We start from the raw sequence: 57,671 nt of genomic DNA, 5'->3' as shown, positions 1-57,671 counted from the left end.
CCTTACGCGGGGGTCGATCTGCAATAGTCCGCCGAAGGCTCCGAACGGTGCCACCAGCCCAAGCAGTATCCCGGCCGCGGCAAACATGGGAAATTGCAGGCCCGAGGGTTCACTGGGGAACTGGGCCGATTCGCTGATCCGGTAATTAAGGCCCTGGCCTTCGATGTCCAGGTGCATGGAGACCCTTGCCCTTTCACGGCGCTTGAGCAGGTCGTCGTAGATCTGTTTGTTTACTTCCATGTCCCGAGTAAGGTCGGAGTACTGGGCCTTGTTAGCCTGAATACGCTCCATCCGCTCGGACTGGCTCGCCATCAGTTGCTCGATTGACTGGATCCGGGTGTTGATAGTTTCAATGTCGGCGTTGGTGTTCACCAGCGCGCCCCTGAGCTCCTGATAAAGCGGATTGGCGGTACCGCCGCCTTCAGATTCAGCTGCGGTTTCGCCGTTGGCCATGGCGGCGTCCCTCTGCTTGCGGAGCTCGGCCAGCTGTTCCTTGAGGATCACGATATCAGGATAAGTGTCATGGTATTGAAGCCGCAGGGTATCCAGCTGCTCCTGCATTGACTGGATGCGCTTTTCATAGGCATTGGGTCCGCCCTGACTGAAGCTGGGGCTGACACCATTAAGCTGGTCTTCCAGGGACTGGGCGCGGGATTGCAGTTCGGCCTTTTCCATCTGGGCCAATTCGAGCTGGCTGCGCAGGTTGGCCATCCGACTGTTGGCTGCGCCCTCTGTGCCATCGTCGTTATCCGACAGGAATTGCTTGAGGTCACCCTCGACTTCAGCGAGCTGTGACTCGTAGCTTTTCACTTGCTTGTCGATAAAGTCATAGGCGGCTCGGCTCTCGGCACGCTTGCGGCCGCTGCTCTCCTCGATGAATACCTGACCAAGACGCTGGGCTGTCCGGAAGGCCCGGAGCGGGGATTCGGCACTGTAAATAATCGTGAAGTAGCTTTCGCCCCGGGGCCGGACGTCAAACCCACTGCGCAGTTCTGCGACTCGTCCGTTAATCACACCATCGTCGGCCTCGGCCGCGCCTTCGCCGTAAAGATCTTCATCCCGGGCGAGCCGCTCCATGACTTCGCGCTTCCAGAGGGTCTCGCGGGCCACGGATGCGCGTTCGTTGATCTTGGTAGTAACCGCGCTGCCCTGCATCAACTCGCCAATAATATTGGTGTCGTCTACAAGAATAATCACCTGAGATTCGTATTTATAGGGCCAGAGAAAGCCTGCGGCGAGTACTGCAAAACTGATGAAAGCAAACAGGAAGAACGCGATCCATTTATGAGTGCGTACTTCGCGAAGTATCTCTTGGGGTAATTTGGAAATCGGAAGTGCCATATTCAAAACCTTGAGTCGTCGTAATCAGCGAAACGTTAAGCCAATAAAGGCGCTCAGAAATTACGTTCGGGAATTGCCAGGATATCCCCGGGGCGCATGGTGTAATTGGTCTTGATGTCGCCTTTGTTAAGAATGTCGGCGAGTTTCACCGGTATGGCGACCATCTCATCGTCCATCTCACGATAAAGCATGGCGTCATTCAAAGCAGCGAACTCTGTCGCTCCACCGGCACTCAACAGAATATCCAGCGCTGTCATGCCATCACGATGGGGTATGGACTGCGGTGACCTGACCGCTCCGGTGATGCGGACCCGGTCGGTGAACTCATGGCTGTCCATGGAGGTGACCACAATGCTGACCTGGGGCTCGCGAATGTAGGCGGAAAGCCGGTCCTCAATGCTGTCGGCAAGTGCTTCCGGCGTCCGCCCGGCTGCCCGCACGTCGCCCACCAGGGGGACGGAAATCATGCCGTCAGGGCGGATGGGAACAGATGCACTGAGATCAGAGTTGCGCCAGACCGAGACCGATACAACGTCCGTAATACCGAGAATATAGGCAGGCGTCTCGGTATCTTCACTCATGGCGAGGGCGCGCTGGATTTTCTCGGGGGATGAAGCTGGGCCACCTGCACAACCCGCTAACAGGGCGGCAGCGAAAACTGAAAAGAGCAATCCAATACAACGGTACGTCCGTGCCATCGTGTTACCTCACAACAAATCCATGGTGTTTTAAGTCACCCGAAAAACCAGCGTTAACGGGACTGATTGACGGTCCTTTTTAAACGGTCTATCTCGATCCTTTTTTAAACAATATCACTTCCACTGTTTGAATTATAATCAACATATCCAGCAACAGACTCTGGTTCTTAATGTAGTACAGGTCGTATCTCAGCTTTTCACGACTGTCCTCTTCATTGTCTGCATAGGCAAAACATAACTGCGCCCAACCGGTTATGCCCGGCTTTACCCGATGGCGCTCATCATAAAACGGAATGTTCTCCGCTAACTGATTCACAAAAATGGGCCGTTCGGGCCGGGGACCCACGAAAGCCATTGTGCCGTTCAGTACGTTAAAGATCTGTGGCAGTTCGTCGATCCGGACTTTACGGATAAAGTCACCGACCCTGGTCACCCGGGTATCGTTCTTCTGGGCCCAGACGGCGCCGCCCTTTTCTGCGTCTGTGCGCATGGAGCGGAACTTGTGCACTTTGAATACACGCCCGTTCAGCCCCACCCGTTCCTGACTGTACAGAACCGGAGCCTTGGGCCCGTCTTCCAGCTTGATCGCGAGCACTGTCAGGAGCATTAATGGGGAGGCTGCCAGGAACAGCAGCCCTGAGGCCAGCAGGTCAATGGCACGTTTGCCAAAGCCCGAAACTGACGACACGGTGTAACCGTCCGAAAATACCAGCCAGCCCCGGGTTATCATCTCCAGCGCCACTTTTCGCGACTCCCGCTCATAGAAACTCGCACCATCCACTATGCGTACACCTTCCATTTTGCACTCAAGCAGATCTTCCAGGGGCAGACCCTTGCGTCGATCATCAACCGCGACCACGATCTCGCGGATCGGATGCTTGAGCACATACTGCTGCAATGTGTACGGTATATGAATCAGATGCTTTTCATCAATTTCAATCGGTTCATCTTTCAGCGGCACAAAGCCGGCGAACTTGAAGCCCTTGCGGTTGAACGGGGTGTGCAGGTCTTCAAGTAGCTGTTTGGCCCGAATGCCGGCTCCCAGCACCAGCACGGTCCGCTTGAACGCCCCTTCGGTGACCAGCGAGAAAAATATGGTCCGCCCGATCCCCAGCAGGAAGAACCCGAACACTGACGCACTGGTGAGAACACCTTCGCCCGCGATGTACCAGAACCAGTCTCGACCCAGAAGGTAGGCCGCGCCCGCAAGCGGGAGAGCGACAATCAGCCCCAGGATGGTTCTCAGCATCATGCCCGACAGGCCTTCCTCCAGGCGGGCCTGATGGACCCCAAGGGCGACCATGACCAGCAGGTTGACCCCGGCGAAGACCAGGGCGGAAGGCAGGACAAACGCGTAGTTTTCTATGAACAGTTCGGTATCACCGAAATACCGGAAGAAAACCGCGACCGAGAACGCCAGCACGAGCAAAAGAAAATCGATCAGGCCGAGGATTACGAAAGGCAGGTGTATGTAATGCTTAAATAGTCTGACGTGAGCCACGCCCTCTCCTTTTTACAACCAGTAGTACCCGCTCACTGCGAGCTTCCGTTCTCGATACTGCTGAAAAAGCAGCGCAAAATGTAAACCTTTAATACACGAAATACAATCTGAACGGTTCCGGGTTCCCTTGCATCGTCCTTCAGCCGCCGCAGCTTTTACGTCGGTTTTTTTTACATATCGCAAAAATGATAGCTGATAAAATTCGTCTAATACCTTGTAAACAATTATATTTATTTTACTGGCACGATAATAGCTTACCTGTTGGCAGGCCGAAAGCCACCTAAGACAGTAACCAATATGGACGGAATCAGTATGAATGTATTTACCAAAACAATTATGTGTGTGGCTCTTACCGCCGCTGCATCTTCAGCCAGCGCTGCAGTGATCAAATTTGACGCAGCCTACGGCGTTACCAATGCGCAGGCAGCAGAAGCTTCTTTCCTGGCCAACAGCTACAACCAAGAAACCGAGACTTTTGACGGCTTCGCCAACACCGGTCAGGATGACAACACTGACCAGGGCAGCTGGATCCAGGCCGCTTCTACTTTCAACACAGCCGTTGGCGACTTCACCAACACTGCTGCAGACTCCTCCCCGAACGGCGACGAGTTCTTCACCACGTCACTGCTGATTGAGAACAACGAGACCGGCGAATTCGGCCGCGCCGATTCCTATAGCTCCCAGTGGCTCGACAGCAACGATGCTGATGAAGTACGTTGGGACATCCTGGATGGCAACTATAACGCTTTCGGCTTTTTTCTGTCTGATGCCAACGACCAAGGCGCTGCGCTGAAGCTGACCTTCAACGACGGCACAGAAGAAACCCTGCAGCTGAACAACCCGCTGCGTGACGGCAACCTGATGTACATTACCCTGGTCTCCGACGTCCTTTTCTCTGGCGTCACGCTGACCTTTAACAACGGCGAAGGCAACAACGACGGCTGGGGCATCGACAACGTAACTCTGGCCAGTGTTCCAGAGCCGGCCACCCTGGCACTGCTGGGCCTGGGCCTTGCTGGTATGACCACCTTCCGTCGTCGCAAGTAAAACGGTAGCTGCTCGATAAAAAGCCCGGAGGCTAACGCCTCCGGGCTTTTTTCTGTTCAGGAAATAGGGTTTGGAATAACCCGTTGCGGTCACCGGGTCCCGGAACCGGGTCAGATGACAAACAGATCCACAAACTCATGCACCGGTGTTGCCTCGAGTGCGTTTTGGTCCCGGCACAGCCCGAAGATCAGATCACAGCGCTGGCCCGCAAACCGGGTGGCCAGGTTACTCCGGAACTTCTGCTCCAGCAGCGGGATGCCATCAGCCCTGCGCCGGCCGTGGCCAATGGGGTATTCAACGGCTACTTTCTCTGTGCTCGAACCGTCTTTAAAAAACACTTGTATAGCATTGGCGATGGAGCGTTTATCAGGCTCCAGATACTCCCGGGTATAACGCTCGTCTTCCACCACTTCCATTTTGTCGCGAATCTCATCAATGATCGGGTGGGCTTCGTGAAACTCATCCTCATAGTGTTCCGCCACCAGGCTTCCGAATATCAGCGGCACCGCCGCCATGTATTGCAGGCAATGGTCCCGGTCGGCGGCGTTGGCCAGCTGGCCCTGCTTGGAGATGATCCGGATTGCGGACTCATGGGTAGTCAGTACGACGCGGTCTATTTCGTCCAGTCGATCCCTGACCTGCGGGTGAAGGATAACCGCAGCCTCCGCCGCGGTCTGGGCATGGAACTCTGCAGGGAAGGAGATCTTGAATAGCACATGCTCCATCACGTAGGAGCCGAAGTCCTGGGGTAAAGAAAACTGACGCTTTTCTTCAGGCTTTAGGGCCTGATCTTTGTTGGTTTTGCTGAACAGCACGTCGTAGAAGCCCCACTGGGGCGCGGTCAGTACGCCGGGAATGCCCATCTCGCCCCGCATGGCAATATCCGCCAGGCGCACCCCACGTGAGGTGGCATCACCGGCGGCCCAGGATTTACGTGAGCCGGCGTTGGGGGCATGCCGGTAGGTGCGCAGGGACTGACCATCAGCCCAGGCGTGTGAAAGCGCCGATAGCAGCTGCTCCCGGTCCGCACCCATGAGCTTGGCTGTGACTGCGGTAGAGGCCACCTTGACCAGAACGACGTGGTCAAGCCCTACCCTGTTGAACGAATTTTCCAGTGCGATCACACCCTGGATTTCATGGGCCATGATCATGGCTTCGAGCACATCTCGCATGGTCAAAGGCGCCTTACCTGTAGCAGCCCGTTGCTGGGACAGGTGGTCCGCCACCGCCAGAATACCCCCCAGGTTATCGGACGGATGACCCCACTCGGCTGCAAGCCAGGTGTCGTTATAATCGAGCCAGCGGATGATGCAGCCGATATCCCAGGCTGCTTTCACCGGATCGAGCCGGTACGAGGTTCCCGGTACGCGGGCGCCGTGGGGTACCGTTGTGCCTTCCACCAGGGGGCCAAGGTGCTTGGTGCATTCGGGGAAGCGCAGCGCCAACAGTCCGCAGCCCAGAGTGTCCATTAGGCAGTTTCGGGCCGTGTCCCAGGCTTTGGGGCTGTCGATCTTGTAGGTCAGTACGTAGTCCGCGATTTTCTGCAGTACGTCGTCATAGTCTGGTCTGAGGTTCTGATCTGCGTTGGCGTTCATGGATCTCACCTTCTAGTCCGTTAGGTGGTTTGAATGAGCCTGCCGATTGTCTTCAGTTGGACGCGTAGCTTCGGTAACGCTCATGGAGTATGCCAACCCGTTCAACGTAGGCACGGGTTTCGGCAAAGGGTGGTAATCCGCCGTAACGACTCACGGCTCCTGGGCCGGCGTTGTAAGCTGCGGTAGCTAACGTGATGTCACCGTTATGGCGGCGGAGCATGCGAGCCAGGTAATTGGCCCCACCCCGGATATTCTCGGCGACGTCCATTGCATTGACGACCCCGAGTTCCTGGGCGGTGCCTGGCATCAACTGCATCAGGCCCTGGGCACCCTTGGAGGATAGCGCCTTCGGGTTGAAAGCGGATTCCGCATGGATGACCGCCCTTACCAGGGCCGGGTCAATGCCGAACTGATCGGCCGCCGCCTGGATTTCCTCTTTGTAGGGCGAAACAAACAGTCGGGTCTTGTACCAGTCTACGGTAGAGTTCACCTCGCAGGCATGGCATTCAAAACGGATAACGTCGTAATCGCCCCCGGCGGGCCGGGAACGGCTGAATGCCATGACACCGTTGGCATCTTCATACCGGTACACCACCTGCTTTTTGGTGGAGATGAAACTGTTCTGGCTGTCTGGAATATTGGTGAATTCAACGCTGCCGTCCGGATGCACCACGCGCCGGACGTTATCTGCAACCGTCGACTGAACAGTGGCACAGGCCAGAAGCATACCCAAAAGCGATGGCATGAGGCATTTGACAGCGGTATTCATCCGGACCTCTGCATTTTCCCGTTAAACCTTATTCCATTCACTATAGATCATCGCGGCTCTCAGTATAGAACAGCCCAGCTCTCCCTACAGAACGACGCACCGCCTTTTTCAGCAGCGCGCCCCGAAGTACAGAACAGGGCGACTATAGTACGCCCTCTGAATGAAAAAACGGAACCTGGAGGCAGTTTAACAACTCGTTACAGGCCTTCACCTGGCACCCGAACCCAGCCCTCCATCAGCACCCGGGCGCTGCGGCTCATAACAGCCTTGGTGGCGGTCCATTCACCGTCCACCTGGCTGGCTTCCGCGCCCACGCGGAGGGTACCGGAGGGGTGGCCAAAGCATACCGAGGTACGGTCGCCTCCGCCTGCCGCCTGGTTAACGACCGTGCCCGGTATGGCCGCAGCGGTAGCAATGGCGACAGCGGCGGTGCCCATCATGGCGTGGTGCAGCTTGCCCATGGACAGCGCCCGTACCAGCAGGTCGACATCCCCTGCCGGGATTTGCTTGCCGCTGGATGAAACATAGTCTGCCGGCTTGCCGACAAACGCCACCTTGGGTGTGTGCTGCCGGTTGGCGGCTTCACTGACATGAGCGACCAGGCCCATTTCAACCGCTGCCTCGGCCCGGATGGCCTCGAACATGGCAAGGGCTTCAGCGTTGTTATTGATAGCCTCCTGCAGCTCTGTTCCGGTATAGCCCACGTCACCGGCGTTGATGAATACCGTGGGTATGCCGGCATTGATCATGGTGGCCTGGAGGTTACCCACGCCCGGCACATTGAGCTCGTCCACCAGGTTGCCGGTGGGAAACATGGATCCGGCACCGTCTGCCGGATCCATGAACTCCACCGCCACTTCCGCTGCGGGAAAGGTCACGCCATCCAGCTCGAAATCGCCGGTTTCCTGCACTTGACCATTAGTAATGGGTACCCGGACCACGATGGTTTTTCGAATGTTGGCCTGCCAGACCCGGACCACGGCAATGCCGTTCTCCGGAATGCGGCTGGGGTCAACCAGCCCGTTGTTGATGGCAAAGGCCCCGACCGCCGCCGTGAGATTGCCGCAATTCCCGCTCCAGTCTACAACCGGCTTATCAATGGATACCTGCCCGAACAGATAATCCACATCGTGATCCGGCACCGTGGCCTTACTGAGAATCACGGTTTTGCTGGTGCTGGAGGTGGCGCCTCCCATGCCGTCGATCTGTTTCTGGTAGGGGTCGGGGCTGCCGATCACCCGTAGAAGCAACTTGTCCCTGGCATCTCCCGGCTGCCGGGCAGCCTCGGGCAGGTCCTCTAGCCGGAAGAAAACGCCTTTGCTGGTGCCGCCGCGCATATAGGTGGCCGGCACCCGAATCTGTGGTGCATGACTCATACTAAGCTCCTCAGGCTACCGCCTCTGATTCCAGGAAGTCCTGGGCGAACCGCTGTAGGACACCACCGGCCTCGTAAATGGACACTTCTTCCTGGGTGTCCAGTCGGCATTTGACCGGCACCTCCACCCGCTCCCCGTTCTTGCGGGTAATCACCAGCGGGAGGATGGCGCCAGGGGAGTAATCGCCGGCCACGTCGTAGGTTTCGGTGCCATCCAGTTCCAGGGTCTTGCGGGTAGTGCCCGGCATGAACTCCAGTGGCAGCACACCCATACCCAACAGGTTAGTGCGATGAATACGCTCGAAGCCTTCCGCCACGATTACTTCCACACCGGCCAGGCGAACCCCCTTGGCGGCCCAGTCCCGGGACGAGCCCTGGCCATAGTCGGCACCCGCCACGATGATCAGCGGCTGCTTGCGCTCCATATAGGCTTCGATGGCTTCCCACATGCGGGTCACCTTGCCTTCCGGCTCGATGCGGGCCAATGAGCCCTGCTTCACCTTGCCGTTCTCCTGCACCATCTCGTTCAGCAGTTTGGGGTTGGCGAAGGTCGCCCGCAGCGCGGTCAGGTGATCGCCCCGGTGGGTGGCGTAGGAATTGAAGTCAGCCTCGGGCACGCCCATCTTGTGCAGGTACTCGCCGGCGGCGCTGTCCATCATGATGGCATTGGAGGGCGACAAGTGATCCGTGGTGATGTTGTCGCCCAGAACCGCCAGCGGGCGCATGCCCTTCATGGTGCGCTCACCCGCAAGCGCGCCTTCCCAGTAGGGCGGACGGCGGATATAGGTACTCTGTGGACGCCATTCGTAAAGCGGATCAACCTGGGCCTGGGCTTCACGGGTAACGTCGAACATGGGGATGTACACCTCCCGGTACTGCTCGGGTTTCACGCTCGCTTTTACGATGGCATCGATTTCTTCATCTTTCGGCCAGATGTCCTTCAGGGTGACCGGGTTGCCATCCTTGTCGGTCCCCAGCACATCTTTTTCGATGTCGAATCGTATGGTTCCGGCAATGGCGTAGGCCACCACCAGTGGCGGTGAAGCCAGGAACGCCTGCTTGGCATAGGGGTGAATACGGCCGTCGAAATTGCGGTTGCCGGACAGCACGGCGGTGGCGTAAAGGTCACGATCGACCACTTCCTTCTGGATCACCGGATCGAGGGCACCACTCATGCCGTTACAAGTGGTGCATGCAAACGCCACCACACCAAAGCCCAGGTTCTCAAGCTCAGGCAGCAGGTCGGCTTCTTCCAGGTACATTTTTACCGTCTTGGAACCGGGCGCCAGGGAGGATTTCACCCAGGGCTTGCGGGTAAGACCGAGCCGGTTGGCGTTACGGGCAATAAGCCCGGCGGCAATCATGTTGCGCGGGTTGCTGGTGTTGGTACAGCTGGTAATGGCTGCGATGATAACCGCACCGTCGGGCATTTTGCCCTCTTCGTTCTCCACCACACCACTGATACCGCGGGCGGCCAGTTCGGAGGTGGGCAACAGGGCATGGGGGTTGGACGGCCCCGCCAGGGTGCGGGTCACGCTGGACAGATCAAAGGTCAGCACACGCTCATACTCAGCGTCTTTCAGGCTGTCTGCCCACAGGCCGGTTTCTTTTGCGAAACGCTCCACCAGGGCCACCTGATCGTCTTCCCGACCGGTCAGTTTCAGGTAGTCGATGGTCTGCTCGTCAATGTAGAACATGGCAGCGGTGGCGCCGTATTCCGGCGTCATGTTCGAAATGGTGGCTCGATCACCAACGGTCAGCTTCGACGCACCTTCTCCATAGAATTCCAGATAGGCGCCCACTACCCGCTCGCGGCGCAGGAATTCGGTCAGGGCCAGCACCATGTCCGTACTGGTAATGCCCGGCTGCAGCCTGCCAGTGAGCTCGACACCAACGATGTCCGGAAGACGCATGTAGGAGGCGCGACCCAGCATGACGCTCTCAGCTTCCAGTCCGCCGACGCCGACGGAGATAACCCCGAGGGCATCCACCATTGGGGTGTGGCTGTCCGTGCCTACGCAGGTGTCCACAAACGCGACGCGGTCACGAACCTGGACCACGGGCGACATTTTCTCCAGGTTGATCTGGTGCATGATGCCGTTGCCCGGTGGAATCACATCCACGTTCTTGAACGCAGTCTTGGTCCAGTTGATGAAGTGGAATCGGTCGTCATTGCGGCGGTCTTCGATGGCCCGGTTCTTTTCAAAGGCGTCTTCCTCGAAGCCGGCATGCTCTACGGCCAGGGAATGGTCGACAATCAGCTGGGTGGGCACCACCGGGTTCACCTTGGCCGGGTCGCCACCCTTCAGGGCAATGGCGTCGCGCAGGCCGGCCAGGTCAACAAGAGCGGTCTGGCCCAAAATGTCATGACACACGACCCGGGCCGGGTACCAGGGAAAGTCCAGGTCGCGCTTGCGCTCGATCAGCTGTTTCAGGGCATCGGTCATCAGCTCCGGTCCACAGCGGCGCACCAGGTTTTCGGCCAGCACGCGGGAGGTGTAAGGCAGCTTTTCATAGGCCCCTGGCTCAATGGTGTTGACAGCTTCGCAGGTGTCAAAGAAATCGAATTCGGTGCCGGGCAGGGGTTTGCGGTAATCACTATTCATGGGCAAGGACTCAAACAGGGTTATTCAAAAGGGAAATCAGAAAGCCACGACAAACGGTGGCTTCCTGTAACGGCAGGCTCGGAGCCGCATTCAAGCAGCTCCTTTCTGGCGCCGCTTAGGAGCGTTCTTCGATGGGCGTCCACTCGCGGCGTTCCGGACCGTTGTACTCGGCGCTGGGCCGGATGATCCGATTGTTCTCACGCTGCTCCTTGACGTGGGCCGTCCAGCCGGACACTCGTGACATCACGAAGATGGGAGTAAACAGCTCGGTGGGGATGCCCATGAAATGGTAGGCCGACGCGTGGAAGAAGTCAGCGTTGCAGAACAGTTTCTTCTCGCGCCACATGACTTCCTCACAGCGCACGGAAACGGGGTACAGCACGGTGTCTCCCACTTCCTTCGAAAGCTTCTCGGACCATCTCTTGATGATCGCGTTGCGGGGATCGGATTCCTTGTAGATGGCGTGACCGAAGCCCATGATTTTTTCTTTACGCTCCAGCATGCCCATCAGGCCTTCTTCGGCCTCATCCGGCGTACTGAACTTCTGGATAAGCGCCATGGCCGCCTCGTTGGCACCACCATGCAAAGGTCCGCGCAGAGTGCCGATGGCTCCGGTCACGCAGCTGTGGATGTCGGACAGGGTCGAGGCGCAGACCCGTGCGGTAAAGGTGGAAGCGTTGAATTCGTGCTCGGCGTAGAGGATCAGGGAGACGTTCATGACCTTCTCATGGAGCTCACTGGGGGCCTTGCCATGAAGCAGTTCCAGGAAGTGGCCACCGATGGAGTCGCTGTTGCCGTCTGTTTCAATACGCACACCTTCCTGGGCGAAGCGGTACCAGTAGCAGATGATACTGGGGAAAGCGGCCAGCATGCGGTCGATCCGGTCATCCTGTTCGCTGAAGTCTTCTTCGGTTTCCAGGCTGCCCAGCATGGAGCATCCCGTGCGCATGACATCCATCGGGTGGGCATTCTTCGGAATCTGTTCAAGCACATTCTTGAGAGCATCCGGCAGCGCCCGCAGACCGCTCAGCTTCTTCTTGTAGGCATCGAGCTCCTGCCGGTTTGGCAGTTTACCGCGCAACAGAAGGTAGGCGATCTCCTCAAACTGGGCTTTTTCCGCCAGGTCGGTAATCTCATAGCCGCGGTAGGTGAGTCCTGCACCGCTCTGGCCTACGGTACACAGTGATGTGACCCCGGCGACCTGGCCCCTAAGACCGGCGGTGTTCTGTTTATTCTCAGCCATGATTCTCTCTCCTCTCCAATTTTGGTTGGCCAGGCTGGGCGCCCGTGCTGGGGCCAGACACTGACCGGGTATTTTTTGTTTACTGGCTCTTTTGCTGTTTGAACAGATCGTCCAGCTTTTGTTCAAATTCGTGGTAGTTCAGGAACTCGTAAAGGTCCTTGCGGGTCTGCATCATGTCGACCACGTCTTTCTGGTCGCCCTTTTGAAGGATGCTTTCATAGACGGTCAGAGCGGCCTGGTTCATGGCCCGGAAAGCGCTCAGGGGATACAGCACCATGTCTGCACCCGCCTCGCCCAGCTCTTTTTTGTTATAGAGCGGCGTGGCCCCGAACTCGGTGATGTTGGCCAGCAGGGGCGCGTCCAGCGCCTTTGAAAATGCCTGGTAATGCTCCAGTTCGGTGACGGCCTCGGCGAAGATGCCATCTGCCCCAGCCTCGATGCAGGCCTGAGCACGATCAATGGCAGCTTCAAGACCTTCCTGTTGGAAGGCGTCGGTGCGGGCCATGATAAAGAAGTTCTCATCCCGGCGGGCGTCAACACAGGCCTTGATCCGATCGACCATTTCCTCTTTCGACACTATGGCCTTGTTGGGGCGATGGCCACAACGCTTCTGGGCCACCTGGTCTTCAATGTGAACAGCCGCGGCCCCTGCCCCCTCCATCTGCTGAATCGTGCGAGCGATATTAAAGACCCCACCCCAGCCGGTGTCGATATCCACCAGAAGCGGAACCGAGGTCGCCGAGGTGATCCGGCGCACATCTTCAATAACGTCGTTCAACGTGGTGATGCCCAGGTCCGGTAAGCCATAGGAAGCATTAGCCACGCCGCCGCCAGACAGGTATATGGCCTGGTGTCCGACCTTCTCTGCCATCATCGCGGTGTAGGCGTTAATGGTGCCGACGATCTGCAGGGGGTGGTTTTCTTTCAGGGCCTTGCGAAAGCGGGCGCCTGCGGATGGTTGGATGGACATGGTGGTTCTCCTGGTTTTGGCATTGTTGGTTTCAGTTCAGCGGGTTCAGCTCACCGTTATATGTTCAGCACGCGTTCTATATATTCAGCACACTTTCTATAAGCTATAAATTCAGCACACCGTCTATAAGTTCAACACACCTGCCTTGATCTTCTGTTCGATGTTCCGCCTGGCCGCACTGATGTGTCGTTGCATCAGGAACTGCGCCAGCTCACCGTCACGCTGGGCGATGGCCTCCACAATGTGGCGGTGCTCTCCCAGCGCTTTCTGGGGCCGGCCGGCGGATGTACTGAGGCGATAGCGATACATACGAACCATGTAATAGAGGTCGCCGAGGAGCATCTGGGCCAGCTTGGTGTTGCGGCTGCCCTTGGCAATGCGGTAGTGAAAATCGTAGTCGCCTTCACCCTGATAGTAGGCCTGGCCCTGGGCCAGGTCGATCATCTTTTCGTGACTGTCCAGGGTGGCCTGGAGATCGGCGATTTCCGCGTCCGTCATGCGCTCGGCGGCCTGGCGTGCCGCCAGCCCCTCCATGGATTCACGGATGTGGTAAAGCTCCAGGAGCTCGTCACCGCTGACCGACACCACCTTTACACCGGCATGCGGTTTTCGTACTAGTAGCCCCCGTGATTCCAGTCGGCCGAGGGCTTCTCTCAAGGGGCCCCGGGTGAGGTTGAAGCGTTCGCACAGCTCCACCTCGCCGATTTTCTCGCCAGGGGCCAGGTCACCTTTCACGATGGCGGTTTGCAGACAATCGAAGGCTTCGTCGGCGCGGGTCTGGGACTGTGAAGTGGCAGCTAACATGTCTTTGTCAACAAAGTAGGGTCTATTGGGGCAAAAACTACGCTCAACCGAGCTTATTGTCAACAATACCCCAGACTATTGTCGACAATACTCCAACGGGGCCGCCGCCTCGTCACCGATTAAGTTTGCTTAACCCCCCTTCGCTTCTGGCTCCCGTTTGATGCCCAACTCCGGTACACTTCGTTACTGTTTGTTTCAGTCGAAATCCACGTCATGACGATGAAAAGGAAATCCAGATGATCAAGAAGTGTCTGTTCCCCGTTGCCGGTTACGGAACCCGGTTCCTGCCTGCCACCAAGGCCATGCCGAAGGAAATACTGCCGATTGTTAACAAGCCTCTGGTCCAGTATGGCGTTGAAGAAGCCTCTGAAGCCGGGATCTCGGAATTCGGCTTTGTCACCGGGCGGGGCAAGCGTGCCATTGAGGATCACTTCGATATCAGCTACGAGCTCGAGCATCAGATTGCCGGCTCCGGCAAGGAAGACCTGCTGACCTCCATACGGGACCTGATCAACAACAACACCTTTGCCTTCACTCGCCAGAACGAGATGAAGGGCCTTGGCCACGCTATCCTGACCGGGCGCAACCTGATCGGCGACAGCCCGTTCGCAGTTATCCTGGCCGATGACTTCTGCGTGGCTGAGGACGGTGATGACGGCGTGCTTGCGCAGATGGTCAAGCTGTACAAGCAGTTCCGCTGCTCCATCGTGGCCATTGAGGAAGTGCCGGAAGACCAGACCCACAAGTACGGTGTGATCAAAGGTGAAGCCATGAAAGACGGTCTCTACCGGATCACCGACATGGTAGAAAAACCAGCGCCGGAAGATGCCCCCAGCAACCTGGCCATTATTGGGCGTTATATCCTGACACCGGACATCTTCGAGATACTCGAGCGCACCCCGGCCGGCAAGAACGGTGAAGTGCAGATTACCGATGCCCTGCTGGAGCAGGCGAGAACCGGCTGTGTGCTGGCCTATCAGTTCCGTGGCAGACGGTTTGATTGCGGCAGCATTGACGGGTTCGTGGAGGCCACCAACCACGTTTACGAACACATCTATAAAGCAGGAAAAAAGTGACGTCCTGAAGGGAAACGGCCTGGTGCGGGGCCGCTCTCATTGACCAGAGGGGGCACCCGATCAGTGCCCCAGTATCTGCAATACCATGCGCCGGTTTTCGGCAGAGGTCTTACGGAACCGGCGCAGTAGTTCTGCCTCTTCCTCGCTCAGTGGGCCGGCGTTACGCAGGTCGCCCTTTTTGCGCTTCTCTGCCTTTCTGGTTTCCCTGAACCGTTCAATTTCACGCTCCAGTTCCGCCAGGGGTTTGGCCAGGTCACTTTCCGAACTGAAAGCCAGGCCCGGCAACTCAAGCTGGCCCTCATCAGCAGCATCGCTGAAATCCAGAAGCTCATCAAGTGCGGTTTCGGTACGCAGGCATATGTCCATCAGATGATCGATGCGGGGATAACGGCGATGCTTCGGGTCGAAGGCTTCCCAGTTGGCAACCTGTGCTTCATCTACGTGACAGATATCGGCTACATCGGCCCGACTGAGCTGGCGTGCTTCCCGAAGCTGCTTCAGGTGCCGGTTAAACGACTGCATGTACCGCATGGCTACTTCCCCTATCAACCCGTGGCTTTTACCGACTCTGTTTATCGCTGACCAAGACTTTCCATAATATGCACCTGCCACTCACGCTCAGCCGCAAAGCCGGTCTCAAGGGGGCGCATGCGCGCATGCTCCACCAGTTGCTTGCCCGCTCTGGTGGCCATGGGGCTTTGGCGCCGGATCGCGCCGGCCCATTGTTCCGCCATGCTCATCAGGTCGCCTTCGCCATCGCATACCTCGTCTATCAGACCCAGACTACTGGCCTGGGCGGCACCAACCGGCACTTCCATCAACAGCATGCGTTTGGCCCAAGATTCACCGACCAGCCGGGGCAAAAGCTGGGTACTGCCGCCAAAAGGCAAGAGGCCTTCGCTGCCTGCGTTTAACTGGAATATGGCGTCTTCAGTGGCAAGACGGAAGTCGCAATTGAGCGCCAGGGCCAAGCCCTCATTGTGCGCGTGGCCGTTAATGGCTGCAATCGTGACCCCGCCGAAACGCCGCAGATTACCGAATGCCTGGGTAAACAGGCGAGCCACGTTGGCCCCGGCCAGGGGGTCTCGAAGGTTAAAGGCATCGGTGTCCAGCCCGCCGCAGAACCAGGAGCCGGATCGGTCATCCGCCGCCTCCTCGGTGTTACCGGTAATGATCAGCGTGCGAACCTTATTTTCCCGGGCCAGAGTCATGATATGGTCGTTGAAGCGGACCAGGGACGTCTCGCACCAACGATTCTGTGGCCCACCCGCCAGGCTTATAATGGCCAACTCCCCCAGGATTTCCAGATGGACCGGGGCTTTTTCCGCTGCAGACATAGAGTACTCGGGTTGTGGTTTCGGCCAGCCGGGAATGGGTTATCAGATAGCGTGACCCTGAACATTACACCCCAGCCCCGGGGTTTTGGCAATCCGGCCGGCTTTTGGCACTATTGATGAGTCCAGCATGTGAGGAGTCCAGCATGAGTCGTTGGCCGGAGTGATTCTTTCCTGAAACTGACCGTATATCTCAACTCCATGCACCAGGAAGCAGGCGATTAAAGATGACAGAGCAACCGATTGAGGCGACGTCGGCCTGGCAACTGATTCTGGCCTCGGTGAACCGTGACCAGGTGGTGCTCCCCCTCCCCGGCTCATCCCAGCCCGCTCTGTCGCTGGGCAAAGGGAGCAACTGGAGCTTGCTGGCGCCAACAACCCCCGAAGCCCAGGCCCTGTTCGACCTGTTTCTACCCCTGTGCCGACCCTTTCCCGAGGGCCGTGTCCAGCAGATTATCGGGCAACTTGGCCAGAGCCTTGACGGTCGGATTGCCACCGTGACGGGGGCGTCCAAGTACATCAATGGTGGCGATGGCATCACCCATCTTCACCGGCTGCGGGCGGTATCCGATGCCGTGGTGGTGGGCGCCGGTACCGCCTGCGAGGACAACCCGAGACTGACTGTGCGACTGGCTGAAGGCCGAAATCCAGTACGTGTGGTGGTTGATCCAAACTGCAGGGTTCCGAACAGTTACCACCTGTTTACTGATGTACAGGCACCGACATTACGCCTGACCGCAGGCACACTGCCAGAGGACTTCGACTATAAGCTGCCCGAAACCGGCACGCTTGAAGTGCCCTGCCTCGGCCAGGGTGGCACCCAGACCGACCCGGCAACGATTATCGATCTGTTGGGCCGGTTCGGGCTGAAGCGGCTGTTTGTTGAAGGGGGCGGGCTGACGGTCTCCGGCTTCATGAAAGCCGGCCTGCTTGACCGACTCCACGTGATGGTCGCCCCCATGATTATCGGCAGTGGCCGGGCGGCCTTTTCCCTGCCGGAAATCGAGTCTCTTACCCATGCCATGCGTCCACAGACCCAGGTAGTCAATCTGGGCTCAGATACGCTCTTCGACCTGGACCTCAGGTGCTGCGCTGGCCACGCCACCGGGTTTTAGCAGAACCACAGCGCCGGGCAGGCTTGAGACCAGCACCAGCAGACCGTAGGCAACACTGAGCGCAACCCCCTGCTCCGGGGCAAGCCCGGCCAGGGGCCACAGTACCGCTGCCATACCCTCCCGAACGCCCCAGCCGGCCACGGTAACCGGCAATGCCATCGCCAGCAGCAGGGCTGCCGACAACGGTAGCAGGGTCTGCCAGGGAAAGCCGGTGCCCGGTTCTGCCAGGCCCCAGGCTAGAAGCAGAAATACAGCCAGGTAACTTCCCACCACAACCAGCGACGCTCCGATCTGAACCGCCACCACAGGCCACACCAGCAATGACCGGGTCAGGTCGGCCCGCAGATGGTACAGATAGCGAATCAGTGGTCGACGGAAAATAAGCCCGATTAGACCTCCGGCTATCAGGATGGCTGGTACCGTGAACACCAGCCAACCCTGCCCCGGCTCGAGGCTGTTTACCGATGTTTCGGAAACCGCGCCTGCGGAGAAGGGCCACCAGGCCACCAGCAGAACGGCAGACACAGCCGCCATGACCAGTTGTCCCGAGAAGCGTTCGATCAGTACGGCGTTGGCGGCGCTTACCTGTTTCCGGCTATCGCGGCCATGACGCCAGGCCCGGTTAACGTCGCCCATCACGCCGCCGGGCAACAGCTGGTTCAGAAAGGTCGCCAGATAATATTCACCGATGGCGGGCCCGAGTGGTAGTTCAAGCCCCAGGCGCGCTGAGGTATAGCGCCACCGCCAGGCCGACACCACTACCTGCACCACCGTGATTGCCAGGGCCAAGGCCACAATACCCGGGCTCAGTTGACCCAACCGGACGACAAGCGCTTCGGTATCCAGGTACACGACAACCGCGCCAAGCAGGCCCAAGGTCAACACCCAGCGGAGAGCCAGTTGCCAGGCCGGCTTCAACATACCTCTGTTGGTTGGCGCTGCAGTCACAGAATCAGGCCCCGGGCGTGGCGAAAAGGTCGACATGGGACACCGTGATCCCCAGTTGACCGGCTGCAATCGCTTTTTGCCGGGCTTCAGCCCAGAGGGTGATACGGCGGGCATCGTCGGGGCTCTGGTCAAGCGCTGCAGTCTTCCAGCCGTCCACCAGCGCTGCCTGCAGGGCCTGGTCCTGCTTATCAAGGTGCCATGGGCTGTCGCCAAGTTGTACGTGATAGCCTTCCGCCTCCAGCTCCTGCTGAAGTCGCCGGGGGGCGTGTGGCCCAAGCGCCTTGCCCTCGCCTTTGTCGCTTTGCTGGTGCCGGTTGACCAGCTCAAGCAGCCAGGAATCATCAGGATGAGCAGGCGAAAAGCTGAAATCTCCGGCATAGGACAGTGTTACCAATAACCCGGCGCGAGCACTATTTGCATACCGGGCCAGGGCCTGCAGCCAGGGCGCGGTGACCAGGTCGATCAGGGCGGAGGCGGTAATCAGGTCAGGCCGGTCCGGCAGTTGACGGGGAAAGTCCGAGCTTGTAAGCCGGCAGACCTGGTACCTGATCTGCCGGCTTTCGGCGTAACAGTCCCCTTCCTCGTTTAACCGACGGGCGACCGCCAACAGGGTTTGGTCCTGGTCTACCAGCAGCCATCGGGCATCCGGGGCGAGCGGTGTGCCGTTACCCGTCCGAGCCGAATAGGCGCCCGCGCTGGCCGAATAAAAGTAACGATAGTTAGAACCGCTCCCGCAACCCAGATCAAGAACAAGAGGCTCATGAGGCTCCTTCTGGCGCAACCACTGGGCCGCCGCTGCGGTCAGTTTGTGATCCCGGGACCGATGGTCGGCGGGTTCCCTTAACTGCAGCCAGCTGTCCTCAAACCGACTGGGATCTGCCTGTGACCGGGTGCTCTCATTCAGGGCTGCGGCAGTGCCTGCTTCGGCGCATGCACGGACGGCTGACCGGAACTCTTGCCCTGCCGTTATCCAGGACCGCAGGGTCGCGCGGGACTCAAGGGCCTGTTGCTGTAATTGCGACAGGGTGTGAGGACTGGCGAGCACTTTTTCCAGGGCGCTTTGAAGTTGCGCTATATCGCCAGCCTGATACTGGAGGATGCCTGGTCTTCTGGCGGTCTGGGCCAGGGCTCCGCCATCACTGGCTATAATGGGCAGGCCGTGGGCCAGCGCTTCATCGATTACCATGCCATAGCCCTCATGAAGGGAGGGTAGGACAAACAGGTCCGCCTGCTGCCAGACCTGTTGCATGTCGGCCTCCCCCAACTCACCGGTCAGGGTAAACTGGTGAGACAGGCCCAGCTTTTCTATCTGGCTTCGCAGCGCTTCTGCATAGTCTGCCTGCCGCGTCGTGGAGCCCGCCAATGTGCAGTGCCAGGACTGACCACGAAGCTGTCCCAGGGCCGCCACCAGCTGATGCTGGGCTTTACGGGCGCTGAGGGTGGCAACGCAGAGAATCCGGACAACTTCCGGCTTTGCAGGCGCCGGTTCAGGGGGTTCGGTCCCGGCGTACGCCACGCCAGGCTCAACCACGCACACCGGCGCTGTCACCCCGAACCGGCCCAGGCCTTCGGCGGTGTGAGCGCTTGTGGTAATCACTCCCTGGACACACCCGAGAGCTCGCCGCTCTGTGCGAAAATAGTGCTCACGGCTGGCAGCATCGAGACCCGACTCGTCTGCCAGGGCATGATGGACAAGGGCAATCATCGACAGCCGGCTGCTATGGTTTTCCAGCGGCGCCGGCAAGCCGCCCATGGCGAGGCCATCGAGCACGACAATGGCGCCGTCCGGTAACGCCGCCAGGGCCTGCTCCATTGCCTGAACCGCCTCCTCATCACCCTCGGGAAACCGGCCAGGCAAACCTTTTAGTTCAATGGCTTGCCCAAGACTTCTCAAACTGCTCGCAACTTCCCGAACGTAAGCATAACCGCCGGTCCTCTGCCCCGGATCACCGGGCACCAGCAGCGTCCAGGCCTGTTCCACGCGGGTGTCAGAGCTTGCCACGGTAACTCGCCCAGGCGACATGGGACTCGCTCAGAGTCACTGTCAGGGCCTCGAGGCCTTTGCCGGTTTCACCCAGGACCCCGGAACCGATGGCCTGGGCCATGTGGTCAAAAATGGTCTTCGCCATGAACTCTGTAGTGGTGTTGCGGCCGGCGAGTTCAGGAAGGTCGTCCAGGTTCTTCATGTTGAAACGTGCCAGTGTCGTCTTGAGCGCCTCACTGGCCAAACCGATATCCACCACAAGGTCATCCTGGTCCAGTTCAGAACGCTCAAAACTCACATCCACAAGATAGGTGGCCCCGTGGAGGCCCTGGGCGGGGCCGAAGATCTCGCCCTTGAAACTGTGGGCAATCATGAGGTGATCCCGGACAGTCAGACTGAACATGTACGACTCCTTGATAATTGATGGGTTCAGCTATGGTTGTCAGCGCCCGGGTAGATCACCCGGTGGCAGAGTTCACCGTTTCCTGGCTGGCAGAGCCAGGCCATGGTCTCGGGCAGATCCTCGAATCTGCTCTCGCTGGAGAAAAGCGCATCCAGCGCCGGGTCAGCCAGTAACGACAGTGCCAGCCCCAGCCGCCTGCGATAATCCCAGCGGGGTGTTTGAGCCTGATTGATACCACCCACCTGACTTGAGCGGATGGTCAGTCTCTGGGAGTGGAACCGGCCACCCAAGGGTACGTTGACCTCCTGGTCGCCATACCAGCTCATTTCAACAATACGAGCCTCTTTACCAGCCAGACCAAGGGCAGTTCTGAGACCGTCGGGGTGGCCGCTGGCGTGAATAACCAGATCAAAGTCGGTTTCCTGGGTCCGGGTTGCGAAACGCACGCCCAGATGGTCAAGAAGCGCGAGCCGACGCTCATCGGTATCAATGGCTGTAACCCGGGAGCCCGGAATCCGGCTGGCAAGGTAAGCAACCAGGCTGCCCACAACGCCGCAGCCAACAACGGCAATCCTGTCTCCGATTCTTGGCTCGGCATCCCAGAGGCCGTTGATGGCCGTTTCCATGTTGGCCGCCAAGACCGCCCTTGCCGCCGGCACCGACTCAGGCACCGGCACAACGGCTTCGGCCGGCACCCGGAACCGGGTCTGATGGGGAAACAGCGTAAAGACCGCCTGACCCAGCAATGACGATGGTCCCTCGACCACGCACCCGACGTTGGAATAGCCATAGCAGACGGGGAAGGGAAACTCCCCGCGCTGGAAAGGGGCACGCATCCGCTGGAATTCGGACTCGGGAATCCTGTTGAGAAACACCAGACTCTCGGTGCCACGGCTGACGGCCGAGTAAAGGGTTTCGACTTCAATGAGCTGCTGACTTCCTGCTGGTTCTGCATCGGCACCTAAATCGCCTGCCGCCTGGCCCTGGCCCGGATTCACGTCGCGGATCTCGCCTCTTGCTGCTCCGGTCACCCAGAAAGCCCGGGCCGTGCCCGAGGCTGGAGCTGGCGAGCGGGACCTGTGGGTTTTGGCGGTCATGGTGTTTTCCTGTGTCGGTTCCATATCCTCTGCCAGGCCTGCCACCTTCAGGGGGAAGCGGAACGCATCCACACCCCCGATATTGACGTATGCTCTGGTAGAGATCCTTGTCTGCGCAACCAGTCTATCGACATACTGGAATAACGCCCAGTACCTATCTACATACTGGGATAACCTGGTCCCTATGGCTGGCGCAGGTAATACGTTCAGGTGAACTTATGGATTCAACAGCTTCACAATCAGGCAACGCCCCGGGCATCGGTGCCGAGCTGTGCTGGGGTTTGCTCCTGCTTGTGGCTGCCTGGGGCATTGCCGCTGTCCTGCTGTCCTTGCCGGCATCCATTCTATTGCCCGGCGTCCTCCTTTATGGCGTGGTCAGCGCACTGATTGCCTGGAGTTGGCGTAGTTACCAGAATGCTCGGGACTTTGGCTGGGCCAACCGGATTACACTCGTCCGTGCCGTTATGACCTCGCTCCTCGGTGCCGTCGTATTGGTACCGGATGTTCTCCCAGGCCTGGTCTGGCCATTCGCTATCGCCAGCCTCGTGGTGCTTGTTCTTGACGGCTTCGATGGCGCCATTGCCAGGGCAACCCACACCGAGTCCGACTTTGGCGCCCGCTTCGATATGGAGCTGGACGCTTTTTTTATCCTGCTGCTCTGCGGCGCGGTAATCGTACTGGATAAAGCGGGGCCCTGGGTTGTTGCCCTTGGCCTGATGCGCTACGGGTTTCTTGTGGCAGGACAGCTGTGCCCTGCCCTTAAAGCCGATTTGCCGGAGAGCTTCCGACGCAAAACGGTCTGCGTCTGGCAAAGCGCTACCCTGCTGATTGTGATTCTGCCTTTTGTCAGCCCCTGGTTTGCCAGCATTGCCCTGGCTCTGGCGCTGGCCCTTCTGACCTATTCATTTGTGGTGGATACCCTGTGGTTGTTGAGATCGACAACGAGTATCCAAAAACCGACCGGCTGACAAGGAGAATTCCATGGGAGCAAGACAGGCAAGGTTTTTCCCAACATGCGCCGTCGCCCTGCTGGGCTTTTTCGGCTATGGCGCCCTGGCCGCCGAGCCCCGTCAGTACATCATTGATGAAGACCATTTCACCATGACATTTGAAGTAAGCCACATCGGCTACGCCAGTGTCATCGGGATGTTTCTTGAGGCTCGGGGCTCCTTTGAATATGACGACGAAGCACAGGTAGTGAGCTCAGGAACGGTGGTGGTGGAAAGCGACAGTGTTTTTTCCAACCACAAAAAGCGCGACGAGCATCTTCGTAAGGATGACTTCCTTGATGTGGATGACCATCCCCGGGTTGAGTTTGAAGTGACTGACTTCATGGCAACCGGAGAGGCTACGGGAGAGCTTACGGGCGAGCTCACGCTGTTGGGAAAGACCCGGCCGGTCACCCTGGATGTCACGTTGAACAAAGCGGCCGAGTACCCCATCGGACACGGCAAGTACACCCTCGGGATATCGGCCCGCGCCACCATAAAACGTAGTGAATGGGGCATGATCTACGCCCTGGACCCGAAGCTGGTGGGTGATGAAGTGAAACTGCGTTTCGAGTTTGAGGCCATTCGCAACGATCAGTAAAACTGCCACCCTGCTCTCCTGAATGCGCCCGCAATAAACTGTGACTTGGGTCACGCGGGCACAACAAAACGGCACAATCTTCCCGTTTCCATTGCCGGGGTCCGTTTGGCTATGTATGTTTTTTAAACAACAATAACTTTGAACCCGCTTTCATTTCTTAGGCGGCGAAAACGGAAACGCTATGGCACTTCGGGGATTCCTGGTCATTTCTACGCTGGTTGGCAGTGCTGCCGGCCTTGGCTTCCTGTTATCTGCAGAGCACCAGAACTGGGCCTGGCCCGGTAGCTCTGAAACCACCACCAATCCCCCTACCCAGCTCCAGAAAGGCGCCTCGAACGCATCCAGCCCAACCGGGACGCCCCAGGCCCCGCCGCCAGACGACCCGGTGCGATTCATGTTGGCCAATGTGGCGGAACAGTACCAGGAGGCATCACGTTACCCGGCCTACTCTGTGCCCCTGACCGAAGCCCAGGCTAAAGCCTACCGGGGTAATCACTATGAGCCTGTGGACCTGCCCCTGGCCGATGGCGGTCAGTTCAGTGTTTCCCTGGAGAAATACCGCTTCACTCGGGGTGACGAGATCCTGGTCGTTGCAAGCCTGTCCGGACCCGAGGTAGTGAATCGGACCATGGACGTCACACTTGAGTCCGCGGCTGACCAGACCAAAGCCGAACAGGGAACCCTCGAATTCCAGGAGGACGGCTACTACCAGGGCGTGCTGGACAGCGACATTGAACCCGGGGAATACCGGCTGATTGTTGAGGCGACGGTAGACAGCAAGCCTTTGCGTCACGTATCGACCCTGACGGTAGAGCCCTATCTTGGTGAGATCGAGGGTCTTGGCGACACCCGTATCACTGGTAACGACCTGATCATTCCGGTGGAATTCGACGCCGATGAGGGCGGCCACTACGGACTCAGCGCACAACTCTATGCTGACGGCCAGCCAGTGGCCCAGCTGAACAGCGAGAAAAACCTTGGCAGCGGCTCGGACGCCTTTGAGCTCAAGGCCCATGGGTCGGTTCTTGCCGACAAGGCGGACGCCAAAGAGCTGCAGCTGAAAGGATTGCAGATACGCCGGCTGCCAGCGCGTCCCGGCGACCGCACGGATTACGCTTTCGGTCCCGACGAAGGCTTTACATTTACACCACCGGACCTGGACCAACTGGAGAATACCCGGGCCCGAAACCCAGAATCAGAAGAGCGCGCCGCCCTGCTGAACAAGATGACGGCGGGCTTCTGATAGCGGCTTTGCGCCGCAGATCCAGCAACGTTGCAGTACCTAAATAACAACAACGTGTACAAGGACGGAGCGAACGATGAAATCAACAAAGACAACACTTACCAGAAAGACACTGCTCGCCACGGCGGTCATGTCAGCCAGTCTGTTTGCCGCCAGCACCAGCGCCCAGTTGGCCGGCCACAATGTAATACTCGTGCATGGGTTTCAGCAGGAGGACCTGTCCGACCCACCCGCCAATCTCGATGAAGTTAAAGCAGCCGGGGAAGACTACTGGCGCACCTTCTGGCTGTCCCGGGCTGAGGCTAGAATCGACTGGCCCAGTAATGGCCGTGTCGAGGGCTCTATTGCAGAGCAGGCATATCAGCAAATGCAGTCCATTAGCCAGCAGGGGCTGTGCGACAATTACTGCATCGTGGTGTCCCACTCGACCGGTGACCTGGTGACCCGATACCTGCTGGAAAACCAGGCCCGCTGGTTGCAGGCTGACGGCCTGCCGCCGCTGAAGATACTGACTTCCCTGGACTTCTCTGGCGCCGGCGGCGGTACTGAGCTGGCCGACCTGGCGGTAAGCATCGCCTACAACGACAGCTGGTACCTGGCGCCCGTCAAAGCTGCGGTGAAGGCGTTCACCGGCATAACCCCCACGCCCGGCAGGCTCGGGGTTGTGAACGACCTTCAGACCAATACGGCACGGAACCTGGCAGTGGGGCCCAACGATATTCCCCGCATCCGGCTGGTCGCAGGTGGCTCCTCCTACGGGGGCATAACCAAGCCCTTTATCGAAGGCAAGGATGATGGAGTGGTTCCGGTGCACTCCGCCTGTGGCGCAACCACCGCAGAGGGCATCGACTCCTGCGTGTCCAATCTCAGCCTCGGGGGCAAGTACACCAGCCAGAATGGCCCCGACGGGCTCTATTACAATCACTACCCGGTATTGATGAACGAGGACGTGTCCCATAGCGGGGTCCTGGGCAGCGAAACCGGTAACATTTCCGTGCCCGTGGTGAACAACACAACCCTGAACGGCTTCCGGGTCGACTTTGCCAGCCGCACATACAACCAGCGTGCCTGGTGGCAATGGTGGGGAGCGGGAGACCGGTACATTGAAGTGCCTGGCTCGGACCAGACGGATATGTCAAGCCTGGTTTACAACACCTTGAACTGATCAGGGATGACCATGGCCCAGGGATGGGTCATGGTTGGCAGCCTGGCCTGCCAACTGACTCCAGGGTTATTCTGGAGCCTTTGAATGAGGGATATTCTGTTCAAGGAGCAGCCCCCTCGATTCAGCCCAGGCGCGGGAGTCGAAATCAAAAAGATAGTCAACGTATGCTCTCGCCTGATGGATACTCCAGACTCCGGAACGGACACTGGGCCAAAGTTCCGCCTCTGCAACATCAATAATGATGGGACCGGGGTAAAACCTCGCTGGTACCCATTCATAGCCAAGGGCAGCCACAACCGAGGCCCTGTGGTGTCCGCCGCCATTGACTACGAATAACAATTCGTCGTTTCGCTTCAAAACCCTTACGTTAATATTGGCGCCAGGGGAAAAACCATTGTTCCTGATCGAGTCTACCAACTGGGTGAGCCGCCTCAGTTCAAGCTTGCGTTTTGCTCTGTGCACTGGGCCGTGCATCATGAAACCGTGGGGGTCGAGAAAAAGATCGTCCCTTCCGTTTGCGACGTTTTCCTGATAAGTCCATGCTCTTGCGAGGGAATCGATCGTTTCAGCAGAGCGAGCGTTCCAGGGAGCGAGGTAGTAAATATGCGAGGGCGCCTCTGCGAAAAGGGCGGGTGAGTCCGCGAACCCAGGCAGGGCCTCCGCGGCATTATCAGGATGATGGGTCCGGTAATATTTACTCAAGAGTCTGTCTGCAACATCATAGCCGTACTGATTATAGCCATTGGTCACATTCACCATCGGATGCCACTTTTGCTCGCCAAACCCGAACCCCTTCAGCTCAACAAGCCGGTTAACGGGACATTTAAATAGAGCATTTTCTCCACCCCGCTGGTGATACATCGCTTCAATAGGATCATCAAACAGGGGTGGCGGCGATTTCGGAATGCCTCTTCCCAGGGGTTTTCGTCGCAGTTCAAAACCTAAGCTGCCAAACGCAGCATTAATACAGGTCCGGGATAGTTTCATCAATTCAGAGGAAAAACTGGAGTTCATCCTTGTCTCCTGAAGTGCCCCAAATATAGGTGGCTGGGAATTGGGCATCGTGCCGTAATTTTATTTTGTAGAATTAACATCGTGGTGGTCAAATTTACCGGGCAGAGGGGTTGCTCGTTGTCCGGTGACTGCCTGTGGTAATGTTTGCCGCCTGCCCACATGAGCCGAAAGGAATAATCGCCCCGATGCCTTTGTCCAATGCCCATAAGTCCGACCTTTTGCTGGTTGTGGTAACGCTACTTGCGGGCATCAGCTGGATGTTTTCCAAAGAAGCCGTACTGATGATGCCACCGCTTCTGTTCATGGCGCTGCGGTTCTTTCTGGCAGGCGGAGTGCTTGCCATTGCGGCTCACCGACACCTGCGAAGGCTGACCCGTGATCATCTGGTTCGCAGTCTGCAGGTAGGGCTGGTGTTCGGCATTGCCATGAGCTTCTGGGTGATGGGCCTGTTCCACGGCAGTCATGTGGGTGAAGGAGCTTTCCTTACCAGCCTGGGCGTTGTCATTGTGCCGGTCATTGCAAGGATTGTGTTCCGGGAGCCGCAGCCGGTCAGCACCTGGCTGGCCATACCCGTGGCGGTGGCAGGGCTGGCCCTGCTGTCACTGCAGCACGGCTTCAGGCCGGAACCGGGGCAACTATTTTTTGTGGCCGCCGCGTTTATTTTCGCCCTGTTCTTCCTGATGAATACGCGGGCGGCCAATACGCGGGCTGAGACCAACCGCCAGGGCGTCACCGTTCAGAAGGACAGAGTCCCGGCGCTGCTGCTTACCGCCCTCACCCTGCTCACGGTAGGCGGATTTGCCGCTGTACTGTCACTGATACTCGAGCCGGACTGGTCACTGACCTTTGCGGATTTTCCACCCATCCTGATCTGGTGGGTGGTCGCCAGCGCTCTCATTGGCACCGCTGCACGTTTCTATGTTCAGACCTATGCCCAGAGCCTGTCTTCACACAGCCACGGGGTTGTCATTATGGTTCTGGAGCCGGTGTGGGTCGCCCTGTTTGCCGCCGGCTGGTTCCGGGAGACCATGAGCGGGCCCCAGCTTATAGGGTGCACCCTGATCTTTGCCGCGCTTCTGATCAACCGGTGGGCAGTGCTTAGCAAGGCAGTGCGGGGCTGGCTTCGACCCGTGCGAACCTCCTAACGGGCAGCCATCCGGTTCATAAAGAGGTTGACCGCTTGAGCCGGTATCAGTATATTTCCTCCCCGTTGCAACAGCGGTACACTATAGGCACGGATGCATCGCAGGACCATAGCTCAGTTGGTTAGAGCGCTGCCTTGACATGGCAGAGGTCGGCAGTTCAAATCTGCCTGGTCCTACCAATTTTTCAATGGCTTACTTTTATCTGCTGTGGAATTTTTAAGCTTTCCGGCCGGGTTGCTGGCTGACCTGAGACTATCCGTTCAAGATCCTTTCATCTTACATCGGACAGCATCCTCTCTATCGATCCCCCCATACTTAGAGTTTTCGTCCGTGAGCCAGACCCTCGGGACGACTCCACTCTGCCCCTGATCTCAAGGTTTCCCACTAATAAACATTGCTGTTTACATGATTCATCGTTTTGGCTCTGCTAGGGATAAATAATAGGTCACTGACCGCGAAATTGTGCAGTTCGCTTGGCGAGAAATGCCGAAACACCCTCTGCAAAATCCTCGGTCCGGGTCAGTTCCAGGAACGCCGCCCGCTCTGCTTCCAGGTGGCTGGCCAGCTGATCGCCGAAGGCCCTATCGGTAAGCTCGCGAAAGGCACCAAAGGCCCGGGTGGGGCCGCTGGAAATCTTCCTTATGATTTCGGCCAACAAATTGTCATAGTTGTTTTCCGTGGCAAAATCAGTGATCAAACCCCAGTCTTTAGCTTCGGCTGCGCTCAGCGTCCGGCCCAGCAACATTAATTCCGCGGCCCGGCCGGCACCGATCCTGTGGGAGAGAAACCAGCTGCCGCCACAGTCGGGAACGGCGCCGATGCCGCTGTAGGCGACCAGAAATTTTGCATCTTCGCGCGCAATAATCAGGTCTGCCATCAGTGCCAGGCTCAGCCCGGCACCGGCAGCAACCCCCTTGACTGCTGCTATCACCGGAGCTTCCATACTGCGCAGCAGGAGGATGGCCGGGTTGACCGCGTCCAGAATGGCGCTGACCGCCCTGCCTGCCTGCTCTGGAGAACCTGCCATGCTGGCGATATCCCCGCCCGCCATGTAGGCGCGCCCCGCGCCGGTCAGAACGATACACCGGACATGCGGCAGGTCCTTCAGCCCCTGGACAGCGGCCAGAAAGGCTTCGGCCAGGGGGATGTTGATGGCGTTCAGGGCTTCCGGCCGGTTGAAGGTGAGCGTTGCCACGCCGGTTCCAGAGTCGAAGCTGGTGGTAACCAATCTATCTGTCATATCTGATCTTTCTCTCGCCGCGGCGCATCTGTTGGTCACTTCCCGCGTAAGGTTAGTGTCATCTGTCAGGTAACAGAATAGCGGGGTATGGCTAATGTTGCCTGGATGGACTACTTTAAATCTGGTCGGGGTTTACTCCGGCGACAAGAAAAAAACAAGAATTACAATCATCTTTAGGCGTAATCCGGGTAGGAACAGGGCGTGTTCGCATTCCTCTATACCCGGCGCCATGGATGCCGGGAGGTGAAGTGAGCATCCTTGAAATCAGTAACCTGTCTCTGTCTTTTGGTGGTGTAAAGGCCCTGCAGGAGGTCAGCTTCCGCGTGCCCGAAAACACCATCACTACCATTATCGGCCCGAACGGTGCTGGCAAGACGTCCCTGTTCAACTGCATTTCCGGTTTCTACAAACCCCAGCAGGGCACCATCAGCTATCAGGGCCAGGTGCTTTCAAGTGGTATCAAGCCGCCCCGCAGGGCAGCGCTGGGCCTGGCCCGGACTTTCCAGAATATTGCCCTGTTCCGGGGTATGACCGTGCTGGACAACATCAAACTTGGCGCCCACGTCCACATGAAAAGTGGCCTGCTGAGTGCACTGGCCTATTTTGGTCCTGCCCGCCGCGAGGAAATCGCGGTCCGCCGAAATATAGAGCAACGGATTATCGACTTCCTGGAAATCGACCATATCCGCCGCCAGCCGGTGTCGAGTCTCTCCTATGGTTTGCAGAAGCGGGTGGAGCTGGCGCGGGCACTGGCCATGCAACCGACAGTGCTGATGCTGGACGAGCCGGTGGCTGGCATGAACCGCGAGGAAAAGGAAGACATGGCCCGTTTCATTCTGGATATCCGGGAGGAATGGGACATTACCGTGCTGATGGTGGAGCACGACATGGGCATGGTGATGGATATCTCCGACCATATTGCGGTGCTCAATTTTGGCCAGGTGATTACCGAGGGTCTGCCGGCGGATGTCCAGAAAAACCCGGAGGTGATCAAGGCCTACCTTGGTAACAGTGACATCGACAGTTTACGCAAGAAGCTCAATCCGGAAGGGGTGGCCGCCTGATGGATTGGATGTTCTTTGGTGAAATAAGCCTGGCGGGTCTCGCCATGGGCGGGCTCTACGCGCTGATTGCCCTGGGTTTTGTCATCATCTACAAGGCAACCCGGGTCATCAATTTTGCCATTGGCGAAATCATGATGTTTGCCGCCTACCTGTTCCTGGCCTTTGCTGGCGGTATGGAGATGTCGGCCTGGATTGCGCTGCCACTGGCGGTGATCGGCGGCAGTCTTCTGGGCGGGGTGATCGAGAAGACCATGATCCGACCGATGCTGGGGGAGTCGCCGATTTCAGTGGTGATGGTGACCATCGGTATTGCCAGTATCCTGGTTGGTCTGGTGGAGTTTATCTGGACCGCCGATCCGCAACTGCTTCCGAGTTTTCTGCCCCGGGAGCCAGTGTTTATCGGTGATCTCTACCTGGCTCCGAAAATTGCCTACGGCTTCCTGATCGGTTCCGCCGTGCTGATTGTTTATTTGCTCTATTTCCGCTTCTCCCGGGGCGGCGTAGCCTTGCGTGCGACTGCCTCGGATCAGGCCGCCGCCTATTCCATGGGCATCAACGTACGCCGGGTATTCAATATGGCCTGGGTGTTCGGTTCGCTTGCCGCCTCACTGGCCGGCGTACTGGTGGCGGCCACCGGTGGCCTCAGCCCCCAGTTCGGGATCATCGGACTGAGTGTGCTGGTGGTGGTCATTGTCGGTGGACTGGACAGCATTTTGGGGGCGCTGATTGCCGGTGTGTTCATTGGCTGGCTGGAAACCGTGGCGGGTGCCTATTTCGGTGGCGAGTACCGGATGCCGGCTACTTTTCTGGTTCTGGCGGTGATTCTGGTTATTCGACCCTATGGCCTCTTCGGCACCCACGAAATAGAGCGAGTGTAAGATGCGGATTGGTGACGCAAAACAGACTTACGAGGCCGATGAGGCGATCTGGACCACGTCTACCCAGAAGTTCTGGTTTGGTCTTTCCCTGCTGTTTCTGCTGGTGTTTCCGTTTATGGCGGATTCCTACCTTCTGTACCTGGGATGCCTGGTGGGTATTGCTGTTATCAGCACCACTGGCCTGAATATCCTTACCGGCTTTACCGGCCTGATTTCCCTGGGCCAGGCAGGCTTTATGGGGGTTGGCGCCTATACGGTGGCCTGGCTCTCCGTCAATACCGGCCTGCCGTTCCCGGTAACCCTGTTGCTTGCTGGGTTCATGGCCGCCGCTGTAGGTATTCTGGTGGGCCTGCCCTCACTGCGGGTCAAGGGACTGTACCTGGCCATTGCCACCCTGGCGGCCAGCGTTTTCCTGCATTTCATTTTCGCAGAGTGGGAATCGGTGACCGGCGGCATGGGCGGCTTGAGTCTGGAGCCGGCGCACCTGTTCGGGTGGTCTTTCCAGAGTGATTTCATGATGTATTTCGTCATTGTGCCGCTGGCGGTGCTGATGGTGCTCGCCGCCGCCAATGTATTCCGGACCCGGATCGGTCGGGCTTTCATTGCCATTCGGGACCGTGACATTTCTGCAGAGATTCTTGGTATTGACCTGCTGCGATACAAGCTGATGTCCTTTGCGCTGAGCTCCTTCTACGCTGGCATAGCCGGAGGTCTGTTCGCCTACTTCTACCGGGTGGTAACACCGGAGAGTTTTCCGTTGTCCATGTCGATCTTTTACCTGGCAGCAGTCATTGTGGGAGGCATGGGCAACCTGCTGGGGGGCATACTCGGCGCGGCCTTTATGACGCTGGTGCCGGAAGCATTGAAACTGCTGACTTCGGCCCTAACACCGTTCTATCCAAACGCTCCTGTGTTCATGTCGCCCATGCTGGAGATCATTTTTGGTGCCCTGATTGTGGGCTTTCTGATTTTCGAACCCCATGGCCTCGCGGAGATATGGCATCGCATCCGCCGTTTCTTCCACCTGTGGCCGTTCAAGAATTAACCGTGTTTCAACGACAACCGATGCACCACCAACAACAAGAAGCAGCAAGGAGAAGAAACATGTTCAGAAACATACTTAACAAAGGCCGCAGGCTTGCCGGGCTTGGCGGCCTGGTAGCTGCCTTGACAGTGGCGGCTCCGGCCATGGCCCAGGACAAGGAACCTATCGTGTTCGGCGGCTCCATTCCGCTGTCCGGGGTGTTTGCCTTTGCCGGGATTCACATCCATGCGGGGCTGACCGACTACACCGACTGGATCAACAGCGAGGGTGGCATCAATGGCCATCAGGTGAAGTACGTGATGGAAGATACTGCGTACGAAGTGGACCGCTCGGTGGCTGCCTTCAAGAAAATTTCCGGCAGTGAATCACCGGCCACCTATTACGGGGACAGTACCGGGTTCATGAAGGCCATCGCCTCGGAGCTGAACAGCCAGGGCAATACCCTGATGAGCGGAGCGTCCTTCGCGACTGCTCTGACGGATAACGAGCAATACCCCTATCAGTTTATCCCGGGACCCAACTACAGCCAGATGTTCGGCATTATCCTGGAATACATCGCTTCCCAAGGTGAAGGTGGGGACATGCCAACGGTGGCCTTTGTCTACAGCGACACCGAGTTTGGCAAGGACCCGATCGAGAATGGCAAGGCCCGCGCCGCCGAGCTGGGTATCGCGGTGGTTGAGGACATCGTCACCAAACCCGGTAGCGTGGACGTGTCCTCTGAAATCCTGAAGCTGCGCCGGGTCCGCCCGGATTACGTGGTATTCCACGGTTACGTTCTGTCGCCGATCAACGAGTTCATGGTGCAGATGCGCCAGATGGGGCTGGATACCAAATTCATGGGTACCTTCTGGTCTTCGGACAAGCTGATCATCGACAAGATGGGCGCGGATGCGGACGGCTACATGGGTGTTATGCCCTACAACTACTATGACAGCGAAGAAAGCGGGCCGATGCTTGACGCGCTCAGGGCTCAGGCCGAGAAGAGCGACCCGGAGGCTGATTACCGCCCGACCGGCTACATGCAGGCCTGGTTCAATGCCATGGTCTGGACCGAGGTCATCAAGCGTACCCTCGACGCCGACAAGGAATTGACCGCTGACAACATGGCTGAGGCACTGGCCTCCATCGAAGACTGGGACACAGGCGGCATCATCGGCATACCGGTAACCGTCAGGGACATGTCTTTTCCGGTTGGCCGTATCTGGAGGGTCAATGCCGAAGCAGGCCGTTACGAGCCAGTATCGGACTGGATTCACCTCGACTGAGGGGCTGTATGAAAGCCTTACTGGAAATCGATAACATCGAGGTGGTTTACAACAAGTCGGTGCAGGTCCTGCGGGGCCTGTCACTGCGGGTACCGGAGGGTGCCATTGTGGCGCTGCTCGGCTCCAACGGCGCGGGCAAGTCCACCACACTGAAAAGTGTTTCCGGCCTGTTGACCCTCGAAAACGGCGAAGTTACCGCCGGGGAGGTGCGTTTCCAGGGCAAGGATGTAAAGGGCACACCGCCCGAAAAACTGGTGCGCAACGGACTGTTTCATGTGATGGAAGGCCGCCGTGTGTTTGAAGACCTGACGGTGGAAGAGAACCTGATTGCTGCCACCTATGCACTCACTGGCAATAAGCCATCCCTGAGTGACAGCTATGAACTGGTCTACAACTACTTTCCGCGACTGAGGGAGCGTCGCAAACAACTGGCGGGGTACCTGTCCGGCGGCGAGCAACAGATGCTGGCCCTTGGCCGGGCACTGATTGCCCAGCCGCGGCTGATCATGCTGGATGAACCCTCGCTGGGCCTGGCGCCGTTGCTGGTGGAAGAAATTTTCACCATCGTGGCGCGAATCAACCGGGAGCAGGGCACCGCCATTCTGCTGGTGGAACAGAACGCCGCCGTTTCCCTGGCGATCGCATCCTACGGTTACATTATGGAAAACGGCAAGATCGTGATTGACGGGCCGGCTGATAAACTTACCGCCAACGAGGATGTCCGGGAGTTCTACCTCGGGGTGGGTGGCAAGGAAGGCGAAGCCCGCAGTTACCGTGACATCAAGCACTACAAACGCCGCAAACGGTGGCTTTCATGACAACACCTTCCATACCCGATCTGACCCTGACCCAGATGTTGCGGGCCCACGCCAAAGAGCGGCCCGACGCGCTGGCTCTGCGACAGAAGGATTTCGGCATCTGGAAGGCCTATGCCTGGCAGGATTATTATCGGCGGGCCCGGCATTTCGGGCTGGGACTCCATGCACTGGGGCTCCAGGAAGGTGGCCATGTGGCCATCATCTCGGAAAACCGGGTGGAGTGGGTCATTGCCCAGATGGGTATAGGCATAGTCCGGGGCATCTGTGTGGGCGTCTATCCGACCAGTCCATGGAACGAGGTGGCCTACGTCCTTGAGCACAGCGATGCAGAAATTGTGGTGTGTGAGGATCAGGAGCAGACTGACAAGGTGCTGCAAGCCTGGCCCGACCTGCCAAAGCTGAAGTACACCATCGCCATTGATATGAAGGGTCTTGGCTATTACCCGAAGCCACCGACGGCGTTCGAACATGTCGAAGCCAGAGGCCGAGAGTTTGAAGAAGGCGATCCCGGGCTGGCGGATGAATTGCTGAATGGCCAGCAGATGGATGACACCGCCCTCATGGTTTACACCTCCGGATCTACCGGTCGGCCGAAGGGTGCCATGATCAGCTGGGGTAACCTTCATGCCGCAGCCCCCGGCCTTATTGAGCTGCTGCAGGCAGACGAGCATGGCTCCTGTCTTTCCTACCTCCCGCTATGCCATGTGGCAGAGCAGGCGGTCACCAACATCGGGCCGGTTTACGCGGGCAGTTCCGTCAGCTTCGGTGAGAGCCTGCGGACAATTCAGGAGGATTTGCGGGAAATTGCGCCGACCTTTTTCCTGGGGGTCCCCAGAATATGGGAGAAGCTGCATTCTTCCATCTATATCAAGATCCAGGAAACCGGACGATTCCGGAGGGCACTCTTCAACTGGGCGATCCGGGTGTGTTCGCCCACCGCTACCAGGCCCCGTGCGCAGTGGAGCCTGAAAGAAAAGTGTCTCTACAGCCTCAGCTACTGGCTGGTATTCCGCGCATTGCAGAATTTCATCGGCCTGCGCCGTTGCACCCTCGCGATGACCGGAGCCGCCCCCATTTCCACCGGTATTCTGGAATTTTTCCGGACCATGGGGATTCCTCTGGTAGAAGTCTACGGCCAGACGGAAAGCACAGGCGTTGCAACCGCTCAACCGGTGGATAACGTGCATCTCGGAACCGTGGGTGTTGCAATTGCCGGTGTGGAAGTCAAGCTCGGCGAGCATAACGAGATCATCATGCGCGGTGGCAGCATGTTCAAGGGCTATTACAAGAACGAGGAAACAACCGCTGCAACCCTGAAAGACGGCTGGCTGCACACCGGTGATGTGGGCGAGTGGCGGGACGGCCAGCTCAAGATTGTTGACCGCCTGAAAGACATCATCATTACTGCCGGTGGCAAGAACCTTTCCCCCACCGAGATCGAAAACACCATCAAGGCCAGCCCCTACATCAAGGAATGCATCGTGATTGGCGAGGCCCGGAAGTATGTCTCCGCCCTGATCCAGATTGATTTCGACACGGTTGCGAAGTGGGCCGAGCAGGAGCGGATTGCCTATACCACCTTCCGCAGCCTGACCGAGCAGCAGCGGGTAAACGAACTGATTGAGGCGGAAGTGAACAAAGGCAACGAGCAACTGCCCCAGGTGGCGCAGATCAAGCGTTTCCACCTGTTCACCAAGGAACTAGACCATGACGATGACGAAGTAACGGCCACCATGAAGGTGCGTCGGAGTAAAATCTATGAAAAATACACGGATGTGATTGAGTCGCTTTACGCCTGATCGCATTTTTATAAAAACGCGCTCGACGTACTGTTTCCAGCCAGCGACATCAATTCTGGACTCACTGAACACCCTCTTGAAGACGAGGGATTATCTTCAGGCGGTGCTGTGATGTTCGACTTCCGGCTCCTCGCTGAGGAAGGTTTCGAGGGAATCGTCCATCGCCTGCATCCACGGCGTATGGTGGGTTGGCGCCAGGGTTCCGGTGAGGGTTGAGCGATAGCTCTTATTGCGATAACCGAGAATGTCCGCTTCTTTATGATGTTCCCATTGCTTGAAAATCTCCGCCACGCCTTCGACGTCGAAGGTGGGGTAATCGGTCGGCTGCAACAGATCACGGATATAGGCGGCCTGGAAGTCGATCGCCTGGAACGGATTGTCGACTCCTTGTTCCTGGCTGACCCAGTCCACTCTGTCGGCGGCCATGGCTGACTCGTCCGGCAGGGTGATTCGGTCCAGGATAACGTCCCGTGCGTACCATGCCTGGGCATCGAACATATTGAAGGTGTAGTACTGATCCTGCATTCCCAGGAATACCAGCTTTGGGTTTTTCTCCAGGAAGATGCCCTTGTACAGGCCCTCTGGATAGAGCCGGTTATGAGTGTTCAAAGTCAGCTCGTCCGGCAGGAACGGGAAGTGGTGTTGGTAGCCGGTGCAGAGAATGATGGCATCCACATCCCGACTGCTGCCATCCTTGAAATGGGCCGTCTTGCCGACCACCTTGGTGAGCAGTGGCACTTCCTTGAAAGAGTCTGGCCAGTCGAAGCCCATGGGCTGGCTGCGGTAGCTGAAGGTGACCGATTTCGCGCCGTATTTATGGCACTGGGTGCCGATGTCCTCGGCGGAATAGCTGCTACCGATAAGCAGCAGGTCCTTGCCGGCGAATTCGCAGGCGTCGCGAAAGTCATGGGCATGCATGACGCGGCCCGGGAACTGGTTGAGACCTTCGAAATAAGGCGCGTTAGGTGTAGAGAAATGACCGGTCGCCACTACCACATAGTCGAATTCTTCGGTGCACAGCAGGTCCTCTTTGAGATCCCTTACGGTGACCGCAAATTTGCCGGTTTCTTCTGCATAGTCGACCCAGTGAACCGAGGTATTGAAACGGATGTACTGTCGCGCACCGCTCTTCTCGACTCGCCCCATGATGTAGTCACGGAGTACCGCCCGGGGCGGGTAGGAGGGAATGGGCCGGCCGAAATGCTCCTCGAAGCTGTAGTCTGCAAACTCCAGGCATTCTTTCGGTCCGTTCGACCAGAGGTAGCGATACATGCTGCCGTGCACGGGTTCACCGTAGGCATCAAGGCCGGTGCGCCAGGTGTAGTTCCATAATCCGCCCAGATCACTCTGCTTTTCAAAGCAGACGATCTCGGGAATATCGGTACCGGCGAGGCGTGCCGCTTCGAAGGCACGTAGTTGGGCAAGTCCACTTGGGCCGGCCCCTAGAATGGCGATTCTAAAGCTCATAATGTTCCTCTGTTATCAGGATGTACGTCGTCCGAACTAGCGAGAGCGTGCTCGTTTGGGCGAAAAAATAGTTGTGGCTGGGCACCGCTGTGCCAGCAATGCGGCCCCATAGCCCGGTGGAAACGGTCCACACAGACGCGCGCCAAATGCAGGATTAACTGCGGGCGTAAAAAACCGGAGGCTCCTTTTGCCAAGGGCTACAGGCAATTCGCTTCAGGGCGGAAAATCGTCGTTCTAGCCGTGTCGGCCGAATTGCAAGGTATCGAAGCGTCGCCAGAAGAGGGAGCGCTCGAGGTGGTCGGGAAAGGCAGCGCGTTGCTGTCCTTTGGACTGTTTTGGTAAATAAGAGCCACTACCGTAACACAAAACCGATGTCCTTGCCTGAGGTCAGAACCAACGCCGGCCAGCCTCAGCCGGATCAGTTTAATGACCGTAATCCTGCTGGATTAACCCTCGCTGGACCCGGCGCCGTTGCTAGTGGAGGAAATTGCCACCATCGTGGCGCGAATCAACCGGGAACAGGGCACCGCCATTTGCTAAACACCATAAACGGTGGCATTCATGAAAACACTTTCCATAGCTGATCTGACCCAGATGTTGCGCCCCCGCCAGAGAGCGGCCCGCGGGGCTGGCACTGCGCCAGAAGGACTTAGGCATCTGGCAGGCCTATAGCTTGTGGGATTACTATCGACGTGCCCGGCATTTCGGGCTTGGACTTCGTTTGTCTGTCTGTATCGAAACAACGGATAAACATTTCCCCGCGGGGCCGAAAAGGCGCAAAGTTTAGCCAGTCAGGCCGTATCTGGCACTGTGGACACATGGTTCTTTAGACTATAGAGTTTATATACGGTTTTATTTGCGTTTAAATAAAACGGAGAGTTTGGAACGCTTAAAGGCGATGCACCGCCGTCAGTAGTGAATATGCAGTAGCGGATCAAACGGCAAGATGCCAATACGGGAGTCACCCTGCTCTAGGGCCCGACCTGATCATGGATGAAGACATGCGATACGTGGCAGACACTGCAGATCATCGGGCAATGTATAGCCCGGACCTGGGACAAACCGGTTCCGGGGCATCTGCAATTATTTCCTATCAGACAGTGGCAACCCTGGCGCGGCTTTACTCCCGGCCAAAGACCAGCCCGGCCTCTGTCACGAAAGCATTCACCCGGCTCACTGTCTTGCCCTTCAATAACTGTCGGGCTGCTTCGCCCTGCCCGGCCTGTTCGGCTGGCGCTCCAGATCTGGTGCCGCCCCGCTACCCGGCCACACTGACGCTCTCGGATTCAACAAAGAAGGACGCAGTATGACTTCGCAAGGACAGGGTTTCCTCGACCGGTTCGTTCCGAATGCCCAGGCAAAATGGGACCGGGTAGCGGCTGCCAGTGTAAAGCGGGGAGCTCCCCCCAGGTGGTTCGGTTACCGAGGGGTGATCCGGGAGAGTGTTCCTGAGTACTTTGGCCGGCATTCAGGTGATACCACTGCAGGGCACTATGAAACCGTTCACCCTGAAGCCGTTGCGTCCAATCCGCTGCCGGATAATTTCAGCTCCCCTGATGAGTTGCCGGACGACCGGGGCTGGTGGGGCTACTCCTTTCGGGACGTGCCACACCGTATCAGTGGCGAGACCTTCATGGCGACCGTGCCGGACTGCCTTATCACCTGGTATCGGAATCCTGAACAGGAAAACGACTTTTATCCGGCGATCCTGAACCGGGACTCACGGGCCTTTGACATGCGGGAAGTCCGATTCAGGCCCATGCATGCGGAAACACTCCGCCAGTCACCTGAACCCGCCAGACTGAAAAGGGCCACCTGGTTTATCGAGCGGGTCTACCATAATCACTCTCACTGGCTGACCGCTCATCTGCCCAAGCTTCTGCTTCTCCGGGAAAAAGGCATGCTCGACCAGGTCATACTGCCACCGGAGCGCTCCGCTGCTATCGACGGCTGTCTGCGCATGCTGGGCCTTAAGCCGGAACAGTTTCAGACTTACGACCCGGCGCGGCCGCTTTTTGTCGAAGAGCTGACGATTATGGGAACTGACCGGTTCAGGCCAGAGCTCCTGCGAATGGTTCCACAGGCCTTCGGCATTAACGAGGCGGTAAAGCCCCACAGAAAGGTCTTCATAAGCCGGCTGCATGCCGCCCGCCGCCGGCTGGTCAATGAAGAGGAGATCTGGGCCCTGCTTGAACCCCAGGGCTTCGAGCGCGTGCTCATGGAGAACATGACCTTTGAAGACCAGGTCCGTCTCATGAGCGAGACCGCGGTGCTTGTGGCACCCCATGGCGCTGGTCTCACCAATATGCTGTTCTGTCCTGAGGGCGCCCACATTGTCGAGATCGCGGACCTGAGCTTCCCGAATCCGAATTTCTATGCCCTGGCGTCTGCCCTTGGCCATCGCTATTCCCTGGCGCGGGCCGAGTCGCTTGGTGACGTCCACCCCCTGGAAAAAGATCTGAAGGTGGACCCGTCGCGAGTTACTGAGATTTTACCCCGGACGGATCGGCCGTCTGCTACCCGACCTCTGGAACACTCCTGAGGGGCGCGGCATGAAAATCGACGTAATCATCCCCTGCTATAACGCCGAACGGTATCTGGCTCAGACACTTGGCTCTGTGTTGGAGCAGACCCGCGCACCCCACCAGATCATCGTGGTTGACGATGGCTCCATTGACGGTAGCCTTGCCATTGCGCGGCAATTTGAAGCCGCCTGTGAAGGACAGGTGAGGGTTCACTCGGAGCGGTCCGGCAACGCTGCCCGGACCCGGAATATTGGTGCGTCGCTGTCTGAAGCTGACGCAATCATGTTCCTGGATGCCGATGATGTGCTGGCTCCGGATGCGCTGTCAGCTCTGGCGACGGCATTGTTCAGCCAACCGGACGGCATTGCAGCCTGCCCATGGCGCCGGCTCAAGCTTGTGGATGGGCAATGGACCGGCCGGCCCGCCACCTGTGCCCCAAGACGTGCCGGACAGGATGCCCTGGCGGCCTGGTTGACCGGCTGGTATTACCCGCCCTGTGCCCTGCTATGGTCGAAAAGCGCCTTTGAGCAAAGCGGCCGATGGGATGAGGAAACCACGGTCAATGATGACGGTGACCTTGTCATGAGAGCCCTTGCCCAGGGCGTCCCTTTGATGGAAACCTCCTCAGGCACGGCCTATTACAGAGTGCTACCGGAAGGCGAGGTATCCCTGAGTGGCAAAAAGGCCACCTATGGAGGCCTGGTGGGGCGGTTGGCCGTGATTGAAAAGATTGCCGCAACCCTTGAGGAGCAGGGCCGGCTCGAGGGCTACAGAGATGCCCTGGCCCGTGCTTTTGAAATTATCGAGAAAGACGCCTCAACGTACTATTCCGCTCTGTCGCAGCAGGCTGGCCTGAGAAAAGCGCATTACGCCCCGTCGCCATGGGATCGTCTTCTGGCCCGCCCTGGGAAATCACAAGAGGCTATCGGCCAAACACGGCCGGGCAGCGGGAACCCGGAAGAGCCGGGCGAAATCTCGTTCGGCCTTGAGATGGCCGGGCAAATGCTCGCAGATCGGGATAAGGCAATAAAGGACGTGGACCTGACCTGGCCTACCGCGCCCCATCGGCCTACGGTCAGTGTCATCATTCCGGTCTATAACCGCGCCCATCTCCTACAGCGCACCCTCGAGAGCGTGATCGCGCAGTCTTATCCTGACTTCGAAGTGCTCCTTGTGGATGACTGCTCAGACGATGACCCCGCCGCTGTGGTTGAATCATTCCAGGATCCTCGCCTGCACTATCTGCGTCAGCCTGAAAACCAGGGCGTGGCCGCCGCCCGAAACCGTGGCCTGCGAGAGGCCCGGGGACAGTACATCGCCTTTCTCGACGATGACGATGAATGGTTTCCGGAAAAGCTTGCGCTCCAGATTGAGCTCTTCCGTCGCTCTTCACCTGAGGTCGGCCTGGTTTACACGGGCGTAGAAACCGTAGCCGACGATGGCAGCTATACGCTGCAGGTACCTTCTGCCCGGGGTGATCTGTATCGAGAGCTGCTGGTGAGAAATATTCTCCATGGCGGCGGCTCGAACATAATGATCCGTCGGAACGTCATCGCCCGGGTCGGCTTCTTTGATGAGCATCTGCCGGCCATCGAGGATTATGATTATTGGCTACGTATTTGCCGCTGGTATAAGACGGACGTCGTCTCAACGCCCCTGATTCGTTACAACGATTTTCGGGCGCCCCTCGAAGGCAGAGAGAATCAGAAGCGACGCTCACTCAATATCAAGGCAAACCTTGACGCCCGCGCCCGATTCTATGAAAAACATGGCACGGAGATGCGAAAAGCCGGGCTTGCCCACCTGTTCCTGATAACCAGTGCGCGTCGGAGCCTGGTGCCGGACTGGAACGACGCATGGGGAGCCCGAAAGCTGGCTTTCCGGGCTCTTATGCTGGCCCCCAGGGCATGGGGAGCCCGGGACATATTAATCAGTACGTTCGGACCCCTGAGGGTATTGCGGGCGACCGTTGACCGGGCCCGTCATGCTGCCGGCAATTTTCAGGGCCTCAACACGCGACTGTCTGGCAGTAGCCGCAGCAGAAGGTAGGAACGATTGGTCCAGGACCCGCTATGGTTCGGGAGAGAGTTGGCCTGGTGATGTCCAGGGAGGATAAAACTATGAACGGATCCGTCATGTCCATGAAGCCCGAAGCAAACAAAAACTTGTTGTTAAAACGCGTGCTTCTTGCCCAGGGGAGCGCCGATTACTCTGACCCCGTCCATGGTTTGGCGAAAGAGTTCCAGGATCAAGGCATTGACGTACTGCTTGCGGGGGATTCTTTAAGCGCCGACACAACAAAGTGGCTGAACCTGGCACTGCGAAGCCAGGCACTCATTTTCATCCGATACCAGATTGGCGACGGTCATTACCTGCAACGCCAATTGTACAGGGCGAAACTGCTGGGTTGCGCCGTCGTGCGCTGGTGGGTTGGCACTGATGTTCTTAATTGCCTGGCGTCCGAAGAGACCATGAGTGCCGCCCGGGCGGTGGACCACGCCGTGGATCTGAACATAGCCGTCTCCCCTCACCTGGTAACCGAGCTCCGGGACATCGGAATAAAGGCTGAGTATGTGCCCTCGCTCTGTGATCTCAAGGAGATCGAAAGTGCCCCCGCGGCTGAATTGCCCAAGGGCGTGCTCACGTATCTGCCCACCAAACGCCGGACGTTTTATGGTGAAGAGGTACTGATCAATGCCGTCGAAGCCAACCCGGATCTGCAGTTTTACGTGGTAGGCGACGAGTCACACTCTCTGCAACACTACCCCAACGTCACGAGTCTCGGGTGGGTCGACAACCTCGAGCATGTCTGGCCAGAGGTCGGCGTTCTGTTACGGATCACCAAGCACGACGGTATGCCTCGCATGGTACTCGAGGCCCTTGCCAGAAGTCGTTACGTCATCTATTCCGAGCCGTTCAAAGGCTGCTGGTTTGCCAGGGCTCCCGAGGAGGTTTCAGAGCACCTGGAATACTTCAAGAGCCTGAAAACCCTCAACCGGATTGGTCCGACCATAACCCATCATTTCTCGGCTACCGCAGGCTCAATCTACACAGAGAGCCTGACCCGTCTGATCAAGCCCGCCTTGTCTCTTACGAGACTGAAGGCGATGCTTGCTGCCTTTAACTATGCCTTTCCAACGCTTATCCCGGCCCGACAGAAATCCTCCGGCTATGCCGGCAAATACCCAAAATGAGCCGCGGCGCCCTGATTTACGTGCGGGGCGGCCTCGTTAAAGGCTGAATACGGTGGTAGATAAGATACGGGATAGCAGGTACACCGGTGGTAGGACAACGCTTCAGGGGGTGCTCACGGCATCTGCCCCAGGTAGTGGAGTGGCAGGGTCTCCGTCATTTTTTCCCAGGTCAGCTCTCTGGCTAACGCGAGATTATAGGCCCCCTGGGGTTGCAGGTCCGCCGTGGAAGCATTGTCCATCGCGTCCGTCAGGGTGTAGCTGCCGCCAAAATAGATGGCTCCGCGCTCGCCCGGTACGCCAATGACTTTACCGCTCTCTGGCAGAATCAAGGGCTTTCCGTAACTGATTGCCAGCAAGGCGGACCCTGAACTCAGGGTGCGTGCATAAGGCAACACCACAATGTCGCAGGCGTTGATCAGTCGCCCGAGCTCTTCATCTCCCAGGAAACGGTTTTTCAGGATAATCCGCGGGTCTTTGGCTGCCTCCCTGGTAATCCACTCCTCTTCACTGGGCACTATGTGGCCTGCGATCACAAGCTGAACATGGCTGCCTTCCAGTGTCCTGAAGGACTCTATGAGCTGCTTGACGCCCTTATATTTGCGGATCTGCCCAAAGAAGAGGAAAACGAATTTGTCGTGCCCCAGGGCGTATTCCTCCCTGGACGTGGCACTTTCCCACGTGCCCGCAGGATCGGACGGTTGATAACAGGCATGCTGCGTTATGGCAAAAGGTTGGCGGGCGCTGAGATTGTACTCACGGTATACCAGTTCTTGGGCCTCTTTACTGTGAAAGCAGAGAACGTCTGCGTTTCTGGCCAACAGGCGACGGAACTTCAATTCCATCCTCGGGTTCTTCGATTCATGGTTGCTCAGGTTATGAACCGTCCAGACGATTTTCACGCCTTTGCGTTTTGCCCTGCGGATATCCAGCACCATATTCAACGCGTATATAAGAAAACGCGCCTCGCTTTTAAACCGGTTTTTACTGAAAAATAACCGGTTGAAAAGCGGGGCTATCCAATGGATATGTATAACCCCGGCGTCAGGATACTTATCTGCAATAGCTGAAAAAACATTGGCGTGTTTAGGGTAGTTATCCAGCGTTACGGAAAATCCCTTTTTTTCCAAAGCAGAGGCCAGACAATCCTGATAGGGATTCTGCTGGTTCCACTGGGGAACAAAAACAACCTTGTTTCGACTTCGGTCCATGTAGCCGTTGGCCTCGTAATAAAAGACGTGGGCGATCAGCAGCGAGCAACCAGAAGGCTCCCCCCACCCGGACTTATTTGGCAGGCAGTCGCAGTCAGGGTTTTAAAAAACGACCCGGGTTGTGGAGCTTCTCAGTTCGCCGGATTCGCCTCTTCAATCTGCTCTTCCTGGCGCTCGGTGATGTGCTCAACCTTCTGCCTGGACAACGTGCTGCAATACTGGGTATTGACCCGTTCCAGGTGGAAGAAGTCTTTCAGTATGAACACTTCGAAACTGAAGGCACTGGGTACCTTGTCGATGTTCTTGAAGCTGCGGGCGTCCTTCACTGTCACCGTCGCCGTGTACTTTCCTATAGGCAGAGGCGTGTCTTCCAGAGTCAGCCTGACAGTTCCCTCTTTGCCCAGTTGAATCGGAGGCTCTGTCCGCATCTGGGTCACCGCGACATTGTGCTGGTTGGCGATGACAATATCGAAAATCGCATCCACGGACTTTTCCGAGGTTTTATAGTCCAGTTCGAAAATCGTGGGCTCACCGGCACAAGGGGCTTGCGTGGCCACACCCTTACTGTTCAGCATGCGCCCGTCGGTGACCTGGGTAGACGACAGGATCTTGCGGTCAGCGTTATTGTGGAAGCCACTGGTCGCCTCCGACTTGAACCGTGCAAGATAGTCCTCGATCACGGTCTTGGTGGGTCCGTCGTCCACGACCAGACCGGCCTTGAGGCTGATGGCCCGACCACACAGGTTCTGTATCGCAGCCATATTGTGGCTGACGAACAGAACCGTACGGCCGCTGCCAGCCACTTCTTCCATCTTGCCGAGGCATTTTTTCTGGAACTCGGCGTCACCCACCGCCAGCACCTCATCGATGATCAGAATCTCGGGTTCGAGATGGGCCGCCACGGAAAACGCCAGCCTGACTTTCATGCCGGAACTGTAGCGCTTGACCGGTGTGTCCAGGAAGCGTTCGACCCCAGAAAATTCGACAATTTCGTTGAATTTCCGGTCGATCTCGGCCTTTTTCATACCCAGAATTGTACCGTTCATGTAGATGTTCTCGCGGCCCGTCAGCTCCGGGTGGAACCCGGTACCCACTTCCAGCAGGCTCGAGACCCTGCCGTGGATCTCGATGCGTCCGGTGGTCGGCTCAGTAATTCTGGACAGGACTTTGAGCAGGGTGGACTTGCCGGCCCCGTTACGTCCCACAAACCCGACCACTTCCCCACGCCGGATGTCGAAGGAAACGTCATCGAGCGCCCACAGGATGTCGTCTGCACTGCGGTCTGTTGAAAAGGTATCAAGGTTTCTCAGCTTGCGGAAATTGCGCAGGGGCGCCTTGATCAGATTCAGGCCGGCTTCGACAAAGGTCTCGGCCTGTTCGGTCTCACTACCCAAACGGTAGGCCTTGCCCAGATTCTCTACTCTGATTGCGATATCGGACATCGTGACTATTCCTTGTAATCAGGTCCTTGTTATCAGGTCCTTGTTATCAGGCTACATCTGCGAACACGTGTTCTTTGCGGCGGAAATACATTACCCCGCTGGCGAAGAGCACGACGGAAACAACAGCACCGATGGCAATAAAGTCCCATGGCATGTCGCGGGTGCCCAGGAGAGCCGCCCGGAAGCCTTCAATAACCCCGACCATGGGGTTCAGGGCGTACAGGAGTTGGAAGCGCTCAGGAATCATGCTGGTCGGGTAAACCACGGGGGCTGCGTACATCAGCAACTGCACGCCGAAACTCATGCCGTAGTTGATGTCGCGATACTGGATGGCCAGAGCCGTCAGCCACAGGCCCAGGCCGGCGGCGCTTATGGTCAGCATGACGATGAGCAGCGGCAGCACGATCACACCGCTGTTGGGCATAACCCCGTAGAAAAGCAGCAGTATCCCGAGAATGACCATGGAGATAAAGAAATCCACCATGCGGGCACCAATGATGGCAAGGGGCATGATTAGACGCGGAAAGTAGATTTTGCTGATCATGCCGGAGTTGGTGACCATGCTTGCGGTGCCTTCGGTGAGGCTGTTGGCAAAGTAGGTCCAGGGTACCAGCGCGACAAAGGCGAACAGCCCATAGGCGGCACCATCCGACTCCACACCGACCAGGTTTCCGAAGATAACCGTGAACACCAGCATCGAGGCCAGGGGCTGAAGTACCGCCCAGCCGACGCCAATGGAGCTCTGGGCGTAACGTACCTTGATATTCCGCCAGATCAGAAAAAAGAACAGATCCTTGTACTCGCGAAGTTCCTTCCAATCAACTGAGCGCCACCCCGTATGCGGTTCGATAACGGTCACGTAGGGTTTAGGAGCATGAGTCTTCTGGTCAGGCATGAGCGTTCCTTGTCGTTTATCATTTCCCTGAAGTGTTACAACAACACCTGATATATGAGGATTATTATAAATCCAGGCGCTAATGTTACACGGTGAGCCTCTTGATGAAAAATCACGATAACCTGCCAATGGCTTAGCACGGCCGGAGCTAAATCCAGATTTCCGCTACAACAGGTCGTGTGTCATTGCATAACGTACAAGAGTCGAATAGGTTCCAACGCCCAGCTTTTTTATCAACCGGTCATTGTCAGACGCTGCTGAGACTTCTACAGAGCACCAGCACGACTTACGTCAGAGGAAGGACTACGGGCTAATCAGGGGCAGAGTTGGGGTAGAGTTGGAGAAAACAGGAAATAGAGCCCCGATCGGGACTCTATCAGCAATCAGTACATCAGACCTTGCGACGGCCGGCAAATACGCCCAGCAGGCCTAAGCCCAACAGGCCCAGGGTTGCGGGCTCGGGAACCGCAACTGGATCTCCGCCGGTAACTTCGCGGAAGATCTTGTCTCCGATCGAATTGGTAAAGTCTTCTTCGAAATTTGAGGCAAAGGTAGCGAAGGCACCATCTCCGCCAATGACGTTATTGACGAAATAGTCTTCCAGATCCTCGTCCTGAATCGCAATCGCATTGATCGTACTGACCCCGGCAGTCAAAGCGTTATCTCTGGCGACAGAAGGGGCCACCCCTGAGTTATTACGCCCGTCACCGGATATATCGATGACCTTCCGTGCTCCTTCGTATCCGGTGTCCTGATTGAAACTGAACAGACTTGAGGAATACTCAATGGCTGCGCCGATACCGGTAGAACCGCCAAAACTACGCGTCAGGCCACTTATGGAGCTAGCAAAGGTTTGAGCCGATTCGATGCTGTCGATCAGGGACCAACTTACTCGCTGCTGCTGTGAGAAGGCACTGGACCATTCAACATAGGTAACAGCGATGCGGCCGAGACGGCCTTCGCTTGTATCCAGGATGGTGTTCTGGATCGAGCTATCATTGAACGCATTTACATAGCCGTCCCGCTGGCCTGCGTATTCAATGCTGTTAACACTGGAGGACACGTCAACAGCGAGCACCAGTTCCAGATCAACAGGTACTGCCTGCGCTGGCAGTGAGCCCATGCCAACAGCAGCGACGAGCGCTAGCATTAAACTTCTTAGTTTCATTCTTCTTCTCCTTAAGAAAATAGATGCATCGTGCAACGACAAACCAACAATGGCGTTCAAAGTTTTTACTGCAATGCCGAAGCGACGATGCCATAGCAAGATCGGCACCAGAAAACCCATATTATTGATTCATATTTAAAAAATGTAATTGACATTCTCAATTCCATGGCGAGGCGCGAATAGGTGTAAAAACTTATGACACATCCACAATAATTAGGTGAGGAACACAGTTGAGCAGAGATCTTTCCGTTGGCAGTTAGTTTGGCAGACAATAAAAAGGGCCCTGCCAGGGCCCCAAAAGCATAAAGCCGTACTTAAATGTACTCCCTGCAGGGGTCAGCGGTTACAGGCAGCGCTGAGCATGTAAGGAATATTGACGCTTCATAGCTTGTAGTAGTCCCGATACCAGTCCACAAAGTTTGCAATGCCCTCTTCCACCGGTGTTGCAGGCTTGTACCCCACGTCATCAATTAAGGCATCCACGTTGGCATAGGTGGCGGGCACGTCTCCAGGCTGTAATGGCAGCAGGTTCTTCTCGGCCTTGCGGCCCACGCGCTCTTCGATGATTTCGATAAAACGCGAGAGCTCCACCGGATTGTTGCTGCCTATGTTGTACAGGCGGTAAGGGGCCATGCTTGTGCCCGGGTCCGGGTTCTGGCCTGACCACTGCTCGTTGGGGGTGGCCACGTTGTCCAGCGTACGGATAACGCCCTCAACAATATCGTCGATGTAGGTGAAATCCCGGCGGTGGTTGCCGTGATTGAAGACATCAATGGGCTCGCCGGCCAGTATTTTTTTGGTGAAAATGAACAGCGCCATGTCGGGTCGGCCCCAAGGGCCATATACGGTGAAAAAGCGCAGGCCCGTGGTGGGCAGTTGGTAGAGATGGCTGTAGGTGTGGGCCATCAGTTCATTGGCTTTCTTGGAGGCGGCGTACAGACTCAGCGGGTGGTCTACGTTGTCATGGACGGAGAACGGCATGGCTTCATTTGCACCGTATACCGAACTGCTTGATGCGTACACCAGGTGTTTGACCTGGTTGTGTCGGCAGCCCTCGAGGATATTCATGAAGCCGACAAGATTGGCATCCACGTAGGCATTCGGGTTCTCGATCGAGTACCGGACCCCGGCCTGCGCCGCCAGATGAACTACCCTCTCGGGCTTGTGCTCCTCAAACAGCGCTGCCATGGCTGCGCGGTCGGACACGTCCTGCCGCACCTCTTTGAACCCCGGTTTGTCCTTGAGCCTGGCCAGGCGAGCTTCCTTGAGAGTCACGTCGTAATAGTCGTTAACATTATCGACACCAATGACTTCATCACCTCTATCAAGGAGGCGATGGGCGAGGTGTGAACCAATAAAGCCGGCAGTCCCGGTGACCAGAATTTTCAAGACACTCTCCCGAGTTCAATCGAAGGGGTTTTATGGAAGGCACAGTTTACAGAATAGCAGTGCCCGAACGCACCCTGAACATTTGCAAGAACTTGGCCCGAGGCACTGGTCATAAAAAAGAGCGCTACAAGAGCGCTCTTTTTAGTTGCCTGCAGCGGCTAACGACAGATTACCGGAGGCGTTGCCAAAGGCTGACTCAGAAAGTCACGCCCGCACTTATGAAAGGCCCGTCCAGCTCGATATCAAGGCGGTCGTTGCCATCCTCATAATCGATCGCCATCTGCCGGTAACCGGCACGGAGCTGCAGCAGCGAGATCTCATACTGGCCGTAGGCGGTCACATCATAGACGGAGTCCCCGTCAAAGCTGATGAAGTTACCTTCGGCGCCGGCCGAAACACCCGAGAAAGGAAGGTCAAAACGGGCGGCAAGATAGCCCATGGGAAGCACCCCATCGATGTCGGTTTCGCTGGCCTGGGTACCACCGATTTCCTGAACCAGCAGTTCACCGTCGAGCTTCCTGACGGTGAGGCCGGCGTCCAGGTTGACCCAGTTGTCCAGAATTTCGTAGTACAGGGTCAGGTCCAGCTGGCTGAGGTCCAGATCAGACCGGACATCGGCACCTGCACCGATAGAATCGAACCTCACCCCAAGATTGCCGGTACCGGTGTGTTCGGTGGAAACATAACTCAGCCGGACGTTGGGAAGGAGGGGAAGAGGATGCTCCAGGTAGGCTGTAAGATTGGCGTTGCTATCACTGCTCAGGTCCAGATCGTTTTCAATATCAACCTGATCCCCATTGGTGGTGGCCTTGCCACTCAGGCCGGAATCCCAGTAGCTGACATTGGCGCCCAGGCCAACGATGTCAGCGCTGGCAGTTGAAGCCACAAAAGGCGTGACAAGAGCGACGGACGATACCGCCAGAAACAGTTTACGCATAAATCACCTCAGTTTTTGTTGGGCTGGCGGTATGGCTTTCAGTCAAACTGGATACCAAGCCGCCGACCGACTTCTTCATAGGTCTCGATGACGTCACCAAGACCCTGCCTGAAACGGTCCTTGTCCATCTTCTTGCGGGTCGCCTTGTCCCAGATCCGACAGCCGTCCGGGCTGAACTCATCCCCCAGGACAATGGCCCCTTCGGAACGCCCGAACTCGAGCTTGTAGTCAACCAGGAGCATCCCGGCATCTTCAAACAGGGACTTGAGCACATCGTTGACTTTATAAGTCAGTGCTTTCATTTGTGACAGTTCCGCGGTATTGGCCCAACCGAACGTGACTACCAAGGACTCGTTCACCATGGGGTCGTGGAGGGCGTCATTCTTCAGGAACAGCTCGAAGGTGGGCGGAGTCAGGGTCTGGCCTTCTTCAACGCCCAGGCGCCGGCACAGGCTGCCTGCGGAGACGTTACGCACCACACACTCTACCGGAATCATATCCAGTTTCTTTACCAGGGACTCAGTCGGAGACAGCAAACCCTCGAAGTGGGTGGGCACGCCCGCCTGCTCGAGCTTCTCCATGATGAACGCATTAAAGCGGTTATTTACCATACCCTTGCGGTTGAGCTGCTCTTTCTTTTCGCCATCAAATGCCGAGGTGTCGTCCCGAAACAAAAGAACGAACCGATCAGGATCGTCTGTCCGGTAGACCGACTTTGCCTTTCCGGCGTAGAGCTCGTCGCGCTTTTCCATTGATCTTCTCCAGTGGCTGCCGGCTGAAAGCCGGCACCGTACGATTTAACAGATGCCCGAAAGTAACCAATCCTGCCCTGGTAAAGCCTAATAGAGGTACTCGAAAAGCTCGGAGAGAAGCCTCTGGGAGCGGTCACTGCCCGTGTAATCTTCCGCTTTTCCTGTGGTCAAGAAAATGCCGTCGCCAGTCTCGGTCAGCCTCACGTAAAAGGTATACTCAGGCTCGGGGTCTTCCCGGAACCAGCTGAACCAGCCCGGAGAGCGCTCGTCTTCGGAGCGGAAGTCAACGTAAAGTTTGCCTTCGGAACGGTCCAGGTCGACCACGGGGATTTCAGCCTCCTCAAGGGCACGCCGGACTTCTGCCCAGGCCCGCTCATAAGAGATGGACATCTCGATACCAGCGGCCTTCTCCCCTTCTGAAACCAGCTTTACCTTGGGCGCATTGGACATGCGCAGGGCAGCCCGGGAATAGGATTTGTTATCTTCCCGGCTCTTGAGGAAAGTCGCCAGGGATTCCAGCAGCTTGCGCTCGACTTCCGGTGACCGGGACTCACTGCGCCACGGCAGCAACTGATCCGGAGCGGATTCAGCTTCCCTTACCCGGAACTGCACTTCGGTGGTCTTACGGCGGACACCGGGTGCAACCCGCGCCTGGACCAGGGTGACCCTGCCATCCGCATCGGCGTCGGATAGCTCAAGCAGGTCACGGGCGCGACGGCTGTAGGTGGCCACTTCACTCTGGATAATACCCAACTGGGTGCTGTCAAAAGCTACACCCAGGCCGCTGTCGTTAAGGAAAGCCGAGACCGACGGCCAGACACGACCGGGTACTTCGTTGATCAGAACCCAGCTCTGATCACCCAGGTCCTCAATGACGTAGTTCCTGTCAAGGATCTCAGCCGTCATGTCCGGTGGCTCGGGTATGTCCGAGGGAGAGAGCTTGGCGGAGTTTTCCACGCCCACCTCACGGATGGGGAACGCCTCTCGCTGACGGGGTAAGGGTTCCCCGTCCCGTGTTTTCAGGGGCTGGCCTTCGGGCTCGTTTACGTAGTTGTCGGAACGGTCCTCAATGAAGCTGCAACCGGTGGCTGCCAGCAGCCACACGCCACACACTGCGCCTGCCAGGACCTTTTTGCACTGCACATCCATCCGGTTACTCCAGAAATACGAATTCAGAAATGGGGAAGGTTTCAGAGGGCACCAGCCGCCTTCAGGGCGTCTTCAACATCGCCATGGAACTTCTCATTCAGTGGCGTCAGCGGCAAGCGGATACCTTCACCAATCAGGCCCATGCGCTGCAGTGCCCACTTGACGGGAATCGGGTTGGCTTCCATGAAGAGCTTGCGGTGCAACGGCATCAATGACTCGTTGATCCGTTCAACCTCTTCACGGTTGCCCGCAAGCGCGGCTTCACACAGGGCGGACATACCCTCGGGGGCCACGTTGGCGGTAACAGAAACATTGCCCTTGCCCCCGGCCAGTATGAGGTCGGCAGCGGTGGCATCGTCGCCGGAATAGACAGCCAGGCGTCCGGCCACAGCCTGGATCAGCTCACTGCCCCGGGGGATGTTGCCGGTAGCGTCCTTGATGCCAATAATGTTGGGGATATCAGCAAGACGCTCAACTGTTTCATTCAGCATGTCACAGGCGGTTCGGCCCGGTACGTTATAGAGAATCTGGTTGACCGGAACGGCCTCTGCGATGGCCTTGAAATGCCTGTAAAGCCCTTCCTGGGTTGGCTTGTTGTAGTAGGGCACTACCAGAAGACAGGCATCCGCGCCGAGTTTGTGGGCTTCCCGGGTAAGCTCGATGGCCTCTCGGGTAGAGTTGCCGCCGGTACCTGCGATGACGGGAATGCGGCCATTGACCCGCTTTATGATATGGCCGATAACCTCAAGATGCTCATCGGGGTCCAGAGTGGAGGATTCACCGGTGGTGCCAACGGCGACGATACCGTGGGTGCCATTTTCAATGTGAAAGTCCACCAGGTTGTCCAGATGCTCCCAGTGTACTTCCCCGTCCGGGTGCATGGGGGTCACCAGTGCGACAAGGCTACCAGTAATCATAAAGACTCCGCCTGAATAAAAAGGTAATGGTAATGTTGGCCGGGAACTGACACAAGAGACCGCACCAAATATAAACCAGACGAGCCGCTACCGCACTGCGTCTGCCTTGTGATTGACAGGCCATGCCGAGAATACGGCCTTGAAGAGCGTGGCCAGCGGAATGGCAAAAAATACGCCCCATAGGCCCCAGATGCCGCCAAAGAACAGAACCGCCACAATGATAACAACCGGGTGGAGGTTATTGACCTCGGAGAACAGCAAAGGCACCAGCACATTGCCATCCAGCCCCTGGATAATGCCATAGACCACCATAACCCAGATGAACTCACTGCCCCACCCGAACGCGAACAGGGCAATCATCGCGACCGGCACCGTGACGACAGCGGCACCGATGTAAGGAATGACCACGCTCAGACCGACCAGCAGCGACAACAGGGCAGCATAGGGAACGCCCAATAACTTGAAGCTGACGTAGGTGGCTCCGCCGACGATCAGAATCTCTACCGCTTTGCCTCGCACGTAATTGGCACACTGCAGGTTCACTTCATTCCATATCCTCAGCATCATCGGTCGCTGGCTGGGCAGCAGCTTGGCGAGAGCACCAAGGAGCACAGCCCGGTCCTTCAGGAAGAAAAACACCAGTATCGGCAGAAGCACCATATAGATCAGCAGGGCGAAAACATCGGGTATGCTGGCGAGGGAAAAGGACACAAGCCACTGGGTCATGCTCGCCGCCTCCGACGTCAACTGACGGAATAAGGTATCCACCTGCTCGATAGACACCAGGTTCGGGTATTGTTCCGGCAGCAGTTCAATATACGCCTGGGTCTCGCGGAATATTCGTGGCGTCTCGCCGGCCAGGGATGCCACCTGGGTCCAGACCAGGGGCAGCAGCCCGAACAGAAAGCCCACCAGGGTACCCAGGAATACCAGGAAGACCCCAAGGATGGCGACGAATTCTGGAATCCCCCAGAGAACCAGTCGGGTAACAAGCCCCTGGAGGATAAACGCGATGATCATGGCCGCGATGACAGGCGCCAGGATGTGGCCGAGAAATATTACTGTCAGGGTTCCGAAGAGCAGCAGCAGAAAAAGGATGATTGCTTCTTCATCGGAAAAGTATTTCCGGGCAAGACCCCGTAAAATGTTAACCATCAAAGTCTCCGGCGACCGAGGAACAAATCGTCACTGTCCGCGTCTTATAAGGAATCGGTAATAACCGTCTGATTCCGACGTGCTTACCAACACATGAGATGTTAGCTTTAAGAACGACGGGATATCCCGCGCCGAACCGGCGTCCGTTGAGATAACCTCCAGTTCCTGCCCGGGGGTCATGGCATTGAGTTCCAGTTTGGTTTTCAGCAGGGGCATCGGGCAACGCAGTCCGGACGTGTCCAGGGTTTTGTCTGGCATAGTGATTTAGGCAAATTTGATAGTGGTAACAGGCATACTGTCGCCGTGATTATTTAACCGCATTATGCCGATGACTAAGCGGCAATGCACTGACTCTTGGAAGTATATCAGGCCACCTATGACGTTCGTTCCCCCTCTAAGGGTACTTCGCCCCACCAGGCGTCTGGCGCCAACGCTGCTTTTAGCCGGCTCACTTCTGTTCCAGCCCGCGCTGCAAGCAGCTGAAGACAATGCCCTGCCCACCTTTGGCGGGGTTGGCGGCGGCCTGATCTCCGGCCAGATGGAGAGCGAGATCGGCCAGCAGGTCATGCGGTCACTGCGCCGGTCCGCAGACCAGATACAGGACCCCCTGGTCCATGATTATCTGGAATCGATCGTCTACCGCCTGCTTCCCTCCGTCAGCCTGCAGGACAGATCGGTGGCGCTGGTCGTGATTGACAGCCCGGCACTGAATGCGTTCGCGGTACCAGGCAACATCATTGGGGTAAACGGCGGGCTATTCCTCAACGCACGAACGGAACAACAGTTTGCGTCAGTGATCGCGCACGAGCTTGCCCACCTGAGCCAGCGTCACTTTGCCCGGCGCCTGGAACAACAGGAAACCAGCGCGCCTCTGACCATGGCCGGGATGATCGCGGGCATTATTCTTTCAGCGGTTACCAAATCTGACGTGGGTATAGCTGCCATTGCCGGCACTCAGGCTTTAGCGGTACAGAACATGCTGCAGTACAGCCGAGCCAATGAGCAGGAAGCAGACCGGGTCGGCCTTGAGGTTATGGCTGATGCAGGCATGGACCCCCGGGGCATGCCGGAAATGTTCGAAATCATGATGCGTCAGAACCGGTTACAGGGTAATCAGGTGCCCGAGTACCTGTCGACCCACCCCCTCAGCCAGAGTCGGGTATCCGACACCCGTGGTCGTGCCGAGCAGTATCCTGTTGCCGATGTTGAAGATGCCCTGGAATATCATCTCGTGCGTGCACGGCTGCAGGTCCACTACGCCCGCTCGCCTACGGATGCGGTAAAGGCCTTCGAGGAATACATGGACACCGACGGCGCAGATAAAGTGGATGCGGCCAAATATGGACTGGCTGTGGCCTATCTTGCTGCCGACCGTGCCGGTGAGGCGGAAGCCAAACTCAGGCAGCTTCTGGACGCTCGCCCCGCCCGCATCACCTACCAGGTGACCCTGGCCCAAGCGTTAATTGCCCAGTCGAAAACCGATGAGGCCCGGGACCTGTTGCAGGATGCCTTGCGACGCAACCCCGGCAATCGCCCCATTACCGCCACGCTGGCCGAGACCGAACTCAAGGCCGGCAACGCGCCCCGTGCTGCCGAACACCTGCGCAGCCTGACCCGTGACTACCCCCACCGGGAGGACTACTGGCTCAAACTGGCGGAGGCTGCCGGACAGGCCCGCGACATCGTCGCGGTGCACAGGGCAAGGGCCGAGTATGAGATCCTCATGGGCGATCTTGAGTCGGCGGAACGCCAACTCAGGCAGGCACAGGAAAAAGTGCCACCGGACGCCCCTCTTAGGCAGATCGTTACCGAACGCCTATCCCAGGTTTCCGATGCGCTGGCACGCAGCCGTTAGCTAGCTAGTCAGGCTGAGCGTCAAAAGCGTCAGGCATTACCGACCGCTTTCAGATCCATGTTGGCAGTGAAATCCAGCATCCGGCGCAGAGGCTTCAGAGCCTGCTCACGAAGGTCGGGGTCCACGGTGATTTCCTGCCCCCCGTGTTCAAGAACATGCAGCAGGTTCTCCAGCCCATTCATGGCCATCCACGGACAATGGGCACAGCTGCGGCAAGTGGCACCACTACCGGCGGTTGGCGCTTCAATGAGCGTCTTGTTGGGTGCAAGCTGCTGCATCTTGTAGAAGATGCCGTTGTCGGTGGCCACGATAAACTGTTCGTTGGGCATGGTCTGGACGGCATTGATCAACTGAGAGGTCGAGCCCACCACATCGGCGATATCAACCACGTTGGCCGGAGACTCGGGATGCACGAGTACCGCGGCGTCCGGGTAGATGGCCTTGAGGTCTTCAACACCGCGGGCCTTGAATTCCTCATGAACGATGCACGACCCGTCCCAGAGCAGCATGTCAGCACCGGTGGCCTTCTGGATATAGCTGCCCAGGTGCTTGTCCGGGGCCCAGAGGATCTTCTCGCCCCGGGCGTCCAGCGCTTCCACGATGGCCGGCGCACAGCTGGAGGTGACCACCCAGTCCGCCCTCGCCTTGACTGCTGCTGAAGTGTTGGCATAGACGACTACGGTACGGTCGGGATGCTCGTCACAGAAAGCTGAGAATTCGTCCGCCGGACAACCAATATCCAGCGAGCAGGTAGCCTCGAGCGTGGGCATCAGCACCGTCTTTTCAGGGTTGAGAATCTTTGCAGTCTCCCCCATGAACTTGACCCCTGCCACGATGATGGTGGACGCCGGGTGAGCATTGCCAAAGCGCGCCATCTCGAGGGAATCCGAGACGCAGCCACCGGTTTCCTCGGCCAGTCGCTGAATATCAGGGTCGGTATAGTAATGGGCCACCAGGACCGCATCCCTGTCCTTCAGGGCCTGACGGATCCGGGCTTCCAGATGCTCACGCTCCTCCCTGTTCAGCGCCTTGGGTTCTGACTCATGGGCGAGGTGTTCCTGCACCAGAATTCGGTCGTCTGCTCGGCTCATTCAGTGTGATCTCGTATCTTGCTGAATCAGGGCCCGATCGGCGACCGCGCCCCTGGGTTTGTCCACATATCCTGTTACTGTTGGCCATCCTCACCTGATCGTTACCAGGACCGGGACCGGAAGTATTCACGCACCAAGGTGTTTACGTATCGAAGGTAGCAACGTATGACAGGAACAGTGGCTTTACACACTATGTATGGGTTCCTAGTCAAAAAAAAAGAGCCCGAAGGCTCTTTTACTGTGAAAACCCGACTCTAGCCAGTGCAGAGCGTGTAGATTTTCACTTATTTGGTGGGTCGTGATGGATTCGAACCATCGACCAATTGGTTAAAAGCCAACTGCTCTACCAACT

Annotated in this window: 50 protein-coding genes and 1 tRNA gene (1 of these 51 running past the window's edge); 20 read left to right on the top strand and 31 right to left on the bottom strand. The window is 57.5% G+C overall.

Features of this window, described 5'->3' with window-relative positions; genetic code table 11:
• The 3 genes from G7W63_RS14505 to G7W63_RS14495 form a co-directional block, all read right to left on the bottom strand.
• On the bottom strand, positions 1 to 1,341 hold the 5' portion of the coding sequence (locus G7W63_RS14505; protein WP_166259601.1) for an XrtA system polysaccharide chain length determinant. Its footprint begins 180 nt before the window's first position; only the first 1,341 of its 1,521 coding nucleotides appear in the window; the start codon lies at positions 1,339 to 1,341; its stop codon lies beyond the left edge, outside the window.
• Between the two features lie 53 nt (positions 1,342 to 1,394).
• A complete protein-coding gene (locus tag G7W63_RS14500; protein WP_166259598.1) occupies positions 1,395 to 2,039 on the bottom strand; it encodes an XrtA/PEP-CTERM system exopolysaccharide export protein in 645 nt (214 codons plus the stop codon).
• A gap of 88 nt (positions 2,040 to 2,127) precedes the next feature.
• The gene (locus G7W63_RS14495) at positions 2,128 to 3,540 is read right to left on the bottom strand and encodes a TIGR03013 family XrtA/PEP-CTERM system glycosyltransferase (RefSeq protein ID WP_166259595.1); all 1,413 of its coding nucleotides are present in this window, start codon (positions 3,538 to 3,540) and stop codon (positions 2,128 to 2,130) included.
• Between the two features lie 312 nt (positions 3,541 to 3,852).
• Here G7W63_RS14495 and G7W63_RS20020 point away from each other — a divergent pair, with 312 nt between their 5' ends.
• The gene (locus tag G7W63_RS20020; RefSeq protein WP_242634430.1) at positions 3,853 to 4,587 is read left to right on the top strand and encodes a PEP-CTERM sorting domain-containing protein; all 735 of its coding nucleotides are present in this window, start codon (positions 3,853 to 3,855) and stop codon (positions 4,585 to 4,587) included.
• Positions 4,588 to 4,697: 110 nt separating this feature from the next.
• On the opposite strand, the gene prpD is transcribed toward G7W63_RS20020, so the two are convergent.
• From prpD to G7W63_RS14455, 7 genes are all read right to left on the bottom strand, one after another.
• Positions 4,698 to 6,182, bottom strand: coding sequence for a 2-methylcitrate dehydratase (gene prpD, locus G7W63_RS14485; protein ID WP_166259589.1), 1,485 nt, complete (start codon positions 6,180 to 6,182; stop codon positions 4,698 to 4,700).
• A 52-nt stretch (positions 6,183 to 6,234) separates the two neighbouring features.
• Positions 6,235 to 6,951: a lytic transglycosylase domain-containing protein gene (locus G7W63_RS14480; protein WP_207308962.1), complete on the bottom strand. Its 717-nt coding sequence runs from the start codon at positions 6,949 to 6,951 to the stop codon at positions 6,235 to 6,237.
• A 197-nt stretch (positions 6,952 to 7,148) separates the two neighbouring features.
• Positions 7,149 to 8,327, bottom strand: coding sequence for a 2-methylaconitate cis-trans isomerase PrpF (gene prpF, locus G7W63_RS14475; protein ID WP_166259586.1), 1,179 nt, complete (start codon positions 8,325 to 8,327; stop codon positions 7,149 to 7,151).
• A gap of 10 nt (positions 8,328 to 8,337) precedes the next feature.
• Positions 8,338 to 10,932, bottom strand: coding sequence for a Fe/S-dependent 2-methylisocitrate dehydratase AcnD (gene acnD, locus G7W63_RS14470; protein WP_166259583.1), 2,595 nt, complete (start codon positions 10,930 to 10,932; stop codon positions 8,338 to 8,340).
• Between the two features lie 115 nt (positions 10,933 to 11,047).
• A complete protein-coding gene (gene prpC, locus G7W63_RS14465; RefSeq protein WP_166259580.1) occupies positions 11,048 to 12,175 on the bottom strand; it encodes a bifunctional 2-methylcitrate synthase/citrate synthase in 1,128 nt (375 codons plus the stop codon).
• A gap of 79 nt (positions 12,176 to 12,254) precedes the next feature.
• The gene (prpB, locus tag G7W63_RS14460) at positions 12,255 to 13,145 is read right to left on the bottom strand and encodes a methylisocitrate lyase (RefSeq protein WP_166259577.1); all 891 of its coding nucleotides are present in this window, start codon (positions 13,143 to 13,145) and stop codon (positions 12,255 to 12,257) included.
• Between the two features lie 123 nt (positions 13,146 to 13,268).
• Positions 13,269 to 13,949: a GntR family transcriptional regulator gene (locus tag G7W63_RS14455; RefSeq protein ID WP_166259574.1), complete on the bottom strand. Its 681-nt coding sequence runs from the start codon at positions 13,947 to 13,949 to the stop codon at positions 13,269 to 13,271.
• Positions 13,950 to 14,185: 236 nt separating this feature from the next.
• Between G7W63_RS14455 and galU the strand changes: the two genes are divergently transcribed.
• Positions 14,186 to 15,025, top strand: coding sequence for a UTP--glucose-1-phosphate uridylyltransferase GalU (gene galU, locus G7W63_RS14450; protein ID WP_166259571.1), 840 nt, complete (start codon positions 14,186 to 14,188; stop codon positions 15,023 to 15,025).
• A 60-nt stretch (positions 15,026 to 15,085) separates the two neighbouring features.
• On the opposite strand, the gene G7W63_RS14445 is transcribed toward galU, so the two are convergent.
• A complete protein-coding gene (locus G7W63_RS14445) occupies positions 15,086 to 15,556 on the bottom strand; it encodes a helix-turn-helix domain-containing protein (RefSeq protein WP_166259569.1) in 471 nt (156 codons plus the stop codon).
• Positions 15,557 to 15,597: 41 nt separating this feature from the next.
• On the bottom strand, positions 15,598 to 16,362 hold the full coding sequence (locus G7W63_RS14440) for an enoyl-CoA hydratase-related protein (protein WP_166259566.1): 765 nt from the start codon (positions 16,360 to 16,362) through the stop codon (positions 15,598 to 15,600).
• Between the two features lie 224 nt (positions 16,363 to 16,586).
• Here G7W63_RS14440 and G7W63_RS14435 point away from each other — a divergent pair, with 224 nt between their 5' ends.
• Positions 16,587 to 17,474 carry a RibD family protein gene (locus G7W63_RS14435; protein ID WP_166259563.1) on the top strand — a complete coding sequence of 296 codons (888 nt, stop codon included), beginning with the start codon at positions 16,587 to 16,589 and terminating at the stop codon, positions 17,472 to 17,474.
• Here the strand turns inward: G7W63_RS14435 and G7W63_RS14430 are convergent.
• Genes G7W63_RS14430 through G7W63_RS14415 form a run of 4 tightly spaced genes read right to left on the bottom strand, consistent with a single transcriptional unit; the run spans position 17,415 to position 21,906 of the window.
• Positions 17,415 to 18,395: a lysylphosphatidylglycerol synthase transmembrane domain-containing protein gene (locus G7W63_RS14430; RefSeq protein ID WP_166259560.1), complete on the bottom strand. Its 981-nt coding sequence runs from the start codon at positions 18,393 to 18,395 to the stop codon at positions 17,415 to 17,417. The genes G7W63_RS14435 and G7W63_RS14430 overlap by 60 nt on opposite strands.
• 31 nt (positions 18,396 to 18,426) lie before the next feature.
• Positions 18,427 to 20,424: a glycosyltransferase gene (locus G7W63_RS14425; protein ID WP_166259557.1), complete on the bottom strand. Its 1,998-nt coding sequence runs from the start codon at positions 20,422 to 20,424 to the stop codon at positions 18,427 to 18,429.
• Positions 20,411 to 20,809, bottom strand: a complete 399-nt coding sequence (locus G7W63_RS14420) for a 6-pyruvoyl trahydropterin synthase family protein (RefSeq protein ID WP_166259554.1) — start codon at positions 20,807 to 20,809, stop codon at positions 20,411 to 20,413. The genes G7W63_RS14425 and G7W63_RS14420 overlap by 14 nt, the downstream gene beginning before the upstream one ends.
• 26 nt (positions 20,810 to 20,835) lie before the next feature.
• Complete coding sequence (locus tag G7W63_RS14415) at positions 20,836 to 21,906, bottom strand: zinc-dependent alcohol dehydrogenase (RefSeq protein WP_166259551.1); 1,071 nt, start codon at positions 21,904 to 21,906, stop codon at positions 20,836 to 20,838.
• 218 nt (positions 21,907 to 22,124) lie between these two features.
• Between G7W63_RS14415 and G7W63_RS14410 the strand changes: the two genes are divergently transcribed.
• From G7W63_RS14410 to G7W63_RS14395, 4 genes are all read left to right on the top strand, one after another.
• On the top strand, positions 22,125 to 22,874 hold the full coding sequence (locus tag G7W63_RS14410; RefSeq protein ID WP_166259548.1) for a CDP-alcohol phosphatidyltransferase family protein: 750 nt from the start codon (positions 22,125 to 22,127) through the stop codon (positions 22,872 to 22,874).
• A gap of 13 nt (positions 22,875 to 22,887) precedes the next feature.
• Entirely contained in the window at positions 22,888 to 23,496 is a 609-nt protein-coding gene (locus G7W63_RS14405; protein WP_166259545.1) for a YceI family protein, read from the top strand.
• Positions 23,497 to 23,677: 181 nt separating this feature from the next.
• The gene (locus G7W63_RS14400; RefSeq protein WP_166259542.1) at positions 23,678 to 24,739 is read left to right on the top strand and encodes a hypothetical protein; all 1,062 of its coding nucleotides are present in this window, start codon (positions 23,678 to 23,680) and stop codon (positions 24,737 to 24,739) included.
• A 76-nt stretch (positions 24,740 to 24,815) separates the two neighbouring features.
• Positions 24,816 to 25,904, top strand: coding sequence for a hypothetical protein (locus G7W63_RS14395; protein WP_166259539.1), 1,089 nt, complete (start codon positions 24,816 to 24,818; stop codon positions 25,902 to 25,904).
• Positions 25,905 to 25,970: 66 nt separating this feature from the next.
• Here G7W63_RS14395 and G7W63_RS14390 read toward each other — a convergent pair whose 3' ends face one another.
• Positions 25,971 to 26,918 (bottom strand): hypothetical protein, encoded by a 948-nt coding sequence (locus G7W63_RS14390; protein WP_166259536.1) that lies wholly within the window; start codon positions 26,916 to 26,918, stop codon positions 25,971 to 25,973.
• A 191-nt stretch (positions 26,919 to 27,109) separates the two neighbouring features.
• Here G7W63_RS14390 and G7W63_RS14385 point away from each other — a divergent pair, with 191 nt between their 5' ends.
• Together G7W63_RS14385 and G7W63_RS14380 are read left to right on the top strand one after the other, a co-directional pair.
• Complete coding sequence (locus G7W63_RS14385) at positions 27,110 to 28,063, top strand: DMT family transporter (protein ID WP_166260213.1); 954 nt, start codon at positions 27,110 to 27,112, stop codon at positions 28,061 to 28,063.
• A gap of 102 nt (positions 28,064 to 28,165) precedes the next feature.
• Positions 28,166 to 28,242 (top strand) — tRNA-Val (locus G7W63_RS14380).
• A 266-nt stretch (positions 28,243 to 28,508) separates the two neighbouring features.
• On the opposite strand, the gene G7W63_RS14375 is transcribed toward G7W63_RS14380, so the two are convergent.
• The gene (locus G7W63_RS14375) at positions 28,509 to 29,303 is read right to left on the bottom strand and encodes an enoyl-CoA hydratase/isomerase family protein (RefSeq protein WP_166259533.1); all 795 of its coding nucleotides are present in this window, start codon (positions 29,301 to 29,303) and stop codon (positions 28,509 to 28,511) included.
• Between the two features lie 248 nt (positions 29,304 to 29,551).
• On the opposite strand from G7W63_RS14375, the gene G7W63_RS14370 reads away from it, so the two are divergent.
• Genes G7W63_RS14370 through G7W63_RS14345 form a run of 6 tightly spaced genes read left to right on the top strand, consistent with a single transcriptional unit; the run spans position 29,552 to position 36,175 of the window.
• On the top strand, positions 29,552 to 30,367 hold the full coding sequence (locus G7W63_RS14370; RefSeq protein WP_166259530.1) for an ABC transporter ATP-binding protein: 816 nt from the start codon (positions 29,552 to 29,554) through the stop codon (positions 30,365 to 30,367).
• Positions 30,367 to 31,245: a branched-chain amino acid ABC transporter permease gene (locus G7W63_RS14365; protein ID WP_166259527.1), complete on the top strand. Its 879-nt coding sequence runs from the start codon at positions 30,367 to 30,369 to the stop codon at positions 31,243 to 31,245. Before G7W63_RS14370 ends, G7W63_RS14365 begins: the two co-directional genes overlap by 1 nt.
• Before the next feature lies 1 nt (position 31,246).
• On the top strand, positions 31,247 to 32,290 hold the full coding sequence (locus tag G7W63_RS14360; protein WP_166259524.1) for a branched-chain amino acid ABC transporter permease: 1,044 nt from the start codon (positions 31,247 to 31,249) through the stop codon (positions 32,288 to 32,290).
• Positions 32,291 to 32,349: 59 nt separating this feature from the next.
• Complete coding sequence (locus G7W63_RS14355) at positions 32,350 to 33,558, top strand: ABC transporter substrate-binding protein (RefSeq protein WP_166259521.1); 1,209 nt, start codon at positions 32,350 to 32,352, stop codon at positions 33,556 to 33,558.
• Between the two features lie 8 nt (positions 33,559 to 33,566).
• Positions 33,567 to 34,376: an ABC transporter ATP-binding protein gene (locus G7W63_RS14350; protein ID WP_166259518.1), complete on the top strand. Its 810-nt coding sequence runs from the start codon at positions 33,567 to 33,569 to the stop codon at positions 34,374 to 34,376.
• Positions 34,373 to 36,175, top strand: a complete 1,803-nt coding sequence (locus tag G7W63_RS14345; RefSeq protein WP_166259516.1) for an AMP-dependent synthetase/ligase — start codon at positions 34,373 to 34,375, stop codon at positions 36,173 to 36,175. Before G7W63_RS14350 ends, G7W63_RS14345 begins: the two co-directional genes overlap by 4 nt.
• Before the next feature lie 96 nt (positions 36,176 to 36,271).
• Here the strand turns inward: G7W63_RS14345 and G7W63_RS14340 are convergent, their stop codons facing one another.
• Positions 36,272 to 37,642: a flavin-containing monooxygenase gene (locus G7W63_RS14340; protein ID WP_166259513.1), complete on the bottom strand. Its 1,371-nt coding sequence runs from the start codon at positions 37,640 to 37,642 to the stop codon at positions 36,272 to 36,274.
• Between the two features lie 989 nt (positions 37,643 to 38,631).
• Between G7W63_RS14340 and G7W63_RS14330 the strand changes: the two genes are divergently transcribed.
• The 4 genes from G7W63_RS14330 (at position 38,632) to G7W63_RS14315 (ending at position 43,361) form a co-directional block, all read left to right on the top strand.
• On the top strand, positions 38,632 to 38,952 hold the full coding sequence (locus G7W63_RS14330; RefSeq protein WP_166259510.1) for a hypothetical protein: 321 nt from the start codon (positions 38,632 to 38,634) through the stop codon (positions 38,950 to 38,952).
• Positions 38,949 to 40,184: a glycosyltransferase family 61 protein gene (locus G7W63_RS14325; RefSeq protein WP_166259507.1), complete on the top strand. Its 1,236-nt coding sequence runs from the start codon at positions 38,949 to 38,951 to the stop codon at positions 40,182 to 40,184. The genes G7W63_RS14330 and G7W63_RS14325 overlap by 4 nt, the downstream gene beginning before the upstream one ends.
• Before the next feature lie 10 nt (positions 40,185 to 40,194).
• Entirely contained in the window at positions 40,195 to 42,216 is a 2,022-nt protein-coding gene (locus G7W63_RS14320; protein WP_166259504.1) for a glycosyltransferase family 2 protein, read from the top strand.
• A gap of 71 nt (positions 42,217 to 42,287) precedes the next feature.
• Positions 42,288 to 43,361 (top strand): glycosyltransferase family 4 protein, encoded by a 1,074-nt coding sequence (locus G7W63_RS14315; RefSeq protein WP_166259501.1) that lies wholly within the window; start codon positions 42,288 to 42,290, stop codon positions 43,359 to 43,361.
• 113 nt (positions 43,362 to 43,474) lie between these two features.
• Here G7W63_RS14315 and G7W63_RS14310 read toward each other — a convergent pair whose 3' ends face one another.
• From G7W63_RS14310 to G7W63_RS14260, 11 genes are all read right to left on the bottom strand, one after another.
• The gene (locus G7W63_RS14310) at positions 43,475 to 44,569 is read right to left on the bottom strand and encodes a glycosyltransferase (protein ID WP_166259498.1); all 1,095 of its coding nucleotides are present in this window, start codon (positions 44,567 to 44,569) and stop codon (positions 43,475 to 43,477) included.
• A gap of 131 nt (positions 44,570 to 44,700) precedes the next feature.
• On the bottom strand, positions 44,701 to 46,011 hold the full coding sequence (locus tag G7W63_RS14305) for an ABC transporter ATP-binding protein (protein ID WP_166259495.1): 1,311 nt from the start codon (positions 46,009 to 46,011) through the stop codon (positions 44,701 to 44,703).
• Between the two features lie 46 nt (positions 46,012 to 46,057).
• Entirely contained in the window at positions 46,058 to 46,906 is an 849-nt protein-coding gene (locus tag G7W63_RS14300; RefSeq protein WP_166259492.1) for an ABC transporter permease, read from the bottom strand.
• A 391-nt stretch (positions 46,907 to 47,297) separates the two neighbouring features.
• A complete protein-coding gene (locus tag G7W63_RS14295) occupies positions 47,298 to 48,194 on the bottom strand; it encodes a DUF1194 domain-containing protein (RefSeq protein ID WP_166260210.1) in 897 nt (298 codons plus the stop codon).
• A 261-nt stretch (positions 48,195 to 48,455) separates the two neighbouring features.
• On the bottom strand, positions 48,456 to 49,463 hold the full coding sequence (locus tag G7W63_RS14290; protein WP_166259489.1) for an NAD-dependent epimerase: 1,008 nt from the start codon (positions 49,461 to 49,463) through the stop codon (positions 48,456 to 48,458).
• Between the two features lie 196 nt (positions 49,464 to 49,659).
• Positions 49,660 to 50,400, bottom strand: coding sequence for a TIGR04219 family outer membrane beta-barrel protein (locus tag G7W63_RS14285; RefSeq protein ID WP_166259487.1), 741 nt, complete (start codon positions 50,398 to 50,400; stop codon positions 49,660 to 49,662).
• Between the two features lie 38 nt (positions 50,401 to 50,438).
• Positions 50,439 to 51,152 (bottom strand): phosphoribosylaminoimidazolesuccinocarboxamide synthase, encoded by a 714-nt coding sequence (gene purC / locus G7W63_RS14280; protein WP_166259484.1) that lies wholly within the window; start codon positions 51,150 to 51,152, stop codon positions 50,439 to 50,441.
• Between the two features lie 87 nt (positions 51,153 to 51,239).
• Positions 51,240 to 52,301 (bottom strand): outer membrane protein assembly factor BamC, encoded by a 1,062-nt coding sequence (gene bamC, locus G7W63_RS14275; RefSeq protein WP_166259482.1) that lies wholly within the window; start codon positions 52,299 to 52,301, stop codon positions 51,240 to 51,242.
• Between the two features lie 41 nt (positions 52,302 to 52,342).
• Entirely contained in the window at positions 52,343 to 53,218 is an 876-nt protein-coding gene (gene dapA / locus G7W63_RS14270) for a 4-hydroxy-tetrahydrodipicolinate synthase (RefSeq protein WP_166259479.1), read from the bottom strand.
• An 87-nt stretch (positions 53,219 to 53,305) separates the two neighbouring features.
• Complete coding sequence (locus tag G7W63_RS14265) at positions 53,306 to 54,373, bottom strand: AI-2E family transporter (RefSeq protein ID WP_166259476.1); 1,068 nt, start codon at positions 54,371 to 54,373, stop codon at positions 53,306 to 53,308.
• 30 nt (positions 54,374 to 54,403) lie between these two features.
• Complete coding sequence (locus tag G7W63_RS14260) at positions 54,404 to 54,631, bottom strand: sulfurtransferase TusA family protein (RefSeq protein ID WP_166259473.1); 228 nt, start codon at positions 54,629 to 54,631, stop codon at positions 54,404 to 54,406.
• 118 nt (positions 54,632 to 54,749) lie between these two features.
• Between G7W63_RS14260 and G7W63_RS14255 the strand changes: the two genes are divergently transcribed.
• The gene (locus G7W63_RS14255) at positions 54,750 to 56,228 is read left to right on the top strand and encodes a M48 family metalloprotease (protein ID WP_166259470.1); all 1,479 of its coding nucleotides are present in this window, start codon (positions 54,750 to 54,752) and stop codon (positions 56,226 to 56,228) included.
• Between the two features lie 29 nt (positions 56,229 to 56,257).
• Here G7W63_RS14255 and nadA read toward each other — a convergent pair whose 3' ends face one another.
• On the bottom strand, positions 56,258 to 57,319 hold the full coding sequence (nadA, locus tag G7W63_RS14250) for a quinolinate synthase NadA (protein WP_166259467.1): 1,062 nt from the start codon (positions 57,317 to 57,319) through the stop codon (positions 56,258 to 56,260).
• Between the last annotated feature and the right edge of the window lie 352 nt (positions 57,320 to 57,671).

The sequence above is a fragment of the Marinobacter salicampi genome (assembly GCF_011074795.1).
Classification (GTDB): domain Bacteria; phylum Pseudomonadota; class Gammaproteobacteria; order Pseudomonadales; family Oleiphilaceae; genus Marinobacter; species Marinobacter salicampi.
Note: the sequence above shows the minus strand (reverse complement) of the source record. Positions and strands in the feature narration are given on the sequence as shown.

Bases quoted from the DNA above. Each gene is read 5' to 3' on its own strand.
- G7W63_RS14500 (WP_166259598.1), bottom strand. From the start codon at position 2,039: ATGGCACGGACGTACCGTTGTATTGGATTGCTCTTTTCAGTTTTCGCT.
- G7W63_RS20020 (WP_242634430.1), top strand. From the start codon at position 3,853: ATGAATGTATTTACCAAAACAATTATGTGTGTGGCTCTTACCGCCGCT.
- prpD (WP_166259589.1), bottom strand. From the start codon at position 6,182: ATGAACGCCAACGCAGATCAGAACCTCAGACCAGACTATGACGACGTA.
- G7W63_RS14480 (WP_207308962.1), bottom strand. From the start codon at position 6,951: ATGAATACCGCTGTCAAATGCCTCATGCCATCGCTTTTGGGTATGCTT.
- prpF (WP_166259586.1), bottom strand. From the start codon at position 8,327: ATGAGTCATGCACCACAGATTCGGGTGCCGGCCACCTATATGCGCGGC.
- acnD (WP_166259583.1), bottom strand. From the start codon at position 10,932: ATGAATAGTGATTACCGCAAACCCCTGCCCGGCACCGAATTCGATTTC.
- prpC (WP_166259580.1), bottom strand. From the start codon at position 12,175: ATGGCTGAGAATAAACAGAACACCGCCGGTCTTAGGGGCCAGGTCGCC.
- prpB (WP_166259577.1), bottom strand. From the start codon at position 13,145: ATGTCCATCCAACCATCCGCAGGCGCCCGCTTTCGCAAGGCCCTGAAA.
- G7W63_RS14455 (WP_166259574.1), bottom strand. From the start codon at position 13,949: ATGTTAGCTGCCACTTCACAGTCCCAGACCCGCGCCGACGAAGCCTTC.
- galU (WP_166259571.1), top strand. From the start codon at position 14,186: ATGATCAAGAAGTGTCTGTTCCCCGTTGCCGGTTACGGAACCCGGTTC.
- G7W63_RS14445 (WP_166259569.1), bottom strand. From the start codon at position 15,556: ATGCGGTACATGCAGTCGTTTAACCGGCACCTGAAGCAGCTTCGGGAA.
- G7W63_RS14440 (WP_166259566.1), bottom strand. From the start codon at position 16,362: ATGTCTGCAGCGGAAAAAGCCCCGGTCCATCTGGAAATCCTGGGGGAG.
- G7W63_RS14435 (WP_166259563.1), top strand. From the start codon at position 16,587: ATGACAGAGCAACCGATTGAGGCGACGTCGGCCTGGCAACTGATTCTG.
- G7W63_RS14430 (WP_166259560.1), bottom strand. From the start codon at position 18,395: ATGTTGAAGCCGGCCTGGCAACTGGCTCTCCGCTGGGTGTTGACCTTG.
- G7W63_RS14420 (WP_166259554.1), bottom strand. From the start codon at position 20,809: ATGTTCAGTCTGACTGTCCGGGATCACCTCATGATTGCCCACAGTTTC.
- G7W63_RS14415 (WP_166259551.1), bottom strand. From the start codon at position 21,906: ATGACCGCCAAAACCCACAGGTCCCGCTCGCCAGCTCCAGCCTCGGGC.
- G7W63_RS14410 (WP_166259548.1), top strand. From the start codon at position 22,125: ATGGATTCAACAGCTTCACAATCAGGCAACGCCCCGGGCATCGGTGCC.
- G7W63_RS14405 (WP_166259545.1), top strand. From the start codon at position 22,888: ATGGGAGCAAGACAGGCAAGGTTTTTCCCAACATGCGCCGTCGCCCTG.
- G7W63_RS14400 (WP_166259542.1), top strand. From the start codon at position 23,678: ATGGCACTTCGGGGATTCCTGGTCATTTCTACGCTGGTTGGCAGTGCT.
- G7W63_RS14395 (WP_166259539.1), top strand. From the start codon at position 24,816: ATGAAATCAACAAAGACAACACTTACCAGAAAGACACTGCTCGCCACG.
- G7W63_RS14390 (WP_166259536.1), bottom strand. From the start codon at position 26,918: ATGAACTCCAGTTTTTCCTCTGAATTGATGAAACTATCCCGGACCTGT.
- G7W63_RS14375 (WP_166259533.1), bottom strand. From the start codon at position 29,303: ATGACAGATAGATTGGTTACCACCAGCTTCGACTCTGGAACCGGCGTG.
- G7W63_RS14365 (WP_166259527.1), top strand. From the start codon at position 30,367: ATGGATTGGATGTTCTTTGGTGAAATAAGCCTGGCGGGTCTCGCCATG.
- G7W63_RS14360 (WP_166259524.1), top strand. From the start codon at position 31,247: ATGCGGATTGGTGACGCAAAACAGACTTACGAGGCCGATGAGGCGATC.
- G7W63_RS14355 (WP_166259521.1), top strand. From the start codon at position 32,350: ATGTTCAGAAACATACTTAACAAAGGCCGCAGGCTTGCCGGGCTTGGC.
- G7W63_RS14350 (WP_166259518.1), top strand. From the start codon at position 33,567: ATGAAAGCCTTACTGGAAATCGATAACATCGAGGTGGTTTACAACAAG.
- G7W63_RS14345 (WP_166259516.1), top strand. From the start codon at position 34,373: ATGACAACACCTTCCATACCCGATCTGACCCTGACCCAGATGTTGCGG.
- G7W63_RS14340 (WP_166259513.1), bottom strand. From the start codon at position 37,642: ATGAGCTTTAGAATCGCCATTCTAGGGGCCGGCCCAAGTGGACTTGCC.
- G7W63_RS14330 (WP_166259510.1), top strand. From the start codon at position 38,632: ATGGATGAAGACATGCGATACGTGGCAGACACTGCAGATCATCGGGCA.
- G7W63_RS14325 (WP_166259507.1), top strand. From the start codon at position 38,949: ATGACTTCGCAAGGACAGGGTTTCCTCGACCGGTTCGTTCCGAATGCC.
- G7W63_RS14320 (WP_166259504.1), top strand. From the start codon at position 40,195: ATGAAAATCGACGTAATCATCCCCTGCTATAACGCCGAACGGTATCTG.
- G7W63_RS14315 (WP_166259501.1), top strand. From the start codon at position 42,288: ATGAACGGATCCGTCATGTCCATGAAGCCCGAAGCAAACAAAAACTTG.
- G7W63_RS14310 (WP_166259498.1), bottom strand. From the start codon at position 44,569: ATGGACCGAAGTCGAAACAAGGTTGTTTTTGTTCCCCAGTGGAACCAG.
- G7W63_RS14305 (WP_166259495.1), bottom strand. From the start codon at position 46,011: ATGTCCGATATCGCAATCAGAGTAGAGAATCTGGGCAAGGCCTACCGT.
- G7W63_RS14300 (WP_166259492.1), bottom strand. From the start codon at position 46,906: ATGCCTGACCAGAAGACTCATGCTCCTAAACCCTACGTGACCGTTATC.
- G7W63_RS14295 (WP_166260210.1), bottom strand. From the start codon at position 48,194: ATGGGTTTTCTGGTGCCGATCTTGCTATGGCATCGTCGCTTCGGCATT.
- G7W63_RS14285 (WP_166259487.1), bottom strand. From the start codon at position 50,400: ATGCGTAAACTGTTTCTGGCGGTATCGTCCGTCGCTCTTGTCACGCCT.
- purC (WP_166259484.1), bottom strand. From the start codon at position 51,152: ATGGAAAAGCGCGACGAGCTCTACGCCGGAAAGGCAAAGTCGGTCTAC.
- bamC (WP_166259482.1), bottom strand. From the start codon at position 52,301: ATGGATGTGCAGTGCAAAAAGGTCCTGGCAGGCGCAGTGTGTGGCGTG.
- dapA (WP_166259479.1), bottom strand. From the start codon at position 53,218: ATGATTACTGGTAGCCTTGTCGCACTGGTGACCCCCATGCACCCGGAC.
- G7W63_RS14265 (WP_166259476.1), bottom strand. From the start codon at position 54,373: ATGGTTAACATTTTACGGGGTCTTGCCCGGAAATACTTTTCCGATGAA.
- G7W63_RS14260 (WP_166259473.1), bottom strand. From the start codon at position 54,631: ATGCCAGACAAAACCCTGGACACGTCCGGACTGCGTTGCCCGATGCCC.
- G7W63_RS14255 (WP_166259470.1), top strand. From the start codon at position 54,750: ATGACGTTCGTTCCCCCTCTAAGGGTACTTCGCCCCACCAGGCGTCTG.
- nadA (WP_166259467.1), bottom strand. From the start codon at position 57,319: ATGAGCCGAGCAGACGACCGAATTCTGGTGCAGGAACACCTCGCCCAT.